Annotated in this window: 59 protein-coding genes and 2 pseudogenes (1 of these 61 only partly in view); 34 read left to right on the plus strand and 27 right to left on the minus strand. The window is 70.0% G+C overall.

The genetic code is table 11. The features are described from left to right. Window positions 1-246, minus strand: a 246-nt coding sequence (locus ACRX5S_RS39575; protein WP_436778133.1) for a response regulator, incomplete at its 3' end; no start/stop codon positions are given. Window positions 247-634: 388 nt separating this feature from the next. Here ACRX5S_RS39575 and ACRX5S_RS39580 point away from each other — a divergent pair. Together ACRX5S_RS39580 and ACRX5S_RS39585 are read left to right on the plus strand one after the other, a co-directional pair. Next, on the plus strand, window positions 635-934 hold the full coding sequence (locus ACRX5S_RS39580) for a hypothetical protein (RefSeq protein ID WP_436778194.1): 300 nt from the start codon (window positions 635-637) through the stop codon (window positions 932-934). 58 nt (window positions 935-992) lie between these two features. Next, a complete protein-coding gene (locus ACRX5S_RS39585; protein WP_436778134.1) occupies window positions 993-2,027 on the plus strand; it encodes a TerC family protein in 1,035 nt (344 codons plus the stop codon). A 115-nt stretch (window positions 2,028-2,142) separates the two neighbouring features. On the opposite strand, the gene ACRX5S_RS39590 is transcribed toward ACRX5S_RS39585, so the two are convergent. The 4 genes from ACRX5S_RS39590 to ACRX5S_RS39605 all read right to left on the minus strand — a co-directional run bounded on the left by ACRX5S_RS39590 (window position 2,143) and on the right by ACRX5S_RS39605 (window position 4,683). Next, window positions 2,143-2,955, minus strand: coding sequence for a glycosyltransferase (locus tag ACRX5S_RS39590; protein WP_436778135.1), 813 nt, complete (start codon window positions 2,953-2,955; stop codon window positions 2,143-2,145). A gap of 244 nt (window positions 2,956-3,199) precedes the next feature. Continuing rightward, window positions 3,200-3,346, minus strand: a complete 147-nt coding sequence (locus ACRX5S_RS39595; protein ID WP_436778136.1) for a hypothetical protein — start codon at window positions 3,344-3,346, stop codon at window positions 3,200-3,202. A gap of 121 nt (window positions 3,347-3,467) precedes the next feature. Next, the gene (locus tag ACRX5S_RS39600) at window positions 3,468-4,031 is read right to left on the minus strand and encodes an NADPH-dependent FMN reductase (RefSeq protein WP_436778137.1); all 564 of its coding nucleotides are present in this window, start codon (window positions 4,029-4,031) and stop codon (window positions 3,468-3,470) included. A gap of 124 nt (window positions 4,032-4,155) precedes the next feature. Beyond that, window positions 4,156-4,683: an SRPBCC domain-containing protein gene (locus tag ACRX5S_RS39605; protein ID WP_436778138.1), complete on the minus strand. Its 528-nt coding sequence runs from the start codon at window positions 4,681-4,683 to the stop codon at window positions 4,156-4,158. A 203-nt stretch (window positions 4,684-4,886) separates the two neighbouring features. Here ACRX5S_RS39605 and ACRX5S_RS39610 point away from each other — a divergent pair, with 203 nt between their 5' ends. Further along, window positions 4,887-5,288: a winged helix-turn-helix transcriptional regulator gene (locus ACRX5S_RS39610; protein ID WP_436778139.1), complete on the plus strand. Its 402-nt coding sequence runs from the start codon at window positions 4,887-4,889 to the stop codon at window positions 5,286-5,288. A gap of 233 nt (window positions 5,289-5,521) precedes the next feature. Here the strand turns inward: ACRX5S_RS39610 and ACRX5S_RS39615 are convergent, their stop codons facing one another. The 10 genes from ACRX5S_RS39615 to ACRX5S_RS39660 all read right to left on the minus strand — a co-directional run bounded on the left by ACRX5S_RS39615 (window position 5,522) and on the right by ACRX5S_RS39660 (window position 15,586). Then, entirely contained in the window at window positions 5,522-6,271 is a 750-nt protein-coding gene (locus ACRX5S_RS39615) for a hypothetical protein (protein ID WP_436778140.1), read from the minus strand. Between the two features lie 98 nt (window positions 6,272-6,369). Further along, entirely contained in the window at window positions 6,370-6,996 is a 627-nt protein-coding gene (locus ACRX5S_RS39620; protein WP_436778141.1) for a hypothetical protein, read from the minus strand. Between the two features lie 322 nt (window positions 6,997-7,318). Next, window positions 7,319-7,918 carry an RDD family protein gene (locus tag ACRX5S_RS39625; protein WP_436778142.1) on the minus strand — a complete coding sequence of 200 codons (600 nt, stop codon included), beginning with the start codon at window positions 7,916-7,918 and terminating at the stop codon, window positions 7,319-7,321. 641 nt (window positions 7,919-8,559) lie between these two features. Then, a complete protein-coding gene (locus ACRX5S_RS39630; protein ID WP_436778143.1) occupies window positions 8,560-10,038 on the minus strand; it encodes an MFS transporter in 1,479 nt (492 codons plus the stop codon). Window positions 10,039-10,182: 144 nt separating this feature from the next. After that, window positions 10,183-10,611 (minus strand): hypothetical protein, encoded by a 429-nt coding sequence (locus tag ACRX5S_RS39635; protein WP_436778144.1) that lies wholly within the window; start codon window positions 10,609-10,611, stop codon window positions 10,183-10,185. Between the two features lie 68 nt (window positions 10,612-10,679). Continuing rightward, window positions 10,680-11,477, minus strand: coding sequence for an SDR family NAD(P)-dependent oxidoreductase (locus ACRX5S_RS39640; RefSeq protein WP_436778145.1), 798 nt, complete (start codon window positions 11,475-11,477; stop codon window positions 10,680-10,682). Window positions 11,478-11,561: 84 nt separating this feature from the next. Further along, window positions 11,562-12,071: a MarR family winged helix-turn-helix transcriptional regulator gene (locus ACRX5S_RS39645; RefSeq protein ID WP_436778146.1), complete on the minus strand. Its 510-nt coding sequence runs from the start codon at window positions 12,069-12,071 to the stop codon at window positions 11,562-11,564. A gap of 112 nt (window positions 12,072-12,183) precedes the next feature. Then, entirely contained in the window at window positions 12,184-13,662 is a 1,479-nt protein-coding gene (locus ACRX5S_RS39650; protein WP_436778147.1) for a glycosyltransferase, read from the minus strand. Continuing rightward, window positions 13,659-13,820: an LPXTG cell wall anchor domain-containing protein gene (locus tag ACRX5S_RS39655; RefSeq protein ID WP_436778148.1), complete on the minus strand. Its 162-nt coding sequence runs from the start codon at window positions 13,818-13,820 to the stop codon at window positions 13,659-13,661. Before ACRX5S_RS39655 ends, ACRX5S_RS39650 begins: the two co-directional genes overlap by 4 nt. A gap of 281 nt (window positions 13,821-14,101) precedes the next feature. After that, window positions 14,102-15,586 carry a DUF1254 domain-containing protein gene (locus tag ACRX5S_RS39660; protein ID WP_436778191.1) on the minus strand — a complete coding sequence of 495 codons (1,485 nt, stop codon included), beginning with the start codon at window positions 15,584-15,586 and terminating at the stop codon, window positions 14,102-14,104. Window positions 15,587-16,181: 595 nt separating this feature from the next. Here ACRX5S_RS39660 and ACRX5S_RS39665 point away from each other — a divergent pair. The 8 genes from ACRX5S_RS39665 (at window position 16,182) to ACRX5S_RS39700 (ending at window position 22,839) form a co-directional block, all read left to right on the plus strand. Beyond that, window positions 16,182-16,859: a GAP family protein gene (locus ACRX5S_RS39665; RefSeq protein WP_436778149.1), complete on the plus strand. Its 678-nt coding sequence runs from the start codon at window positions 16,182-16,184 to the stop codon at window positions 16,857-16,859. Between the two features lie 54 nt (window positions 16,860-16,913). Further along, entirely contained in the window at window positions 16,914-17,126 is a 213-nt protein-coding gene (locus ACRX5S_RS39670; protein ID WP_436778150.1) for a hypothetical protein, read from the plus strand. Between the two features lie 41 nt (window positions 17,127-17,167). Then, the gene (locus ACRX5S_RS39675) at window positions 17,168-17,509 is read left to right on the plus strand and encodes a hypothetical protein (protein ID WP_436778151.1); all 342 of its coding nucleotides are present in this window, start codon (window positions 17,168-17,170) and stop codon (window positions 17,507-17,509) included. Next, a complete protein-coding gene (locus ACRX5S_RS39680; protein ID WP_436778152.1) occupies window positions 17,506-19,206 on the plus strand; it encodes a SulP family inorganic anion transporter in 1,701 nt (566 codons plus the stop codon). Before ACRX5S_RS39675 ends, ACRX5S_RS39680 begins: the two co-directional genes overlap by 4 nt. A gap of 3 nt (window positions 19,207-19,209) precedes the next feature. Next, a complete protein-coding gene (locus ACRX5S_RS39685) occupies window positions 19,210-20,244 on the plus strand; it encodes a DUF389 domain-containing protein (RefSeq protein WP_436778153.1) in 1,035 nt (344 codons plus the stop codon). Window positions 20,245-20,664: 420 nt separating this feature from the next. Further along, window positions 20,665-20,961, plus strand: coding sequence for an alkyl sulfatase C-terminal domain-containing protein (locus ACRX5S_RS39690; RefSeq protein ID WP_436778192.1), 297 nt, complete (start codon window positions 20,665-20,667; stop codon window positions 20,959-20,961). Between the two features lie 183 nt (window positions 20,962-21,144). Then, window positions 21,145-21,420: a hypothetical protein gene (locus ACRX5S_RS39695; RefSeq protein WP_436778154.1), complete on the plus strand. Its 276-nt coding sequence runs from the start codon at window positions 21,145-21,147 to the stop codon at window positions 21,418-21,420. A 63-nt stretch (window positions 21,421-21,483) separates the two neighbouring features. Beyond that, the gene (locus ACRX5S_RS39700; protein WP_436778155.1) at window positions 21,484-22,839 is read left to right on the plus strand and encodes a DUF2254 family protein; all 1,356 of its coding nucleotides are present in this window, start codon (window positions 21,484-21,486) and stop codon (window positions 22,837-22,839) included. 121 nt (window positions 22,840-22,960) lie between these two features. On the opposite strand, the gene ACRX5S_RS39705 is transcribed toward ACRX5S_RS39700, so the two are convergent. Continuing rightward, the gene (locus tag ACRX5S_RS39705; RefSeq protein WP_436778156.1) at window positions 22,961-23,383 is read right to left on the minus strand and encodes a DUF6336 family protein; all 423 of its coding nucleotides are present in this window, start codon (window positions 23,381-23,383) and stop codon (window positions 22,961-22,963) included. Between the two features lie 381 nt (window positions 23,384-23,764). Between ACRX5S_RS39705 and ACRX5S_RS39710 the strand changes: the two genes are divergently transcribed. The 3 genes from ACRX5S_RS39710 to ACRX5S_RS39720 all read left to right on the plus strand — a co-directional run bounded on the left by ACRX5S_RS39710 (window position 23,765) and on the right by ACRX5S_RS39720 (window position 26,187). Next, window positions 23,765-24,529, plus strand: a complete 765-nt coding sequence (locus ACRX5S_RS39710) for a potassium channel family protein (protein WP_436778157.1) — start codon at window positions 23,765-23,767, stop codon at window positions 24,527-24,529. Window positions 24,530-24,728: 199 nt separating this feature from the next. Continuing rightward, on the plus strand, window positions 24,729-25,547 hold the full coding sequence (locus ACRX5S_RS39715; RefSeq protein ID WP_436778158.1) for a hypothetical protein: 819 nt from the start codon (window positions 24,729-24,731) through the stop codon (window positions 25,545-25,547). A 124-nt stretch (window positions 25,548-25,671) separates the two neighbouring features. Continuing rightward, entirely contained in the window at window positions 25,672-26,187 is a 516-nt protein-coding gene (locus ACRX5S_RS39720; protein ID WP_436778159.1) for a hypothetical protein, read from the plus strand. On the opposite strand, the gene ACRX5S_RS39725 is transcribed toward ACRX5S_RS39720, so the two are convergent. Beyond that, window positions 26,162-27,661: an outer membrane protein assembly factor BamB family protein gene (locus tag ACRX5S_RS39725; RefSeq protein ID WP_436778160.1), complete on the minus strand. Its 1,500-nt coding sequence runs from the start codon at window positions 27,659-27,661 to the stop codon at window positions 26,162-26,164. The two genes, ACRX5S_RS39720 and ACRX5S_RS39725, sit on opposite strands and share 26 nt — an antisense overlap. Window positions 27,662-27,849: 188 nt before the next feature. Between ACRX5S_RS39725 and ACRX5S_RS39730 the strand changes: the two genes are divergently transcribed. The 3 genes from ACRX5S_RS39730 to ACRX5S_RS39740 all read left to right on the plus strand — a co-directional run bounded on the left by ACRX5S_RS39730 (window position 27,850) and on the right by ACRX5S_RS39740 (window position 31,606). Continuing rightward, window positions 27,850-29,016 carry a hypothetical protein gene (locus tag ACRX5S_RS39730; RefSeq protein ID WP_436778161.1) on the plus strand — a complete coding sequence of 389 codons (1,167 nt, stop codon included), beginning with the start codon at window positions 27,850-27,852 and terminating at the stop codon, window positions 29,014-29,016. Between the two features lie 365 nt (window positions 29,017-29,381). After that, the gene (locus ACRX5S_RS39735) at window positions 29,382-30,761 is read left to right on the plus strand and encodes an NfeD family protein (RefSeq protein ID WP_436778162.1); all 1,380 of its coding nucleotides are present in this window, start codon (window positions 29,382-29,384) and stop codon (window positions 30,759-30,761) included. Beyond that, window positions 30,758-31,606 (plus strand): slipin family protein, encoded by an 849-nt coding sequence (locus ACRX5S_RS39740; protein WP_436778163.1) that lies wholly within the window; start codon window positions 30,758-30,760, stop codon window positions 31,604-31,606. Before ACRX5S_RS39735 ends, ACRX5S_RS39740 begins: the two co-directional genes overlap by 4 nt. A gap of 21 nt (window positions 31,607-31,627) precedes the next feature. On the opposite strand, the gene ACRX5S_RS39745 is transcribed toward ACRX5S_RS39740, so the two are convergent. The 3 genes from ACRX5S_RS39745 to ACRX5S_RS39755 are packed head-to-tail and all read right to left on the minus strand — an operon-like array spanning window position 31,628 to window position 34,964. Further along, entirely contained in the window at window positions 31,628-32,341 is a 714-nt protein-coding gene (locus ACRX5S_RS39745; RefSeq protein WP_436778164.1) for a hypothetical protein, read from the minus strand. Continuing rightward, a complete protein-coding gene (locus ACRX5S_RS39750) occupies window positions 32,338-34,446 on the minus strand; it encodes a hypothetical protein (protein ID WP_436778165.1) in 2,109 nt (702 codons plus the stop codon). The genes ACRX5S_RS39745 and ACRX5S_RS39750 overlap by 4 nt, the downstream gene beginning before the upstream one ends. An 8-nt stretch (window positions 34,447-34,454) precedes the next feature. Beyond that, window positions 34,455-34,964 (minus strand): hypothetical protein, encoded by a 510-nt coding sequence (locus ACRX5S_RS39755; RefSeq protein ID WP_436778166.1) that lies wholly within the window; start codon window positions 34,962-34,964, stop codon window positions 34,455-34,457. An 88-nt stretch (window positions 34,965-35,052) separates the two neighbouring features. Between ACRX5S_RS39755 and ACRX5S_RS39760 the strand changes: the two genes are divergently transcribed. Continuing rightward, a complete protein-coding gene (locus tag ACRX5S_RS39760; protein WP_436778167.1) occupies window positions 35,053-35,178 on the plus strand; it encodes a hypothetical protein in 126 nt (41 codons plus the stop codon). Window positions 35,179-35,427: 249 nt separating this feature from the next. Further along, window positions 35,428-36,777 carry a cation:proton antiporter gene (locus ACRX5S_RS39765; RefSeq protein ID WP_436778168.1) on the plus strand — a complete coding sequence of 450 codons (1,350 nt, stop codon included), beginning with the start codon at window positions 35,428-35,430 and terminating at the stop codon, window positions 36,775-36,777. Window positions 36,778-37,073: 296 nt separating this feature from the next. Here ACRX5S_RS39765 and ACRX5S_RS39770 read toward each other — a convergent pair whose 3' ends face one another. Together ACRX5S_RS39770 and ACRX5S_RS39775 are read right to left on the minus strand one after the other, a co-directional pair. After that, a complete protein-coding gene (locus ACRX5S_RS39770) occupies window positions 37,074-37,736 on the minus strand; it encodes a potassium channel family protein (RefSeq protein WP_436778169.1) in 663 nt (220 codons plus the stop codon). Beyond that, entirely contained in the window at window positions 37,729-39,096 is a 1,368-nt protein-coding gene (locus tag ACRX5S_RS39775; RefSeq protein ID WP_436778170.1) for a TrkH family potassium uptake protein, read from the minus strand. The genes ACRX5S_RS39770 and ACRX5S_RS39775 overlap by 8 nt, the downstream gene beginning before the upstream one ends. Window positions 39,097-39,760: 664 nt before the next feature. On the opposite strand from ACRX5S_RS39775, the gene ACRX5S_RS39780 reads away from it, so the two are divergent. The 5 genes from ACRX5S_RS39780 to nhaA all read left to right on the plus strand — a co-directional run bounded on the left by ACRX5S_RS39780 (window position 39,761) and on the right by nhaA (window position 44,727). Next, window positions 39,761-40,327: a hypothetical protein gene (locus tag ACRX5S_RS39780; protein ID WP_436778171.1), complete on the plus strand. Its 567-nt coding sequence runs from the start codon at window positions 39,761-39,763 to the stop codon at window positions 40,325-40,327. A gap of 48 nt (window positions 40,328-40,375) precedes the next feature. Beyond that, window positions 40,376-40,693, plus strand: a complete 318-nt coding sequence (locus ACRX5S_RS39785; RefSeq protein WP_436778172.1) for a hypothetical protein — start codon at window positions 40,376-40,378, stop codon at window positions 40,691-40,693. Further along, window positions 40,690-41,703, plus strand: coding sequence for a hypothetical protein (locus tag ACRX5S_RS39790; RefSeq protein ID WP_436778173.1), 1,014 nt, complete (start codon window positions 40,690-40,692; stop codon window positions 41,701-41,703). Before ACRX5S_RS39785 ends, ACRX5S_RS39790 begins: the two co-directional genes overlap by 4 nt. A 202-nt stretch (window positions 41,704-41,905) precedes the next feature. Next, window positions 41,906-43,024, plus strand: a complete 1,119-nt coding sequence (locus ACRX5S_RS39795) for a PucR family transcriptional regulator (protein ID WP_436778193.1) — start codon at window positions 41,906-41,908, stop codon at window positions 43,022-43,024. A 392-nt stretch (window positions 43,025-43,416) separates the two neighbouring features. Then, window positions 43,417-44,727: a Na+/H+ antiporter NhaA gene (gene nhaA / locus ACRX5S_RS39800; RefSeq protein WP_436778174.1), complete on the plus strand. Its 1,311-nt coding sequence runs from the start codon at window positions 43,417-43,419 to the stop codon at window positions 44,725-44,727. On the opposite strand, the gene ACRX5S_RS39805 is transcribed toward nhaA, so the two are convergent. Continuing rightward, window positions 44,621-45,208, minus strand: a complete 588-nt coding sequence (locus ACRX5S_RS39805; protein WP_436778175.1) for a DUF3040 domain-containing protein — start codon at window positions 45,206-45,208, stop codon at window positions 44,621-44,623. The genes nhaA and ACRX5S_RS39805 overlap by 107 nt on opposite strands. 663 nt (window positions 45,209-45,871) lie before the next feature. Here ACRX5S_RS39805 and ACRX5S_RS39810 point away from each other — a divergent pair. Together ACRX5S_RS39810 and ACRX5S_RS39815 are read left to right on the plus strand one after the other, a co-directional pair. Further along, complete coding sequence (locus ACRX5S_RS39810; RefSeq protein WP_436778176.1) at window positions 45,872-46,219, plus strand: hypothetical protein; 348 nt, start codon at window positions 45,872-45,874, stop codon at window positions 46,217-46,219. Window positions 46,220-46,777: 558 nt separating this feature from the next. After that, a pseudogene (locus ACRX5S_RS39815) lies at window positions 46,778-47,080 on the plus strand (hypothetical protein); the annotation flags it as partial. Here the strand turns inward: ACRX5S_RS39815 and ACRX5S_RS39820 are convergent. Beyond that, window positions 47,000-47,599: a TetR/AcrR family transcriptional regulator gene (locus ACRX5S_RS39820; RefSeq protein ID WP_436778177.1), complete on the minus strand. Its 600-nt coding sequence runs from the start codon at window positions 47,597-47,599 to the stop codon at window positions 47,000-47,002. The pseudogene ACRX5S_RS39815 and the gene ACRX5S_RS39820 overlap by 81 nt on opposite strands. An 87-nt stretch (window positions 47,600-47,686) precedes the next feature. On the opposite strand from ACRX5S_RS39820, the gene ACRX5S_RS39825 reads away from it, so the two are divergent. The 3 genes and pseudogenes from ACRX5S_RS39825 to ACRX5S_RS39835 all read left to right on the plus strand — a co-directional run bounded on the left by ACRX5S_RS39825 (window position 47,687) and on the right by ACRX5S_RS39835 (window position 49,465). Beyond that, the gene (locus ACRX5S_RS39825) at window positions 47,687-48,097 is read left to right on the plus strand and encodes a nuclear transport factor 2 family protein (protein WP_436778178.1); all 411 of its coding nucleotides are present in this window, start codon (window positions 47,687-47,689) and stop codon (window positions 48,095-48,097) included. A 44-nt stretch (window positions 48,098-48,141) separates the two neighbouring features. Continuing rightward, window positions 48,142-48,309 (plus strand): annotated as a pseudogene (locus ACRX5S_RS39830) (heavy-metal-associated domain-containing protein); the annotation flags it as partial. 661 nt (window positions 48,310-48,970) lie between these two features. Beyond that, window positions 48,971-49,465 carry a MarR family winged helix-turn-helix transcriptional regulator gene (locus ACRX5S_RS39835; RefSeq protein ID WP_436778179.1) on the plus strand — a complete coding sequence of 165 codons (495 nt, stop codon included), beginning with the start codon at window positions 48,971-48,973 and terminating at the stop codon, window positions 49,463-49,465. Window positions 49,466-49,493: 28 nt separating this feature from the next. On the opposite strand, the gene ACRX5S_RS39840 is transcribed toward ACRX5S_RS39835, so the two are convergent. Next, on the minus strand, window positions 49,494-49,871 hold the full coding sequence (locus ACRX5S_RS39840) for an STAS domain-containing protein (protein WP_436778180.1): 378 nt from the start codon (window positions 49,869-49,871) through the stop codon (window positions 49,494-49,496). A 508-nt stretch (window positions 49,872-50,379) separates the two neighbouring features. Here ACRX5S_RS39840 and ectA point away from each other — a divergent pair. The 5 genes from ectA to ACRX5S_RS39865 all read left to right on the plus strand — a co-directional run bounded on the left by ectA (window position 50,380) and on the right by ACRX5S_RS39865 (window position 54,205). After that, complete coding sequence (gene ectA, locus ACRX5S_RS39845; RefSeq protein ID WP_436778181.1) at window positions 50,380-50,895, plus strand: diaminobutyrate acetyltransferase; 516 nt, start codon at window positions 50,380-50,382, stop codon at window positions 50,893-50,895. A 101-nt stretch (window positions 50,896-50,996) separates the two neighbouring features. Continuing rightward, window positions 50,997-52,277: a diaminobutyrate--2-oxoglutarate transaminase gene (gene ectB / locus ACRX5S_RS39850; protein ID WP_436778182.1), complete on the plus strand. Its 1,281-nt coding sequence runs from the start codon at window positions 50,997-50,999 to the stop codon at window positions 52,275-52,277. Between the two features lie 35 nt (window positions 52,278-52,312). Further along, the gene (locus tag ACRX5S_RS39855) at window positions 52,313-52,708 is read left to right on the plus strand and encodes an ectoine synthase (RefSeq protein WP_436778183.1); all 396 of its coding nucleotides are present in this window, start codon (window positions 52,313-52,315) and stop codon (window positions 52,706-52,708) included. Continuing rightward, a complete protein-coding gene (thpD, locus tag ACRX5S_RS39860; RefSeq protein WP_436778184.1) occupies window positions 52,708-53,610 on the plus strand; it encodes an ectoine hydroxylase in 903 nt (300 codons plus the stop codon). The genes ACRX5S_RS39855 and thpD overlap by 1 nt, the downstream gene beginning before the upstream one ends. Window positions 53,611-53,860: 250 nt before the next feature. Further along, complete coding sequence (locus ACRX5S_RS39865) at window positions 53,861-54,205, plus strand: hypothetical protein (RefSeq protein WP_436778185.1); 345 nt, start codon at window positions 53,861-53,863, stop codon at window positions 54,203-54,205. A 39-nt stretch (window positions 54,206-54,244) separates the two neighbouring features. Here ACRX5S_RS39865 and ACRX5S_RS39870 read toward each other — a convergent pair whose 3' ends face one another. Continuing rightward, entirely contained in the window at window positions 54,245-54,898 is a 654-nt protein-coding gene (locus tag ACRX5S_RS39870) for a hypothetical protein (protein ID WP_436778186.1), read from the minus strand. A 416-nt stretch (window positions 54,899-55,314) separates the two neighbouring features. After that, a protein-coding gene (locus ACRX5S_RS39875) for a TetR/AcrR family transcriptional regulator (protein WP_436778187.1) crosses the window boundary here: on the minus strand, window positions 55,315-55,725 show its 3' portion. Its footprint extends 201 nt past the window's final position; the window shows 411 of its 612 coding nt (coding positions 202-612); its start codon lies beyond the right edge, outside the window; the stop codon is at window positions 55,315-55,317.

A 55,725-nucleotide genomic window follows, 5' to 3' on the forward strand; every position in this document is an offset into this window, starting at 1 on the left:
GATGAGCGCCTGGATGTGCGGGAAGCGGGAGCGGACCTCGCGGCACACGTCGATGCCGCTGCCGTCCGGCAGACGGCCGTCGAGGATGGCGACGTCGGGATTGAGGGCGGGGATGCGGCGGATGGCTTCCTGGGCGGAGGCGGAGTCGCCGACGACCTCGATGTCCGGCTCGGCCCCCAGCAGGTCGGACAGCCCGCGGCGGACCACTTCGTGGTCGTCGAGCAGGAACACGCGGATCGGTGTCATGGCAGGCTCATCTCTCGAACTGGCGTTCATTTCAGTGTCGCAGGAGTTCAGCGGGTCGGGGCCGCAGCCCGCGCGTGAGCACAACGGCCCCGACTTCGGGGAAGCGGGTCGAAGCGGACGGTGTGCGCAAGACGGTCGGGGAAGCGGTTGTCATGGTCTTTCCCGGAAAGGATCGACCCGGCAACGGCCGACTTGGCCTCAAGTCTCCTGCGAGGCCCGTAAGCCTCACAGGGCCGTTCGGCCCTGCTGTTCGTCCGGGACACAGGGCAGCGTCGACGCTGACTGTCCGGGCGCCGGTAGCCGCCGCGCGAGGTTCGAGGGGTAGCCGTGTCTGATCCTCTCCGGCGGTAGACGCCCACCCGGTCGATCTGGAGTCGGTGGACGCCTGGTGGCGGGCGGCCGCGTGCCCGGCCTGGGGCACAAGGCCGCCGACGTTCGCCAGCTCATGCAGGACCAACGGCCCCCCAACGCCTGGATCCGCGAGCACGGCGAGGACATGCCCGAGATCGACGGTCGGCGGCATCAGGTCCACGACGTCGTGATCGGGTTCATCGTGGTCGCTCTGACCGCAGTTCCCGCGCTGGCGTTCCTCCTCGCCCGCGCCCAGTACAGCCAGTCCGTCGCGGAGTGCGAGTCCGAACTCGACGTTCCTTTGCAATTCCATGGTGTTCCCTTGGTGTTTTGTTAGCATGGCGGGGCACTGCCGATCGCGTCGCCCGCGAGTGCCGGACAACGGAAGGCCAGCTATGGATGTGCCCCTGTGGCTGTGGTTCGTCTTCGCGGGGATCGTGGTGATCTCGCTCGCGGTGGACCTGTTCGCGCATCGCGAGGACCACGTCATCGGTTTCCGCGAGGCCGCTTGGTGGAGCGCCCTGTGGGTCGGCCTCGCGATCGCCTTCGGCGGGCTGGTGTTCTGGCAGGTCGGAACGACCGCGGGGGTGGAGTACACGACCGCGTGGCTCCTGGAGAAGAGCCTGTCCGTCGACAACCTGTTCGTGTTTGCGCTGATCTTCGGGTACTTCCGGGTGCCACGCGAGTACCAGCATCGGGTCTTGTTCTTCGGTGTGTTGGGCGCACTGGTCTTTCGCGGTCTCTTCCTCGCGGCCGGTGTGGCGGTCGTCAGCAAGTTCACCGCTGTGCTGTTCGCCTTCGCGGCGGTGCTCCTGTACAGCGCGTGGAAGCTCCTGAAAGACGAGGACGACAGCTTCGACCCCGGCCGCAGCTTGGCGGTCCGCCTGGTGCGCAAGGTCGTCCCGGTACGCGACGACTACGCCGGCAGCCGCTTCGTTGTCCGTGAGGCGGGTCGGCGGGTGGTTACCCCGCTGTTCGTGGTCCTCGTCGCGATCGAGGCCGCCGACCTGGTGTTCGCCGTCGACAGCGTGCCGGCCGTACTCGCGGTGAGCGACGAAGCCTTCATCGTCTACTCGTCCAACGCATTCGCGATTCTGGGTCTGCGCGCCTTGTACTTCCTGTTGTCCGGCTTGCTCTCGCGCTTCCACCTGCTGAGCAAGGGCCTGTCGATCATCCTCGCGTTCATCGGCGTCAAGCTCGTCCTCCAGGCCTCGCACAAGGTGATCAGCAAGTCGGTCCCCGAGATTCCCTCCCTGGTCAGCCTGTGTGTGATCGTCGTGGTGCTGACAGCCTCGATCGTGCTGAGCATCCTGCGTCCGCCGCCTCCCGACGAGGACGAGCCTGACGCACCCGACTCGTCCCATCACGAACACGGCGGCAACCCCGACGCCTCCACCGCTGAAGGCCTTCCAGATCGCCACGCGCCGTGAACGCGCGCACGATCGCGGACGATTCCGCGCGCCCCAACTGGCCTGCTCAGTCGTGCTGCTGAGCGAGCTCGACCGACGACACCAGCACGATCGCGGCCAGGGTGGGGGAAACGCATCAGGCGCAACCCGGAACACGGACAGCCTCACTCGGCGGCGCCCCGCGCGTGGTGCGGATGGCCTCGATCCTGGCCCGGTGGTACGCGTTCGCGATCCGACGACGACGGGCGTACTCGGGGCCTTTCACGGTCTGCTCCGGGTGGCGGCGATACGCGTAGACGGGTTCTCCGCCGAGGTAGTGCCCGCGGTGCCGTTCGGTCGCGGCCAACACCAGTGCGGTGTCCTCGCTCGTCGGCAGGGCCGGCCAACCGCCGACGTCCCACAGCGCCGACGTCCGCCACAACACCGCACACCCGTGAAAGGGCAGGAACCCGAGCCGCAGGTAGGTGTCGTACACCGCGCCGCGTTCTTGGGGTCCGGCTTGCAGGTGGTGGGGGAAGGCGATCCGCAGGCCGTCGCTGTGGAGGTCGTCGGTGAGCCCCGCGCACCACGCCGCGTCGCCGGCCTCGGCCGCCGCGAGGAGCCGGTCCAACCCGCCGGGCATCCATTCGTCGTCGGCGTCCAGCACCGCCGTCCATTGCGTGCGCACATGGGACAGCGCCACCGTACGTGCCGTCGACGGACCCGCGGCCCGGCCCGCCGCGATCAGCGTCAGCCGTCCATCCGGCATATGCGGACGGCACTTCTCCTCGACGACCTCGAACACATCCTCTGGAACGGCGTCCCCGTCCCAGCACACGATCCAGTCCAACGCGCTGTCTTGTGTCCCCAACGACCGCGCGGCGGCCGGCAAGTAGGGCAACGACTTGCGATACAACGCCGTGACGACCGAGATCCGGCTCTTTCCCCGTGCCGTCGGCTCCACCGACACGTGCACATCCTCTCGTTGTCGACCTGCCTCATCGGCTTCAATCTCGATGCCCGTACGTACGCCGGCCGGGCTCCCTGCGCTTTCGCGGTAGGCGACGGCCGCGACGGCCGCGGTGCGCGCATCCGCGACGACAGGCGTCCTACCTCGGCGGTGCGATCACCGTGGACGCACTCACCCTCGCTCTGGGCGTCGGCCAACTTCACGCCGCGCAACGCCAACCGCTCGACGTGGGTCATCCGGCTGCTCACGCGGCCGACCCTTGGCGGTCGGCCGGTTCCCACGGGTCGTGTGCGCAGAAGACCGATACCCGGTCGCCGTGGTCACGGACGAGTTCGCGGAGTCTCGCCTTGCCCAACCGCAGGTCGCGGTGGGTCTCGGAAGTCGTCTGCACGAAATCCAGCAGCGGGTGCCGTTCGGCACGGGCCGGAGTTCACGGTGGTAGTAGTAGGCGTCACCGCAGTGCAGGGGCCACATGTCCGAGCCGGGGTCCCCGTTCCTCGCCGCGTCAACGGTCATCCTCTGCGCAGGGGTGCGAGTGCGTCGGCCCAGGCGACGACTTCTGTGAACAGTTGTTGCAGAGCGATCGGCGGCCTCGGGCCGGGATTGAGGGTGCTGAATCCTTCGAAGTCCGTTGCCAGTGACAGGTTGACCTCTGTGCGGACTGCGGCCAGTTGCAGTGCCCCCGCGATGAGCCGCAGTTGTTCCGCGGCTCGGGCCCCACCGGCGGTGCTCCCGTAGGAGACGAATCCGACCGCCTTGTTGTTCCACTCGCTGTACAGGTAGTCGATCGCGTTCTTCAGGGCCGAGGGGATCGATCGGTTGTATTCGGGCGTGACGAAGACGTAAGCGTCGAATGCGTTGATCGTGGTGCTCCAGGCACGTGTATGTGCGTGCTCGTAGTCTCCCGACAAAGGAGAGCGCGGCTCGTCGAAGATCGGGAGCGCGTGATCGGCTATGTCCACGATTTCCACGTCGACGCCGCAGTGCTTCCTGCCGGTCTCGGCGACCCATTCGGCGACCTGCGGTCCGAGTCGGCCGGGGCGGGTACTGCCGAGGATGATCCCGACGTTCGTCATGTTTCTCCTGTGGGTGAGGGGGCGATGCTGGTCCGGCGCCGGTCGAGCAGGCGGGTCGATCGTGTTCGCGGCATGGAACGTTCAGTTGAGCCGCTTTTGGGACGTGTCGTCGTGTCGGGGCTCTTCACGGCGTGGACACGTTGGCGGGCTTCAGGGCTGCGGCGAGTCCGTTCAATCGCAGCCCCGTTGCGCCGCGCAGGTGCGGCAGGTCGTGACTGCCGTCTCCGGAGAACGTGATGAAAGCGACCTGCTCGGTCCACCGCAGCTGGGTGCCCTGTGGGCGTCGGGGATGCAGTTCCACGGTCACCAGCGACGCCCAGCGCAGTACGTCGTCGACTCGCGCCTCGTAGACGTGGACGATCCTTTGGGCGGGGACGATGTCGACGTACCGGGCCCGGTAGTCCAATCGCTCCGCAGGAGCGTTCAGGCTCGTGAAAACGCTGCGCGCCGTTTCGGTGCCGCCCACGCCGAAGACGTGGTGGTAAGCGGTCATCTTCCCCGGCAGTGCGAACCACCGACGGCGGATCGCCGGATCACCGAACGCCGCGAACACCGACGCCGGCGACTCGTCGAAGTCTCTATCGAGCGTGAACGTCTCGTGCCGTGGGCCAAGCACCGGGCCGGGCGTACGCCGGTGCGCCGATGTACTCATGCACCGACCTCACCGGCCGCGAGACGGCACTTTCGCGATGCGGTCGGATCTCGGTGTGGGGTCATGACGTCCTTTCGCGGTGTCGGCCCCGTCTGTCGGGCCACCGTCACTTACTATCAGTAAGAAACGTGGGATCACCGGTTTTACTCCGCCTCTCCCACACGCACTTTCATGTCACCTACGCACCCCGAAGGAAGAATCGCGTGGACGCCGCCCTGCGGGCAGAGCTCGACTTGCGAGGAGTCTCGCCGGATTGCCGGCAGACCATCGAACTCGTCCGGGACGTGCTCGCACGCGTCGGCGACAAATGGACCGTCTTGGTGATCAGTGCGCTCGCCTCCGGGCCGCTTCGATTCGGCGCCCTGCACGAGGAGATCGCAGGCATCTCCCACAGGATGCTGACCCGGACACTGCGATCGCTCACCCGTGACGGCCTCTTGACGCGAACCCCGTACGCCGAGATGCCACCCCGCGTGGAGTACGCGCTCACGCCCCTGGGCCATTCGCTCAACGAAGCCGTGTCCGGAGTCGTGCGTTGGGTCCAGAAACACCAGCCGGAAGTCATCGACAACCGGCTCGCGTTCGACCAGGTCGCGGGCACCTGAGTGGGTCCGTACACCGACAGTCAGAAGTCGCGTCCCAGGAACTGCGCTTCCACGGCCGCGGGACGGGATGCCAGGAGTTCCTCAAGATCGTTCGGCGAGATCATGCCAAGGTTCATCTGCGGAGTCCCGGTGACGACGGGCCTGGGCGGGACAGTTTGTAGGCCCGACGGACAGTCCGCCCGACGCAGTCATTCCGGCTTACCTTCGGCTTCCGTACGTGTCGGGTCACCGTCTCACCGCCGTCGCGCACGCGTGTGCCCCGAGTTCCTGCCTTTGACGAGTGGGGTGAGCAGCCACGCCGCGACGAATGCCAGCGTGCCCAGCGCTGCTCCGGCGATCGACTGCGGTGTCAGGCCCGGGTCGACGCCGAGTTTTGGTGCGAGCGCGTAGCCGACCGGCAAGGCCGCGGCGGCCGCCACGAGGCCGAGGTCGGTGGGTCCCCAGGCATCCAGGGCCAATGTCAGCTCGTTGTCGACGACCGCGCTGCGGTGCCGTGGCAACCACACCGCCAACCTGGCGAACACAGGGATCAGCGGCGTGCTCACGCCAAGGGCCAAGACGGCCATGGACGCGTCGTGGCCTGGTGTGTCGCGAGTCGCTTCGCCCCGATCGCCGGCGCGCACCTCGACCGCGCGGTCGCGCCACAGCGTGACCACCACGGTGTCGCCCTCCTTGACGTGTTCGATTATCTCGCCGGAATTGCGGACCGGGACGCTCCGGTGGGAGAAGCCCTCGCCGGTCAGCCACAGTTCGTGTCGGGCGTTGTTCTCGGCGTCGACGTCGATGACCGCTCGCACGACTGCGGGTACCTCGCGCAAGCAGTCACGCCGCGGAGGATCGCTCGTCGCGCACGGCCGTGCGTTGCCATAGGCGCGGTTCTCGTCCAGGAATCCGTTCAGGCGATGCGCCGTCCACGCGACGAACAAACCCAGGGCGACCGCCCCCGCGGCGAAACCGGCCGAGTACGTCCACAGTCTGCGCATGCGTGCGGACCGGCAGCGCGCGCACAGCTCAAGGACCTCTCCGTGGACGCAGTGCGGTCGGCGATGCCTGCCCGTCGGGGCGCCGGCTGCGGGGCGGTTCATCCGGGCAGGATCTGGCCGGCGGCGTCTCCGACCCCCGGTGGACGCACGTCGAGCCCGGTGACCGCGCCGATGACGGTGGTGAAGCCGACGGCCAGGGTGCGGAACGGCTCGGCGACCTCCGGTCCGAGGTCGAGTTCCCACCAGATGCGGTGATTGCGCGCGAGCCCGGCCAGCACCGCGCCGGGCCGTGTCTGCATGCGCTGGGTGATGCGTCCGATCGGCGTGCCGTCGGGTGCGTGCAGCAGCGCCCAGTAGTGCGGTTCGGCCTGGGTGGGCTTCTGGTCGCGAACCTCGCCGATGACGTGGCCCCTGGCGTCCTTGGCCTGGTAGGTCTTGCGCACCATGCCCTTGGTCTTCTCGAACGTTCCGACCGGGCCACCTCCGGGCGCCTGCACCTCGACCCGGGTCCGGGTGGACGCGTGTTTGACCACGGTGATCATCGGCCGGCCCGAGGTGTCGTAGACGACGACATCCAGCCGGGCGTCGTTGGGCCTGCGGGCAAGTGCCCGCCGCAGCGCGCCGATGGCCCCGGGCGCCTGGGGAATCGCCCGCCCGGCCGTGGTGCCGTCGGGGTATGCAAAGGCGCCGTCGGCGAGACTGAGTATGCAGTGGACACCGGGCACGGCCCACATCGGTATTCCCCGTTCATTGTTCGTTCGCGGACCAATGGAGGTCGGGACGGTAACCGACGAAGGATCACGCGTCACTGCCGGAATCCGGCAGCATATGACGAGTGGAGACTTCCACCCGGCTCACGCTTCAGGCCCGTCCGCCCCGAGCTGTCACCGCGTTGAGGTGCTGTTCGGCGATCGGGAACAGGCTGTCGTACCAACGGTCGGTGTGGTCCAAGCCCCCTGGCCGGGCGCGAACGTGGGGCCGCTTGCGCCTGGTTGACCGCGTCTTGAACGTTGTCGGGTGGCATGGTGCGCACGGGATCGGCCGCGCCTACCGTGTGCTCTCCACGCGGCTGAGGGAGAGCCAGTCGTGTAGTGCGCGGTTGCCCGGCAGGGCCATCAGCATCGGACCGAGCGCGGCGACGCCCGACCCCACCTGATAGGCGAGAGGCCGGTCGGTGCGCTCGGCGAGGGAGTACGCCCACGCATACGCGAACAGGACGATCGGCAACCCGAGCAGCACCAAAGACCGCACCAGGGTGCGGACCAGTCCCGCCCGCCCATACCCGCTGACGGACACCACCCGCAGGCCGAACACCGCCTTGCCGACCGTGCGGCCGAACGCCGCGTGCGCGAGCCACTCGTACACCAGCCACAGGGCCAATGCGACCAGCAGCATGGCCATCATGAAGGACGACACCGTCTTCGCCATCGTCACCACCGAGTCGCGCGCGGTCGCCTCCAACACGTCGGTGTCCAGGCCGGATTCGACGATCCGCTTACGGGTGCGCAGGCCGACCCTGCGCGCCTGCACCTGCACCACCTGTTGCACGACCGGCACCGCGGCCCACCCCAGCGCCGCCGTCGGCACCGCAATCAGCAGCCCGTCCACGACCTTCGCAGCGCACCGCCGCCACCCACACCGATCCATGCCCCCACCCCTTCCCCCCCGGATCGGCCGCCCCCCAGCGCGCCGCAACGGGATCCCCAAGACCGTTCCGGGACTTCAGTGTGCCCGGAACACCGCACGGCCGCCGCGATATCAGCCACGTACACGGCGGGGTCGGAGCAGTCCGGGCCGGCGGCCCCTGAGACCAGGGACACGCGCGGCCCGGCGGCGTCGACACCATACGTAGGCCGAATCCCGGGTCACGCGCGCCGCGTCCTGGCCTGCCCCGCAACCTCGTTCGCGCTCACGGCCGGAAGCGCAGGCAGGACCGACAGGCCACAGGGTGCGGTGGTGGCGCGTTCGGCGAGGGTCCTGGCCACGGCGCACCGACCGTCGTCCCACTGCCGGACACCGCTTGCGGAGAAGAATGCGACTGGGAACACCCGCGGTTCCGTTGCGGATTACACCCACGAGCCCTGATCCAACTCGCCGAAGACCTGCCGCCCGCCGTGCTCGCCCGATGCTCGGCCGCCACCTCCTCACCGCCGTGCAGTGGCGCGGCCGTGCGGCCGTGCGGTCGTCGACTGGTCCGCCTGTCTCCAGGCACGCACCACTGCGTGCCATCAGGCCGCGGGTGACCACTACCCAGAGCCTTCGCCCACCCCGGCTGTGGCCTGGTGCGGCTACGGGGTCGGCTTCGTGACGGGATTCGGCAGGGGCTCGGATGCGGGTTTTGGCAGCCCCAGGGTGACGACCGCGGCACCCAGCGCGGCGGCCGCCGCCAGGCCGAAGGCCACTTGGTAGGCGCGCAGCGTCGGGGTGGCTGTGCCGTGGTAGTCCAAGGTCAACTGGGTCAGCACGGCCGCGATTGCGGTGCTGCACAGGGACTGGCCGATCGTCCGCATCAGGGCGTTCAGGCCGGTCGCGGCCGCGGTCTGGGCTGCCGGCACGGCTTCGAGGACCAGGGTCGGCAGCGCCGAGTAGACCAGGCCCGTGCCCACCGAGCACAGCGTCGCGCCCGCGGTGATGGTGATCAGGTTTTCGCTGGTGAAGATGCGCCCGATGTAGGCGCCGGAGATCACCAGCGTGCCCAGTACGAGCGTCCAGCGTGCACCCCGAGCGGCGGAGATGCGCGCGGAGACCGGCGACAGCACGACGATCGCCAGGCCGCCGGGCACCAGGCACAGGCTGGCCGTGACCGCGGAGGTGCCCAGCCCGTATCCGGTGTCCTTCGGCGCCTGCATGAGCTGCGCGGTGGCCAGCCAGTTCCCGTAGAAGGCGAAGCCGGTCAGCAACGCCGCCACGTGCGGGAGCAGCACGGTGCGGCGCGCCGCGAGCCGCAGGTCCACCAGCGGTGCGCGGCACCGTAGTTGCTGCCAGGCCCACAGCGCGAGCACCGCCACGCCGCCGACCGCCAGGACCGGCACCGCAAGCGAGGCCCAACCCCAGTCGGCGCCCTTGGACAGCGCGAGGAGGATGCCGACGAGCCCGGCGGTCAGCAGCACCGCCCCCGGCACGTCGAACCGGCCCGGCGACCGCGCCGGAGAGGCCGGGAGCACCCACCACGAGGCTGCGGCACCCAGCAGCCCGAACCCGGTGGTCATCCAGAACAGTGCGTGCCAGTCGGCGTGTTCGACCACCACCGAGGACAGTGGCAGGCCCAGCGCCGCGCCGACGCCGACCGTGCCGCTCATCAGGGCGATGGCGGATCCCATGCGGTGTCGGGGGAGCACGTCCCGCAGCATGCCGGTTGCCAGCGGGACCACTGCGGCGCCGCTGCCCTGTAGGGCCCGTGCGGCGATCAGCACCCTGATGTCGGAAGTGACCGCGCATAGTGCCGATCCGGCGGTCATCGCCGCCAACGAGCCGATGAGTACGGGGCGTTTGCCGTACATATCGCCGGCCCGCCCGAGTACGGGGCTGAGCACCGCGCTGGTCACCAGGGTGGCGGTGAGCATCCAGCTCACGGTCGACGGCGAACTGCCGGTCTGTTCAGGCAGGTCCGGAAGCATCGGCACGACCACGGTCTGCATGACCGCCGTGAGGACGCCGCAGAACGCCAGCACCGGGACGATCAGACGGACCCGCAGCCCGCCCGCCGCGGCCGGACGGGGCTGCTTGGCGTCGGCGGTGACAGGCCGGTTCGTTCGAAGGGGTTGCACGCGTGCTCCCAGTTGTCGTGCAGGGCGGCGCGGTCGTCCAGATCGAATCGGAACGGCCCGGACGCAGGTGTCGGCCTCCCTGGGGCGGCAGTTGGCCCCGCTGCGTGGCTGCCGCAGGGGCACGACCGGCTGGGGCGGGCGGGTTCAGGGGAGGTACGTCTGGAAGATCTGGCCGAGGGATTCGTCGTTGTGTTCGGGGACGTCGTAGTACGTACGGATGACGACGGAGCCGTCCTCCTCGAAGCGGTAGGTCTCGATGCTCGACAGCACCGTCGGAGTGCCGTCGGCTGCGGTGAAGTGGTTCTCCATGACCCAGGCGACCTCGTTGCCGCAGATGAAGCGGGAGCCGGGCTGGACACGGAACTTCACGGTGGGCTGGAACAGGTCGAAGGGGTTCAGGCAGCAGTTCTCGAAGCCGTGCTTCTCGGGGGTGCCGACCGGGTCGAGCATGCGGAAGTCACCGGGGCCGACGGCGCGCCAGTTCGCCTCCCACGCTGCCTTGTCGCCGGCGTTCCACAACGCCACGTACTGGTCGGACCAGACGGTGAGCTGTTCGGTCGTGGGCATGGGCATGGGAACTCCAAGCGTTGTGAAGGGTGTTGGTGCGAGAAACTTGGTGGAGCAGGGCGGGCGGGAGCTGCTCAGACGCCGTAGCCGCCGTCCACGTCCAGCTTCTGCCCGGTGATGAATCCGGCTCGGTCCGAGGCCAGGAAGCACACGGCCTCGGCGATGTCCGCAGCAGTCCCGAAGCGGTGCAGCGGGATGTTGGCGCGTGCCACGGCGAGCGCGCGGTCGTCGAGGTCGCCGGTGGCGACGAGGCGGGCGGCCATGCCGTCGTTGAGCATGCCGGGGCCGACGCAGTTGGCGCGTACGCCGTAGCGGCCTTCCTCGGCGGCGAGCCCGCGTACGACCGCTTCGACGGCGCTCTTGGTGCAGGACGAGAGTCCGTCGCGGACCGGGAAGCGGCTGGTTGCGGCGGTGGTGACGGCGACCAGGCTGCCCTTCGCGGTGCGCAGGTGTGGCAGCGAGGGGTGAACCAGGTTGAAGAACGCCGCCGCGTCGCCGTCGAGTTGGTGCTGGTACTGCTCGGGGGTGACCCGGCTCAGGTGCAGCATCGGGACGTGCGGGCCGGACGCGTAGACGACGGTGTGGAGGCCGCCGAACACCTCGGCGGCCTCGTCCACGACCTCGGCGACGCGCGCCGCGTCGGTGAGGTCGAGCTGCCGGAGCTCGGCGCGTTGTCCGTGCCGTGTGCGGATCTCGTCGGCGAGCCCGGTCGCGGCCTCGGCGTTGCCGCGGTACGTCAGCAGCTGGTCGCTGCCGCGCTCGGCGAGCATCCGGGCGATCGCCGCACCGATGCCGCCGCTGGCACCCACGACCAATGCCGCGCCGCGCCGCGCGCCGAACTCTCCGCCCATGACCGTGCTCTCCTTGCCCACATGCTGATCTGACTGGGCGTCAGATTTGCAGGCGGGGCAGTGGGAGTCAAGAGCTGAACGAGGAAAAAGAATGAGTGACGTCACTCATTTATCTTCATCATGATTGGCTTCATGAGCTGTGCTTTCCATCGCACCGAGGAGCGACGAACCGAAGGACTGGAGTAGGCCGGTCAGGAGTTCGACGTCGGCTGTGGGCCAGTCGGTCACCGCTTCGCCCATCGCCTGGGCCCATTGGCGGCGGATCGCGGTGGTCAGCCGCTTGCCGCGCAGCGTCGCCGACACCAGCGTCGCGCGGCCGTCGGTCGGGTCCGGCACCCGCTCGGCCAGGCCGGCCCGTACCAGCGCCTCGACCTGCCGACTGGCCAGTGAGCGGTCCGCGTCCAACATCTCCGCGAGGCCCGAGACACGCAGCGGCCCGTGCTTCACGATGCGCGCCAGGGTCTGCGCCTCACCTCGGGTCAAATCCTGGCCGGCCCGGCCGGCCAGCGCCCGGTGCCGTTCACCGCTCCGGGTCGCCGTCATCACCGACTCGACCGCCGCCTGAAGCTCATCCAACAACCGGGCCCGCTCCCGGTCCACCCGCTCCTGCCCCACAGCCGCACGCTCCCGTGATTGCCCGAGCGTGACAGCCTACGCACGCAGCCCCGGCACCATCCGGCGCCGGGCCACCGGACACACGGGCTGCCGTGGCCGCCCAACGCCCGGGTCACAGTCGGACTTCGACGCCTTCCCGGGTGCCCCACCGGCTGATCCGGGTGCACGTCGCCATGGCGTACCAGTAGAGCGGCCGCAGGAGTACCGCGCGCCACAGCGCGGCGATCGGCGCGGCGGCAAAAAGCAGGACAGCTTGCCGGGCGGTCATGTCGGTACGGGTGACGGTGAACAGTCGCAGCGCGGCCAGGTAGCTCATGACGGCGCCGATGGCCAGGGCGAGGACGGCGACGGTGCCGAGGTGCTCGCGGAATTCCGGGACCGCCATCAGGGCGGCGGGGATGGTGATGCCGAGGACGAGGTGGAGGTATTCGCCGACGGTGCTCCAGAACACGACGCCGTGGGCCGGCATGTACCGCAGCCACCACAGGTGGCGCACGGTGGTGCCGCGCATCCACCGCATCTGCTGGCGCATGTAGTGGGAGAACTGCTCCGGGGCGAGGGTGAAGACCAGGGACGACGGTTGGTGCACGGTGTCGCCGGCCAGGAGTGCGTAGAAGGTGAGCATGGAGTCGTCGTTCATCTGCATCGGACGCCCGGCGAAGTGCTCGTTCTCGTACGCGCCGGCCGCGCTGCGGACCACGTCGGCGCGATAGAACGCGAGGGTTCCGGAATTGATGGTGACCCGGCGCAGAACGGACTGGGCGCTGCGCAGGCCGCGGGTGAAGGGCAGGTACAGCAGGTTGATCAGGCGGGTGAGCGCGTTGGCGTCGTGGTTGAGGACGACGACCTGCCCGGCGACCGACTGCACCCCCGGGTCGGCGAACGGTTTCAGGCCCTCGGCGACGGCGTCGGCGTCCAGGACGGAGTCACTGTCGAGGGTGACGAAGATGTCGGCGTCGTCGTCGGCGAGGACGTGCATCTGGGCGTACCGCTTGCCGCGGTTCACCGTGCGGTCCCACGTGACCTCGACGCCGACGGCCGCCGCGCGCTCGAACAGTTCCGCACGGACATCGGCATAGTCCATCGGCGTGCCGTCCGGGCGCACGGAGCCGTCGTCGACCACCCGTACCCGGGTGACGGGGCGGCTCTGGACGAGGACGGAGTGCAGGCACGCGCGCAGCGCGCCGGGGTCCTCGTTGTACACGGGCACCTGGACAGTGACGGTCAACGCGTCGACGGCCGCCTGCGCTGCCGCATTGGCGGGTTTGTGCGGGCGTTCGAGCCATGACACCGGGACCCACCACAGCAGGAAGAACGACACCAGCCACGGCATCGCCATCACACCGGCCACCTCGCCGTGCCCGAAACCCTTCAGCACCGCAACCGCGTGCACCAGACCCCAGGCGGCGAACGCCGCAATCGGCAGCACGCCCAGGACCACCAGCCGCCAGGACGACCCGTACCAGGCCCGCGGCAGTACGTCGACGCCGGGCCACCGGCCCTGGACCGGCAGGCCAGCCGCGGTATGGCGGGCCCGCGGGACAGGCCGCGGACCACCGTCCACACGCGGCGGCAAGGACGACGCCGTCACCGGGCGAACGGGTCACGGCCGCGACGGAACGACAGGCGCACAAGCAGCACACCGGCCAGCACCAGCAGCAAACTTGCCACGACCAGCCACACCTGCCCGGTCACAAGGCCAGTCGCGGCCAGCACACCCCCGGGCGCGGAAACAGATCCGTACGGCATCGAAACCTCCCACGAAGAAACTTTGGTCGATCCGGTGCTCACCGGACCACGACGTCACACCTTCACTGCTCCATCGGCGTGACCGCGCACGCAATCTCCCAACCATCAAGCCGTTCTCGGCGTCGTGGATGCGTGCGTTGTGCCTGCGCCGGCCGCGCCGGCGTGCGCTCGTCTCGCGGGGCTTCACGCGGACAGGCCGCCGTCGCCGTCGCCGATGGATTTGCGCCGAGAATTCCGAACCTCCTGAATCGCGAACCGTCGCCGTGGTGCATCGGGGCCGTTCAGGCGGTGCCCGCGGAGGTTTTGACGAAGTCGCCGGGCTTGTACTTGCGGTCGAAGAAGGCCTGTTCGGGCCCATACCAGCGGATGAGCGCGAACCAGCCGCGGCCGGGGACGGTCCTGATCCAGTTCCCGGCACCCTCCGGGCGTTCCGGGCCGACGTGGATGGTGAACGACCCGTCCTGGTTGAAGGTGATGTCGTTCATGCCGTTGAGGGAGGAGTACACCTGCCCCTCGGCGTCGATTTCGGCGGCGGTCTCGGCGTCGTAGAGCGTCAGCGACCAGAACAGCCGCGCGGGCGGGTCGGCGGGCAGGTCGATCCGGTACGCGTTTTCGCCGGTGAGCAGGTCGCCGTCGTGGTCCCGGTAGGTGTTGGCGTACTTCGCGCCGAACCCGACGACCGAGCTGATCATCCCGGTGCTGATCGAGTAGTGATTGACGAACATGTGCGCCTTGGCGTTCACGTCGGTGTGGCCGGTGGCGCGGTCGCGGAACTCCTCGTCGAGCAGGGTGTGCCAGAAGTCGTCCTGCGCGGTCTTGGCGTGCGCGACCCACCGCCGGTCGGACCACCACAGCGTATTCGGCTCGCGGTCGTACCCGGCGGCAAGGGTCTTGGCGGTCTTCCAGCCGGTCCGGGCGGCCAGGTCCAGCAGTTCGCGCTGCCGGGGCGTGGGGGCGAACTCCTGTCCTTTGCGGATGCCCAGAGCCGCCAGTACGCCGTGCATGTACGGGTCGACCTGGTCGATTCGGTCGGTCTGCACGAACGCGTGGAGCATGTCGAAGTACGAGGCGTCGCGCGGGTACAGGGCATCGGCCGGGACGTCGGAGACATGCTCGTACTGCATGGGCTTCGCGTCCCCGCGCAACGGGCGCAGGCGGATGCCCTCGATCGCGGCAACCCCCGGGGACAGGTCGTCGACGGAGGAAAAGAAGCCGCGCAGCAAGAAGAAGATGCCGTCGGTGCGGCTGCGGTAGACGAAGAAGTCGTCCCATTCGCCCTTGTGTTCGGGCTCCTGCCCGTCCGGGACGATGAGGTAGGTACCGCCCTTGCCGTGGTCCGGGCCGGGCAGGCCGATGTCGCCGAGGTACTGCCTGCCGTCGATGAGCGGCCCGGCCAGCGGCCGGTGCCAGAAATCGTCCACCAGGCCCTGGATGCCCGGCGGCGCCTCGACCACCAGCGGCCCCGTCTGGGCCAGGTCCGCGAACACCAGTCCGTAGATCACGTCGCAGTTCGGCGTGGTGATCAAGGTGCGTGGCTTGAGCCGCTGCTCGAACACCGACACCACCTGGTACCCGCGCCCGGCGACTTCGCCGAGGCCGTCGCGCATCGCGCACATGTTCACCGCCGGCAGCGCCCACAGGTACACCTGCACCGCCCGCTGGAAGAACAGCTCCTCCTCCAGCACCCGCGCCGACTCCCCGACCGGGTAGCCGGCGTTGAACGGCAGATCAGCCAGGTCTCGGTAGCGATCGGCCCCAGACTCCATGGACACAAGCCCTCCACCCCATATTGAACAAAGGCATATAAATGCTCCCAATATGGGGACGATACCCAGGCGGGGTTGAAAGCCGGCCCGCGCGACACGCCGCACTCGGCCCGAGCGGGCAGCGCCTTGGTCTCCAGAAGCTTGAGGCTGTCGCAGGTGAGCCGCGGCTGAGCGTGCGGACGACGACTCCACACCAGCCACGGCCGCCGCCGCGGCGCAGGCCCTGGTCGGCTATCAGGGCGTCGGCGAGTGCGGGGAAGCGGGCTGCGAATCGGACGTGACGGCTGGTCGAGCACTGGGCATCATCGGGCATCGCCGCCGTTCAATGCCTGTCCCTTCAGCTTGACCTTCCACGTGGGAAGTCAAGGAATCGGACGGCCCTGTACAGGCACATAAGGGCACTCGGTTCCGCAGCGGAGGCTCGGGGCGGGTCGCCGTGACCCGGCGTGACGACCACCGCCTAGCTGGATGACAGAACGATGATTTGTTTAATCTTGTTCACTTTTGGGTTGTCTTCAGACGGCGTTGGGCTGTCTCGCCCGGACGCGTTCGGGGTCGGTGTCCGCCGACCGTCGGTACCGGCGTTGGGGGCCTTATGGGTGACGCGATCGGGCAGGTCCTCAGTCCGGCGATCGGCGTCGCGATCAGTCCGGTCCCGCTGATCGCGGTGATCCTCATGCTGGCCACCCCCAGGGGGCGGGCCAATGGGACGGCGTTCGCGGTCGGGTGGGTGGTCGCCCTGGCGGGGGCGATGGCGGCGCTTGTCGCGATCGGAGCCGGCGGCGGGGCCGACGACGGCGGCGCGCCGGCTGATTGGGTGGCGTGGGTCAAGCTCGGTGTGGGTGTGCTGTTCCTACTCCTGGCCGCGCGCCAGTGGCGCGGTCGTCCGCGTGCCGGACAGGACGCGGAACTGCCGGGGTGGATGGGTGCGATCGACCGGTTCACGGCGGTGAAGGCGGCGGGCTTCGCGTTCGTGCTCGCGGTGGTCAACCCGAAGAACCTCGCGCTCGTGCTGAGTGCGGCGGTATCCGTCGCCGGTGCGTCGTCGGCGGTCGGTGACCGGGTGGTGGCCGGTGCGGTGTTCGTGGCGATCGCGTCGGCGTGCGCGGTGGTTCCGCTGGCGGTGTATCTGTTCGGCGGCCCCAGGGCGGCGGTGACGCTGGACGGCTGGAAGACGTGGATGGCCGCGCACAACGCCGCGATCATGACCGTTCTCCTCCTCGTCCTCGGTGCCAAGTCCGTCGGCGACGCCATCAGCGGACTGTCGTCCTGAGCCGGGTTGAGGGAGCGGGGCACGTCTATGGCGAAATGCGGGGCCGGAGCGGCGATGCGACGGCCGTGGCCGGTCGCCGACTGGCTGCGGACGCACCGATGGGACCCGTTCGGGGCCGACGCGATCGATGCGCCATCCGCCGGACGTCTCCGCGGTGGCGGAACGGGACGCGCCGCCGGACACCGCGAAGCCCTGGCCCTCGGACCCGCCGCAATCCACGCCTCGGTCGGCGACGCCATGGCGGCCTACCAGCGGGACGCCTCGTGAAAACACCGTACGACCGGCTGCCCCGGGACAAGGAAGTACCGATGCCTACGGCCCCATGCCGGCACCGCGTACGCCGGGCCGTGGCTGCCGCCTGCCTGATCGCCGCCCTCCTGCCACCGGTCGTGGCCGTCCCCGCCGGAGCCGCCACCCGGCCGCCCACGTACACCACAGCCATCACCCCGCAGTTCGTCCCCGCGTCCGCCCGTGCCCCGGCCCCCGCCCCCGCCGAAGCCACCGCCACCCCGTCTCCGCCCCAGCCGCCGCCCGGCGGCGGCCACGGCCAAGGCGACGCCGGGTTCCCCTGGGGGTGGCTGACCGTGGGCCTGGTCGTGGCCGCCGGGATTCTCGCGGTCCGCTCCTCGCGATCGGGCAGCCGCAAGTGAGCGCCCTGAGTGCCGTTCGCGACCTCGCGCGGCACCTGCCCCTCGCGCGTCAGATGCACCCGTACGGCAGGAACGTCCTGCGCGCCGACGTCATCGGCGCCCTCACCCTGTGGGCCCTGGTCGTCCCGCAGGCCCTCGCCTACGCCGAACTCGCCGGGCTGCCCGCCTCCGCCGGCCTCTACACGGCCTTCTTCGGCATGTGCGTGTACGCCCTGCTCGGCACCGCCCGTCTGCTCAACATCGGCCCCGAGTCCACCATCGCGGTCATCGTCGCCGGCGCGCTGGGCCCGCTCGCCGCCGACGACCCGGACCACTACGCGGCCCTCGCCGGAATGTTGGCGATCCTGACCGCGGGCTTTCTCTTCCTCGGCGCGATCGCCCGGGCCGGGTTCATCACGCGGTTCCTGTCGGCCCCGGTCCTGACCGGCTACCTGTGCGGCGCGGGCATCGTCATCGCGACGTCCCAACTCGCCAAGGCACTCGGGATCAAGGCCAGCGGGAACTACCCGACCGTCGTCGCGGGCATGATCCGCGACCTCGACCAGACCAGCTGGATCTCCGTCCTCGTCGCGGGGGGGACCGTTGCGACGGTCCTGCTGCTGGAACGCTTCGTGCCGGTCCTGCCCGCGCCCCTCATCGCGCTGGCCGCGGCGACGATCGTCACCGCCGCGGCGCACCTGGACGACCGCATCTCCACCCTCGGCGACATCACCACGGCGGCCCCGTTCACCCATCTGGGCGACTTGCGGCTCCACGAGATCAACGCCCTGATCCCGACCGCGCTGAGCATCGCCGTCTTCGTCTACGCCACGAGCATCCTCACCACCCGCGCCACCGACCCCGACCACGCCGACGAGGTCGACCCGCAGAGGGAGTTCACCGCGCTCGGCAGCGCCAACGTCGCCACCGGGCTGTTCGGCGGGTTCCCCGCGAACAGCAGTGACTCGCGCAGCGCCCTGCTCGCGCGGTCCGGGGCGCGTACCCAGGCCGCCAACCTGGTCGCCGGCGCCGGAGTGCTCCTCACCGCGCTGTTCCTGCTGCCCGCGTTCCGCATGCTCCCCAACGCGGCGCTGGCCGGGGTGATCCTGCTGTCCGCGATCCGGCTGGTCGACGTCGCGGGACTGCGGCGGCTGCACCGCCTGCGTACCGCCGACTTCGTCCTTGCTGCGGCCACCGCCGTCGGGGTGCTGGTCACCGGTCCCATCGGCGGCATCGGCATCGGCGTGGTGGTCTCCCTCCTCGACGTGATCCGCCGTACCCTCGCCCCGCGCACGGCGATCCTCGCGCGCGTGCCCGGCACCAGGGACGCGTGGCGCGATGCCGAGAACTACCCCGAGGCCGCCGCGGTGACCGGGGTGCTGGTCTACCGCTTCGACGCGCCGCTGTTCTTCGGCAACGCCCAGGTCTTCCACGACGAGATCCTCGGCCTCGTCGACGAGGGGGAGGGGCGTGTGCGGGCGATCGTGGTGAACGCCGAAGGCGTCACCGACCTCGACGTGACCGGCGCCGACACCGTCCGCAAGCTGCTCGAAGTGCTCCGCGCCCGAGACGTGCACCTGATCTTCGCCCGGCTGCGCAGCAACGTCCGCGAACTCGCCGACGCCACCGGTATCAGCGATGTGCTCGGCCCGGACAGTTACCACCTGCGTGTGGAGAGCGCCGTGCGCGAGGCCGAGGCCCGTGCCAGGAGGAGTTGACCGATGGCTCACGTGGATGCCGCCGCCGTCGAGCGGATGACGGCGACCCTGTTCGTGGAGAAGTCGTGGCGCAGCCCGAGTTCGACGCGCTTCTGGGCCCTGCTGGTCCTGGCCGCGATCATCGCGTCCGCGGGCGTCGTCGCGGACTCCACCGCGACCGTGATCGGCGCCATGATCGTCGCACCGCTGATGACCCCGATTCTCGGGAGCGCCCTGGCAGTCGTGCTCGCGGACCGCCGCACGCTGGCGCACAGCGTCCTGCTCGTCGTCGGCGGTGCGCTCGTGGTGGTCGCCATCGGGTTCCTGGTCGGCTGGATCAGTGCGCCACCGGACGACTTCGCGAGCAACAGCCAGGTCGCCGGGCGCATCAGCCCGCGTCTGATCGACCTGGTGGCGGCGCTGGCCACCGGCACCGTCGGCGCGTTCGCCCTCGTCCGCTCCGACATCTCCGACACCCTGCCGGGCGTGGCGATCGCGATCTCGCTCGTCCCTCCGCTGGCGGTGACCGGACTGCTGTTCAGGGTGCAGCGCTACCATGACGCCGGCGAGGCCGCGCTGCTGTTCGCGACCAACGTGGCCGCCATCGTGGCCACCGGCACCACGGTCTTTCTCGCCTACGGCGTACGGGTCGCGGCCCGCGGCGCCGGCATCCGGATCGGCGCGCTGCGCGGCCGGACGTTGGCGGTGGTGTGCGCGATGCTGCTGCTCATCGCGGTCCCGCTGACCACCGGCACCGTCGCGGTCGCCCGGGATCGCCAACTCGTCGCCGACGCCACGCCGGTGGCCAGGCAGTGGGCGGTGGGCAACGGGTGGGAGGTCTCCTCCGTCGAGGCCCGGGGCGGCCGGGTCGTGGTCCAGGCCGTCGGCATTCCGCCGGTGCCCAAGCCCGACGACCTGCGCGCCGCGCTGGACCGGAACGGTATGGGAGACGCCGACCTGGAGATCCGTTTCGTCGCCGGCGACACGCGCCGCTGCGACGCCGATGGCGGCGTCTGTACGGCAGATGCGGGGCGGGCGGGTCGCCGCTTGACGGAGTGAAGGCGCGCCGGCGCCGGTGCGGCGCTCATCGTGGGCGGCTCCCTGCTCCGCCGCCGTGCGGCACGCACGGCACGCGCGAACGAGATCAGGCCGTGTGCGCCTACGTGTTAATCGTGACAAATAGTGCGAATCTAGCGCCATGGTTTCGACGTCCAAATCGGCCCAGCCGACCGTCGCCGGGCAACAGGCGGAACCGCTGAGCCGTACGCCGTTCTCCGGCACCCAGGACTTCGAGGACGCGGAGCGGCGGCCTGATCGCTCGCCGCGAGCCAATACCGTCACCGCGGAGGACGCACCATCGTGTGGGACAACGACACGTACGGGTTCGTCGCCGACGACGCACCGGCCACCGCCGAACCGAGCCCGTGACGCCATTCCCAACTGGTCGCCGAACAAGGGCTGTTCGAAGTACGTGAACTGCTGCGTCGACATCGTGCTCACCGACACCGACACCGACACCGACACCGACACCGGGGACCGCTACCGCCTGCGCCTGGCCAACGGCGCCCTGACACACCGCGCCGCCGAGCAAAGGGCGACGCCGACGTCAACCTCACCGCCACGACCCGTGCCCTTCCGGCCGTCGCGCTCGGCGGCCTGACAGCCGATGGCCTCGCCAAGGCCGGCATCCACGTCGACGGCCACACCACCGTGCCGGGAACACTCACAGGCCTACTCGACCCCGGCGACCAGGACTTCTCCATCGTCATCCCGTAGCCCCCCGGGCTCTACGGGGACTGCTCCCGCGCCACCGGACCGGTGGGAGTCCCCACCCCGCCCCCGACACCACCGCGCCACGGTTCGGTGTGCGCGAGGCGACCACACACAGGGCAACAGCCCGGCAACAACGCCACCGCGACGCCGCCAAGCCCCCGACATAGTTCGAACCAGGAGGAACGCATGGGATGCGGCTGCGTGTTCGCCCTTCTCGCCGCCCTGTCGCCGCGCCTCGCCCTGATCCTGGTGTGGTTGTTCACCAACCTGGTCGACCGCGCCTGGGCAGGGATCCTCGTACCGCTGCTGGGGGTGATCTTCTTCCCGTTCGCGACCTTGATGTATGTCCTGGCCTACCGGCCCGCCACCGGCGTGACCGGCGTGGGCTGGGCGTTGGTCGCGATCGGCTTCGTCGTCGATCTGTCCTCGTCCGGCGCTCTGGCTCGGTCTCGCCGACGCTGACCCACACCCGTAGTTCCCTCGAAGGAGACCTGTGAGTCCCGCGATCCGCAGCCGGGGGCCTCGATGATCGTAGGACGGGTCCGCCCACCGCGCGGACGCACTCGGCCGACCACACGCCTGGGCACGCGCGGACGTCTCGGTCCGCTGGCGGTCATCGCCGCCGGCGCCGTGCTCGGCTGGGTCCTGCCCCATGTCGAATCCCACCTGCCGCAGGCCGGCCTCGGCTACAGCGCGGGCACCGCCCAAGCCGCCCTCGGCGCGATCGCCGCCGCCATGGTCACCCTGGCCGGCTTCGTCCTGACTGCCGTCACGCTGGTCATCCAGACCATCCAGGCGATGTCCCCGCGACTGGTCGGCGCCCTGCACTACTTCGCACGCTTCCTCACCGTGTTCGCCCTCCTGGTCGGCACCGCGCTTTACGCGCTGGTCGCCCTCAGCCAGGTCGACTCCGACCGGACCCCTCGCCTCGCCGTCACCTTCGCAGTGGTACTCGTCCTCTTCGACACGGTCGTCGTCCTGGGCATGCTCGCGGCCCTGCGCTCCGTCGTCACCGGAGGTGGGCTCGCCCGGTCCGTCGGCGACCGCCTCCACCACGTCGTCGACAGCGTCTACCCAACCGGACACAACTACCCCCCGCCGCCCACCGAGCCGCACGACCGGCACGCAGGTCGACGAGTCCCCGTCCACTACACCGGCCGCCCCGGCACCATGCGCTCCCTGGACGAACCGGCCCTCGTCAGCCTCGCCGCCCGCACCGGAACCATCATTGAAATGACCGTCACCACCGGCGACTACGTCGGCACCCAGGCCCGGATCGCCGCGATCCTGGCGCCCCCGGGAGCCGACATCGCCCAGGACACTGCGGACCTGGTCTCCCGCCACCTCCTGTGCGGACCCACACGCACCTTCGAGCAAGACCCCGCGTACGGCATGCGCCTGCTCGCAGACATCGCCATCCGCGCGCTCTCCCCGGCAGTCAACGACCCCACCACCGCCGTCCAAGCCCTCGATCAGATCGAGGACATCCTGCTCAAGCTCTCCACCCGAGCCCTCGGGACCTTCGGACTGACCGACGACACCGACAGCGTCCGCGTTCGCTGTCAGGCACCCGACTGGCCCGACCTGGTGGCCCTCGCGCTCGACGAAATCCTCCTCTACGGCGCCACCAACCCCCAAGTGGTACGCCGCACCAGAGCACTTATCGAACGCACCTCCGCCCACGCGCCTGAAGACCGCCGCCCACCACTCCTGAACCGGCTCGCGGTCCTCGACCGCCTGACCGCGCACACGGCAAAGGACCCGCACTTCCAAGCACTTGCCGCCGCGGCGGACCCCCAGGGCCTGGGAGGCCCCGCATGGCACGAAGTGCCGCCCCGCGGAGGGCTCGACGCCCTGGGAGACAGACGCGAACCGCAATGAACCAAGGCAGCATTGCGAAGCAGGGCCGGCGCTGCTGCGCCCCCCGGGGCATGCGGTTGCACACTTGCGACGTTTCCACGGTTCGGATGCGCCGCGGCCTTGCCGCTGACCTCGCGTGGGCTCAGGCTCGCCCGTACACCCAGGAGCCGTAGGGAGCCGAAGCGACGAGTTCTCCGAGGCCGTAGCAGGCCGGGGTTGGGACGAGGAGGAGCACACCGACCCGGGCAAACGCCGGGCCGATCACGGCGACCGCATCGTGTTGATTGCGCATGCTGGGGATGTCCCGCCAGCGACGGACGTCGCCGAAGGAACACAGCCAGAAGAACAGCCCGCACAGCAGCACAACGCCACCGCCGATAAGGCCGAGGAAGGTGCCGACCGCCAAAATGTCCACGCGGGTGTCATGCTCCTGCGTCAGGAAAGCCCAGGACACGGTGAGCACCAACAGCACCAACCCGTACAACGCTCCGCGGACCGTCACCGCGCCGAGTGTCAGTCGCGGCTCCAGCACGCCGTCCTCGCCCCGGGTCAGTGGCACCCGCACTGGTGATCTCCTCGGTTGGGTCACACGCCTCCGGCGGCCGGGCCCGTGACGGGCGGTTCCGCGGCCCGGACGACGGGCCAGAAGTCTATGCCCGGCGGGATGGCGGCCCCGTCCCGCCGCGTGACGGGTGCAACGGGCAGCCGTCAGGTGCCTTCCCCCTGGTCGAGCCGAGTGACGGGGAATCGGGTGGCCGGTGGCCGGTGATCCGGCGACGTTGTCCGCGGGGGCGGTACGCCGGGCCGACGGCTGAACAGCGCCTTCCGTACCCTGCCTACTCGAAGCAGCGGCCGGATCCACACACGCGGTGAACCGGGCCGCGACACGGTCGGGGGAGCGCGGCGAAGACGACGCGGAGCACCGATTGATGGGGAGGGTGCGGCAATGCGCCGAGAGACGACACGGCCGGAGGATTCCGCGTACCGGCGCTGGGAGGACGCCACGACGCCGTGGCTGACGACGTTGGCCGTGGTCTCGCTGGTCACGTTCGTGGTGAGCGAGGCGCTGCGGGCCCGCGGTACGGCGGTGCTGTGGATCGAGTACGGGGTGTGGGCGGCGTTCCTCGCCGACTACCTCGTCCGCCTCCGGCTTGCGCCGCACCGCTGGGAGTTCGTGCGCACCCACCCGCTGGACCTGGCTGCGGTGGCGCTTCCCGCGGTGCGGTTGCTGCGGCTGATCGCGGTCATCGGCCGCATCGGCATGATCTCCCGCCGGGGCCGCGCAGAACGGCTTCTGGTCACCAGCGTCGTCCTCGTCCTCACCCTTGTCGTCGCCGGCGCGGCCGCGGTGCTGTCCCCCGAACGCGGCGACCCAAATGGGAACATCAAGGATTACCCGGACGCGCTGTGGTGGGCCATCAGCACCATCACCACCGTCGGCTACGGCGACCTCCACCCAGTCAGCCCCGAAGGCCGACTCGTCGGCGCCGTGCTCATGGTCGTCGGCATCGGCATGATGGGCCTGGTGTCCGCGACCATCGCCACTCGCCTCATCCTTCCCGAGCAACAGTCCGAGGAACGCCGCGACACCGAACACCTCGAACGCCGCCTCACAGCCATCGAAGACGAACTACGCGCACTCACCGCACACCTGAAGAACCTGACACCGCCACAGGACGACGCCGTCTCCGATCCGCGCGATCGCGTCTGACAGCGCGAGCAGGAACCCCGTGCGCGCCCTCGGCCCCGGGATGCCGCCGGCCTTCCTCGGCAGGCCGCCGTCGCACATTACCTCGTCGCACTGGACTGGCCGCCGCGTTCCTCGTCGGCGCGATCCTCGCGCACGGCGTGCCGAATTCGGGGGGAATCCCTCAGCGGGACAACCGCCTGAGGAAATAGCGTCCGCCTGCATGGATCCGAATCGCGTTCAGCACGGCCCCCATTTGCCATCCGGTCGGAGTCCGTGGATCACCGTCGCCGCAACCGCCGTAGCGGCCGTGCTCCTCGTCGGCGGGCTCGTCTCCCTGTCCGACGGCGGCAGCGGCACAGCGCCGCTCGGCGGCGGGCCTCCCACCCTGCCCCCGGGCATGCTGCCCACCACCGCCTCGACCAAGCTGCCCGCCAAGAACCCGGGCGCTGCGAGTGCGACCCCGACGCGTCCGTCCAGGACGTCGACGTCCACGGCCAAGTCCACGGCTCCCACGAACGACTGGAACACCGCGTCCGGCGACAAGAAGCCGTTCACCGCCGCCGAGTGGTTCCCCGAGAGGGGTCCGCTCACGATCCAGGGCAGGCCGTACATCCAACACGCCCAGGACAAGACCACATGCCTGGCCGCCGAGCGGGGCATGAGGTCGATGTTCGGTGACGACTGCATCGGGATCGTCCGCTCCCTGTGGAGCGATTCCGCGAAGAAGTACGTCGGGGCGCTGTCGGTGGTGTCGCTCACCGACAAGCGGGCCTCTCAGTCCATCGCCAACCGCCTCTCCGCCGGCCAGAGCGACGGTCAGTACGTCGCGTTCATCAGCCCGCCGTCCGGATCCGGGGTGAGGTTCTCCGAGCAGTACCGGAGCTGGGTCGGATCCATGCCGTCCGGCCACTACCTGGTGATCGTCGAGATCGTGCGATCCGACGGCGGCACGCCCGACTCGACCGCGAAAACCATGTACGAAGACCTCTTCCTCATCGCCAAGCAGCACATCAGCGCGGTGACGGTGTGGGGTGGTTGACCCCGCGACCGCGCCGGGTCAGGGGCCTCGGCCTGCGGATGACAGTGAAGCCGGGCGCGTACGGGTGCTGCGGTACGAGCCGCGGATTCGGGCCGCGCGGAGGGCCGCCTGGATCGTCGGCGCGGTGTGGTTGCTGACGGTCGTCAACCTCGTCGTGTTCCGGAGCATCGTGCGCGAGCGCCCGGGCACGCCCGTGAGCACGTCGGTGTGCTGGGGCGTGTTCGTCCTGATCGCCGTGCGGGCGGCCCGACGACGTATCGTCCTGACCGAAGAAGGGCCTGTGCTGCACGGGGTGTTCCGTCGGTGGCGCCTGTCGTGGGCGGACGTCCAGGACATCGAACTCGTCCACACCGACAGCTTGGCCGCGCCCCGGCGTCTCCATCGTACGCACCGGCAGAGCACCTGGCGGGTCCACGTCCGGTTGCGGGACGGACGCAGCCCGGCCGTGCCGTCCCTCGTGCGCAACTCGGCCGTGCCCGTCGCGACCGGCAACCATCACGGCATCGCAGGCTGGGCCACGAACACAACGCGCCACGCCACCGCGCCGCCGGACGCACCACAGGAACTCGCCGACGTGCACGACCAGTTCCGCGCCGCGCTCCTGGCCGCCCGGGTCAGAAGACCACGAAGTCCGGCTTGAACACCCGTACCGGCGGAAGGCGGTCGGTGCCGTCCTCGGCGACCACGATGATGCGGTCGCCGCGGACCTGGAGGTCCACCGGACTTTGATGGTCGGTGTTGTACGTCGTCAGTTCCAGGTCGCGCGATCCGTCGGCGGGGTCGATCCGGAAGAGCTTGCGGACCCCCAGCGCCCACACCGAGCCGTCCCGCACCGTGATGCCCTGGACCTTGTCGTCGAGGCCGGACGTCCACACCCGCGATCCGTCGGTCAGGGAGAACGCGGCGAGTCGCCCGTCGTAGTCCACGCTCAACCCGCCCTTGTTCGACGTGACCCGGCGGTCCCCGGGCTTGACGGGTGGGGCGATGAGCAGGCCGTCGACGACCACGGCGGCAGGGACCGGCCGGGCGGCGAACAGGGGTCGGTGGTACGTGTTGAACGCGCCGACCAGCAGATCGTGGTGCGTTCCGACGGTGGGGATGGTGGCCCTGACACGCCCCTGGTCGTCCAGGACGAACACGGCACGGGTACCGCGTTGGGCCCACTCGTCGACCCACAGCACCACCGGATCCACCGACAGCACCGCGAAGTCCGCCTCGCCGTCGGCCACCGGGAGTTCGGCCGAGGTACGCACGCGCCCTTCGGCCGCGTCCACGACGAGAGCCCGCGCGGACCGGTCCGGGCAGCGCGTCACGGCCACGACGGTGCCCGCTTCGGCCGCCACGTGTGCGGCCGTGCAACCATCGCCTGCGCCGACCCGCCACTTCGCCGTGCCGTCGGCCACCGACAGGCCACGCCAGCCTTCGCCGTCGCGCACCACAGCAACGTTGTCGACCAGCGCGAGAGCAGCCGGCGCCGTCAATCCCACGTCCGCAGCGAGGTCCGGGCCCGTGCCCGGTGAGCCGGTTCGGTGGGTCCACCGGATCACGCCGAACGAGACGTCCAAGGCCGACGTCGCCGCACAGTCCCGTCCTTCGTCCGCGTGCCCGATCAGGCCCACACCACCCGACGTGGACGCGCTCATGGCGCAGACGATCTCTCGCCCGGGCGGGGACCATGACCACACCGTGCGCCCGTCCTCCAGGGCGTAGGCGGTGACCAGGTCCGGCCGCACGCGAATCACCGTGTCGCCGACCACCCATGCGCCGACCGCCTCGGGTGCGTGAGGGGCGTCGCGTTCGGCCGCCCACACCACCGCCGTGCGGTTCGCCCGGTACCAGACGAACACCGCCGCCGCAGCGACCACGCCCGCCAACGCGACACACCCCACGGTCCTGGGGTGGCGGGCCAAGTCCCCACCCGCTCCCAGCAGCACCATGCCGGTGAACAAGGTGCCCATGAGCACCGCCAGGCCGGCGGGGAACGAGAGCCCGTCCATCCAGAGCAGCACGACCCCGCCCAGCGCCATCCCGGCAGCCGCGCCACCGCCGAAGCCGACGACCCCCACCTTCAGACGCCGCGAGACGGGCTCGCCCCCACCACCGCGCACACTCATCCCGATACCCCTCACGCCTGCGGCGGCCGTCCCTGCTCCATGATCGCCGCGAATCGGATCACGCAGGCTACGCGGCCCGGGCCGGGCGGTCACTGCCGTATCCCGGCAACGAAACCGCCGTCGCCGGAGCAGCGAAGGACCGAGTGGGCCATACTCGGCGGACTGTCTCGTGGAGAGGGGCACCGCGCGTGAAGGTCACCGGTGCGGACCCGGCGCAGGCGTACCCGGATCCGGCGTTTCCCGTGCTGGCATGGCCTGAGCACCTGCCGCCGCCGCCGCCGCTGCCGGCCGGGCAGGGCGGCATCGCCGTACGTTCGCGCAGCGGCAGCGCCTGGGTGGCGCCCTACGGGACGCCGGTGCGGAATATCGGCGTCGACGACCAGGTGCTCTGGCACGGCTGGGGGCGCATGGTCGCCGTCGTGCCGCCCGGGGACCACGTGGTGGAGGTACGCGGTGACCGCGTCGAGGCGGTGCGGACCGTGGCAGTTGCTCCGGGCGAGCTGGTCGAACTTGAGTACGCCGCACCGCGCGGATACGCCAGGACCGGCGTCCTGGCCGAACCGCCCGCGCGGGACATGGGAGCCGGGCTCCGGCCGACGCTGCTGTGGACGGCGGCGTTCGTCGCCCTTGCCGCGATGGTCGGCCCGCGCCTCGGCGGGCCGACGCACGGCGGCTGGTGGCTCACCGCCGGGCTGATCGCCCTGGCCGTGGCAACGGCGGTACTCGTCAGGTCCGGCCGCCGTCGCAGAGACGCCCACTACCGCCGGGAAACGGCCTCGTCCCCGCACCACGTGGAGGCGCGCCACGCTCTGGGAGACGGCTACCTCCTCGGCGGCACGGTCCGCGAACTTCCGCAACCAGCGGCCGGGCAAGGCGGTCTGCTCGTCATCACCGACCTACGACACGACCTGTGGCTCGCGGGCCGCCGCGAGGCCCGTCATCCCCGCGCCTGGATCGCCCCGCCGCGCCTGCTGGTCGACGAAGTGCCGCGCGCGATCTCCTGGTCCACCTGGTGGTACCCGCTGGACGTCGGCCGCCACGCGGTCACGGTTTGCCTGCCCGACCCCGCAGAGCTCGGAGGAGCCACTCCTTCGCACCTCGGGGTCGGCGAGCCGGTCAGCGTACACGTGGATATCGCTGAGGGAGCCACCCTCACGGTGATGGTCAGCGCCCGGACGCGGATCGACGTCGGCCTGCCCCGACCGCACGGTGAGCCCGGCGCCGACACCCGCCGAACGGGCCAACTTCGCGGCACTGCGAGCGCTCCGGAACGCTCCTTGCAGTCCTCGGAGTTCACCGGCCTGCTCGCCGTACGCACCGAACCGGTTGCGCCGCCTGCCTCCCACCCGCATTGACCGGTCCAGGTGATCGGTTGGTCGGCGACGCCGCGCCGCTCTGAACGCGCGAACGTTCCGGGAGGGCAGACGGCGCCGGGTGGACAGCGAGCGGAAGCCACGTCAGGCGGCCGCAAGATCAACCGGCTCTGACCCGTGTCAGGCTGCTCGGTGATCCTTCGCTCTGGTTCACTGCGGTGACGTCCGAAGCACCGCTGCTTTCCGGCGCCGTACCGCCCGCGAACCTTCCATGCCCCGCTACCGAGTCAACGCTGTGGTGGTGGGTAGCGGAAAGGTATCGGCTTCGCTGCATGCGGCAGCGAAGGGGCCTGAGGCGGTGTGCTATGCCCCGAGGCCGACGACGTGCGCATCTGATACGCGCACTGATGTTCGTGGCGATCGGGGTGCTCGCCCTGGTCTGGGCCGTACCGCCGTCCCAGGGCCGATCCCAGGGGCCGTCGGTGCTGGTGACCCGCGTGGACACCACGATCACGCCGGTGATCGCCGACCATTTGGCCGACGGCGTCGAGGCCGCGGAACGCGACGGGCGGCAGGCGTTCATCGTGGAGATCGACACCCCGGGCGGGCTCCTCGACTCCACCCGCGACATCGTGGGCGACTTCCTCGACGCACAGGTGCCGGTGGTGGCGTACGTGTCGCCGTCGGGCGCGCGTGCGGCCTCCGCCGGCGCGTACATCGTCCTGTCCTCGCACGTCGCCGCCATGGCGCCCGGCACCCACATCGGCTCGGGCACTCCGGTCAGCGGCGGTGGGGAGACGGCGAGCGACAAGGTCGTCAACGATTCCGCGGCGTTCGCCGTCGCGATTGCCGAACAGCGCGGCCGCAACACGGCCTTCGCCGAGGACATGGTCCGCAACGGCACCTCGATCACCGACCGCGCCGCGCTGGACGCCGGCGTCATCGACCTGACCGCGGGCGATCTCGACCAGCTCGTCGCCGAGCTGGACGGGCGGCACGTCACCCTCGCGCCGGGCCGCGAGGTGACCCTGAACACCGCCGGAGCCGAGGTGGTGCACGACGACCTCGGCTTCTTCGAGAACGTGCGCCAAACCCTCGCCAGCCCCGAACTCGCGTTTCTCTTCATCTCCTTGGGCACCCTCGCCGTCCTGTACGAACTTGCCGCTCCCGGCGTGGGGCTGGCCGGGGTCACCGGCGCCGTACTGCTGATCCTCGGGTTCACCGCACTGAGCGTCCTGCCGTTCAATGTCGGCGGCCTGCTGCTCCTTCTGCTTGCGGCCGCCCTCTTCGCCACCGAGGTCTTCACCGCCGGATTCGGCGTGTTCGCGGTCGGCGGCACGATCAGCCTCGTCGTCGGCGGCCTGCTCCTGTTCGACGGGGAGGCCGACGTCGATCCCGCGGTGCTGTGGCCGGTGGCCGTGGTCACCGGTGCCGGGGCCCTGCTGGCCGGGCGGCTGGCCTGGCGCGCTCGCCGCGCGCCGCCCACCACCGGTCACGAGGCCCTCGTCGGACACCTCGCCGTCGTACACCGGGCCGACGGGGACACCGGCCAAGCCTGGATCGAAGGGGCCTGGTGGACCGTACGCGCGCCGGGCAGTCAGTTGCGTCCAGGGCAGACCGTACGCGTCACGGCACGCGACGGCCTCCTACTCGTCGTCGACGCGGCGCCGCCGGTCGCAGGACCGACCGACACCGGACCGTCCCCGGAGCCGGAACCCACGTCCGACGTCCCGCAGAGGCCGGAAGCACCGCCCGACGAACCGCCTCGACCAAGGAGTGAGCCGTGAACAGCGCCCTCGTCGGCATCATCATCGCCGCCATCGTCGTCCTCATCCTCGCCGCGATGAGCATCAAGATCGTCCCCGAGTACGAACGCGGAGTGATCTTCCGACTCGGACGGATCATCGGCGCCAAAGGCCCGGGGCTGTTCCTCATCATCCCGTTCGTCGACCGCATGATCCGCGTGTCGCTGCGTACGGTGACCATGGACATCCCGCCGCAGGACGTCATCACCCGCGACAACGTGACCGTGCGGGTCAACGCCGTGGCGTACTTCAACGTGGTCGACCCGAACCGTTCGGTGATCGCGGTCGAGAACCACCTCCAGGCCACCTCGCAGATCGCCCAGACCACCCTGCGCAGCATCCTGGGTCAGGTCGACCTCGACGAACTCCTCGTCAACCGCGACGAGATCAACCAGCGCCTCCAACAGATCATCGACCAGGTCACCGACCCCTGGGGCGTCAAGGTCACCCTCGTCGAAGTCAAGGACGTCGAACTCCCCGAGACCATGCGCCGCGCGATGGCCCGTCAGGCCGAGTCCGAGCGCGACCGCCGCGCCAAGGTGATCCACGCCAAAGGCGAATACGAAGCAGCCGAAACCCTCAGTTCGGCAGCCGCGCACCTCGAACGACACCCCGCCGCACTGCACTTGCGCATCTTGTCGACGATGGCCGAGGTCGCCGGTGAGCGGAACTCCACGCTCATCTTCCCGCTGCCCCTGGAGATCCTCCGCCTCGTCGACAGCCTGCGCCCGGGACAACCGGGAGCCGACGGGACGACACCTTCCGTGCCCCCGGTCGGCCCGCCCGAACCGACGTCCGCTCCGGAACCGAAGGCCGGTCCGGTGTAGGAGGGGCTCGATCACCGCCGGCTACGGGACGACGAACCTCGGCTTGTCGCAGTTGTTGGCGTCGAGCAGCCGGTTCGCCGTCGTGACGGCGACTGTCGCCATGACGGATTCGGGCACGGGTGTGTCCCACGGCTCATAGAGCAGGCGATACTCCATGTATCGCGGCCGGTTCGCAGAGTCGGGGCCCGCCCACGCCGAGCAGTCTGGCAAGGCGAGTCGCACAGCGTACTGAGGGAACAAGCCAAGCGACAGGTGCTTGGTGTTCAGTTCGATGTAGCCGGGCAGGGACGCGGTAAGCGGATGGCGGAAGGTGCCTTGTCCCGGGGCGTCGAAGTAGGGGACGTTCGGCGCACCGGGCGTGGGCCGGTCCTCTGTGGCGGCGTCCGGTGGCCTGTCAGGTGAGAGGAACTGTCCGACGGCCAGCTTGAGCACAATCGGTTCGACGCGGCCGGGGTCCTTCTTGTGGAGCTCTGCGAAGACGTTGCAGATGTACAGGTCTGCGACCGGCGTGGGTCCGTAATTGGAGTCGGCTTTCAACCGCCATCCGTCGGGTCCCCGCAGTCTCTCGACCTCGCCGCGCCTGACCAGTCCCCGGCAGAAGGCCTGTTCGGGATCGGGCTTGCCGGAGTCGTCCGACGTCCACGGCGCCCACCACAGCAGGCCGGCCACCAGCGCGGCCGCGGTGAGCAGCGCTCCCCCCAGCGCGCCCTTGCGCGGCAGTCTCGCCTCGCTCACTGCTTGCCTCGGGTGAAGTCGACGTAGTCACGCCCATTGCCCACCAGCTGGTCCTCCAAGGCCAGCTTGTCGTGCACGATCTGCGCTGGCGGGATGCCGTTCTGCTGTCCCCATCTGTCGTACATGGTCCCGAATTCGGTGAGCACCTGCTGGTTGCGGGCGGCGATCTCCTGCTGCACCTTCGGGGCTGTGTCGCGGGTGTTGGCCTCGCCCCAGGAGTCGGCGAACAGGTTCATGCTGCGTTGCAGGACGTCGCCGACGTGCGGGACGGTGTTCAGGATCGCCCCGGGGCCGTGGTACAGGTACTTGCTCTGCCACAGCACCTTGTTGTTGTACTCGGCGTCGCTGATGGCCTGCTGGTCCTGCGCCGCGGCGGTCTGCACGGCGTTGAAGATGCCCGTGACCTTCGCGGACTGGTTCCAGACGTTCTGTACCTCCTGCTGGTGTGTCTTGTTGTCGTACGCGATCAGGCCGGCGCCGGTATAGGCCTGCTCGGCGACGCGCAGCGTCACCGCGGCGTTCGGATCGAACGACGCCGAGTAGATCGTGTTGGTCAGCGTCCGCGCGTCGAAGACCGCGTGCGCGCCCGCTTCGAACCCGGGGAAGACCGCAGGAGGGTTGCCGCCTTGGATCGCCAGTCTGGCGTGCACGTCGCTGATGTACGACGTGAGCGACTTGGCGACGTCGTCCTGGATTTCCTGCGGCATCGAGCCGCTCAGGTCGGGCTGGCCGTACAGGTTGACGACACGTTCCATCAGGTCGGCCTGCGTCTGCGTGTGCGGCTGGACGGGGGCGTTCGTGGCGGGGTCAACCCCGGTGGTGCCGGCCTGGATCGCGAGACCGAGGGCTTCGCGGCTCGCGAACGTGAAGTCCTTGGGCGGCGCGCCGTTCATCGGTGTGACGGTGTCGGCGATCGGCTCACGGCCATACAGGACGTACCGGAAATCGTCCGCGCCGAGGTTGGTGACGAACTGGTTGGCCTCCTTCGGGTCACGCGACAGCGCGGTGAACAGGCCGGTCATGGGGTCCAGGCCGGCGTCGTCCGGCGCGCCGTTGAGGTTGAGCTGAGGGGCGAAGGTCTCCCAGACCTGGCTGCCGTCGTTCTCGCGTTCGAACCTGAGCATGTCCTGGCCGGTGAACTCCAGGAAGGACGGGTGGTATGTGCCCTGCCGCATGAGCACGCCGAACACCTGGTACCCGTACACGCTGGTACCGCCGGGGAGTTCGATGCGCTCGCGCCCCTCGGCCTTGAAGGCGTTGAACCACGCCTGGTCGTGGAACAGGCGTTCACTGGCCGAGGCCGGCGAGAGGCCGAGTTGCGTCTGGATGGACTTGAGCTGCTGGAGGCGCGCGGCGGCCGACACGCTCTTGTCACCGGGGTTCGGGGCCATCCTGCTCGTGAGCGCGGTCGCCTTCAGCAGGTCCTCGGGGCCAAGTCGCTGCAACATCGTGGCGCTGAAGTCGGGGTTTCCGGAGTTCTCCGCCAACAGCGTGTTGAGTACCGCGAGTTCTTGCGGGTTGAGCTTGTCGACCCGGGAGAGCAGCTCACTGACGCGTACCCCGTCCGCGACCGGGCCCGCGCCGAGCGCGCTCGCATTGAAGTCGCCGGACGGCCCCGCGTCGGTGTTGGCGTTCAGCGTCAGGGCGGCCTTGGCGTCGGCGTCGGCGGCGCGGTTGACCGCGCCCTGGATCCGGTCGGAAAAGCCCTGCCAGGCCTGGCGTGAGCTGTCGTCGACGGAGTCGTTCGCGATCGAGATCGTCCCGTCGCCGTTGACCACCAGGAAGGTGCTGCTCGCCACCTCGGTGTGGACGAGGCGTATGTCGTTCTTCGCGGCCTCGACCAGGCCTATGGTCTCCCGAAGGATGGCCGCGGCGGCCGACGCCTCCGCCCGGATCGCCTCGAACTGGTCGCCGAAAACCCTGATGCGAGACCGGGCCTGGTTGGCGTCCTCACCCCGCCAGTTGTCCGCGGACAACGGGACGATCACCTGCGTCCGCAGCCGGTCCGCGTCGCCCACCATGGCATTGGCGAGCTTCTCCCAGGCCGCGGCCGTGGCGTCGAGGGCGGCCGTGTCGTACACGAGGACTTCATGGACGGTCGGCATGACGCGGCTCAGCCCCCGTACTGGTAGTTCGCCATCCAACTGTCCTGCTTGCGCCAATGACTCGCGGTGTCCTGGAGGTCGGTGGCCCGCTGGTGCATTGTGTCGGTCAGGTGTGTCAGCTTCTCCAGCCAGCGGTCGTGGACATGCGCAACCGCTCCGGGCAGCTGAAAGGACCGGGGCGTTGCGCCGGTCCCGGATGCGTCCACGGCGGTGCGGGTGTCCTGCCCGACCTCGTCGGCCATGTCCCTGAGCGCCGCGGCGGCCGAGAACAGGACGTTCATGTCGACCTGGACGTCCGGAGTGCCACCGGAATCCCCGCCGGCCGCCGGCAAATGCGTCTCCGACGCGGAAGCGTCTTGCCCCGCGGTCGATGCCACCGTCTGCTGCGCCGACGGTTCGCCGGCCGATTGTTCCACCAGCCATCGGTCCAGAACGGGATCCAGCTCGGCCATGTCGCCCCCGTACGCAAAGCCTTCCAACTGTTCGATGCAGCATACGCGTTGCCCATCGCCGGCCATACGCGGTTCTGGCGAGTCACCGGAACGATCGTTGGCGCCTGGTCTCGTGGTACTGGGTGGTGGGTTATGGCTGGGAAGGCTGTTCCGGTTGCTGCCCGCGTTCTGGGCCGCGGTGCTGATCACCGGCTACCTCCAGCGGACCCTGGCCCAGGACGGCTGGTGGATGCCCACGTGGTCGGACAACGGCGCGAACCTGCTGATGTTGTGGCAGTGAAAGCCGCAGACCTATCCGCGCAGGTGCTGCGCCCCCGATCGGTTGGTCCGGGACCGTCCGGCGCGAGCTGAGGCGCGGCCTCGCCGCCCGAGGCCCGGCCGCCGCGATGGCACGCACGCAGCGTAGTGGTGTCGGGACGGTGATGGTCTGTCCCTAATGGTCTCGTGGCCGGTAGGGTCGCGGGCGGTGTGCCGGGAAGTCTGGTCGGCGAACAGGGGATAGCTCTCTTCGCTGATCGGGGTTCGTGTCATGGTGCTGGTCGCTGTCTTCGGTGTTGCCCTCCTTGTCGCGGTGCTGGTGTCGGGGCTGGCGGCCCGGACGGTGTTGTCGACATCGCTGTTGTTCCTGGTCGCCGGGGCGCTGGTGAGCGACGGTTTCCTCGGCCTGATCCACGTGACTCCGGACAGCGAGATCGTCGTGGTCACCGCGGATCTGGCGTTGTTCGCGGTGCTGTTCACCGACGGGATGCACGTGTCCTTTCCCGCGCTGCGGTCCGCGTGGCGGAACCCGGCCCGCGCGTTGGGGCTGGGGATGCCGCTGGCGTTCGTGGGAATGGCCCTGATCACCCACTACGTCGTGGGCTTGGACTGGACGACGTCGTTCCTTGTCGGCGCGATCCTCGCGCCGACGGACCCGGTGTTCGCGTCCGCGATCGTCGGGCGCAAGGAGGTCCCGGCGCGGCTGCGGCAGTTGCTGAACGTGGAGAGCGGCATCAACGACGGCCTGGCGCTGCCGGTGGTGCTGGTGTTCATCGCGATGGCCGGCCCGACCGCGGGCCACGCCGAGGCATCCGTCGGGAAGATCGTGCTGGAGCTGGCCGCGGGCCTCGCGCTTGGCGTGGTGCTGCCGCTGCTGGTGGAGGGCCTGGCTCGACTGCGGTTGTTGGGCGCGGAGCCGAAGTTGCAGCCGCTGCTGCCGCTGGCGACCGGGGTGATCCTGTACGCGGTGTGTCACCTGACGCACGCCAACCCGTACCTGGCGGCGTTCGCGGCGGGCGCGGTGTTGGCGTCGGCGTCCCCGGGCGGCAAGACCGCATTCGAGCCGCTGGGCGAGTCGCTGGCGGAGCTGGCGAAGTTCGCGGCGCTCCTGGTGTTCGGCGCCCTGCTGACCCCGGAGTTGTTCGGCGACCTGTCACTCGGCGGCTACGTCGCGGCGGTGCTGTGCATCGTGCTCATCCGCCCCGCGTCGCTGCTGCTGTCGTTGGTGGGCACCCGGTTCAGCCGCAAGGAGAAACTGGCCGCCGCGTGGTTCGGCCCCAAGGGCTTCGCATCGGTGGTCTACGGCCTGCTCATGTTGCAGTCCGGGATCCCACAGGGAGCGGAGGCCTTCACCCTCATCGCGGTGACCATCGCCATCTCGATCGCCGCGCACAGCAGTTCCGACGTGCCGGTCGCGCGCATGTTCCACGTCGACGCCCTCGTCGGCATTCCCGGTGACGCGCGCTCGTCCGCGGGTGGGTCCGCGGAGGCATCGCGGGCGTCCACGGTCCCTGCCCAGGACGTGGGCATCGACGCGGCGGATCCCTCGGCTGCCGGGCCCGGGGACGTCGTGGCGTCCGAGCCCGGGGCGCAGCCGCGGGCCGCCGACGCGGAGGCGTGACCAGCACCCCTGACTGGACTGCCGTGCTGGTGGCGCTGTTCGGGGCGGCGGTCGTGCCGGCGGTTCGCCGTGGGAGCGGTGGGGGAGCTCGCCTGGAGCGCGGCGGCGGACCTGCCGCGGATGGGGGCGCTGACGGGCTGTGCGGTCTCGGGGACGGCGGTGGCCGCTGCTTTCTGTGCGGGCCGCGAACGCACGTCTGCCCCCGACCGAGCACGACAACGGACCGCGCTGACACGGGTGAAGGCGGGGTGATGATGACGTCGGCGCTGCGACCAGGTGCGCTCGCCCGCGCGGGGTCATTGGGACGCGGCGAACCGTTCGACGTCCTGGATGCGGCCGGCGACGAGGATGAGATCGCCGTACCCGAGGACGGTCTCGGCGGTGGCGTAGGTGAAGGGGTTGTCGTCGGTTTTGACCGAGACGACGGTGACGCCGTAGCGCGAGCGCACCCGTGTGTCGCGTAGCGGTACCCCGACCAGGTCGCGGGGCGGGCGGACTTTGATGACGGCGTAGTCCTCCTCGATTTCGAGGAAGTCGAGCATGCGGCCGGAGACCAAGTGGGCGACCCGTTCGCCCATGTCGTGTTCAGGGAAGACCACGTGGTGGGCTCCCACGCGTTCGAGGATGCGTCCGTGCTGGGTGCTCACTGCCTTGGCCCAGATGTCCTCGATGCCGAGTTCGACGAGCAGCGAGGTGGCCAGGATGCTGGCTTCCAGGTCGGTGCCGATGGAGACCACGGCGCGGTAGAACTCGGGGACGCCGAGTTGGCGCAGGGCCTCGATGTCGGTGGAATCGGCCTGCACGACACGGGCCAGTTGCCCGGCCAGGGACTGCACGACGCGGGGCCGGTTGTCGATGGCGAGGACTTCGGTGCCGCCGCGGTTCAGCTCCAGCGCCAGGGCGGTGCCGAAGCGGCCGAGTCCGAGTACGACGACGGGTTCGTTTCCGCGGTCAGCCAACGATGGTCCTTTCCTCGGGCCACTCGTAGCGGCGGGGACGCTGCTTCAGAGCCAGTGCCGACGCCAGCGTCAGCGGCCCGATGCGGCCGATGAACATCAGTACCACGACCAGCAGTTGCGCGGCCGTCGGCAATCCGGGGGTGATCCCGGTGGACAGTCCGACCGTCGCGAACGCGGACACCGCCTCGAAAAGCACGGCGTGCAAGGGGTGCCGGGTCAGGCCCAGCAGCGCGAACGTCGCGACGGTGACCAGGCCCACGCTCATCAGCACCACGGCCAGCGCCTGGCGCTGGTTCGGCGGCGGAATGCGGCGGCGCCCCACGTGCACGGCCGCTTCGCCGCGCATCTCCGCCCAGATCACGAATGCGAGCAGGCCGAACGTGGTGACCTTGATCCCGCCCGCGGTGCCGGCGCTGCCTCCGCCGATGAACATCAAGATGTCGGTCGCCAGCAGGCCCTCGGGGGTCATGGCGCCGATGTCGACGTTGTTGAAGCCGGCGGTGCGGGCCATCGCCGCCGCGGTGAACCCGGCCAGCAGCTTCTGCGGCCCGGTGAACGCACCGAACGTCTCGCGGTTGTTGTACTCGGCCAGTATCACCGCCACGGTCCCGGCGGCGAGCAGGACTGCCGTGAACAGCACGGTGATCCGGGTCAGCACGCTCCACCGCGCCGGGCGGCGCCAGGTTCGCGCCAGTTCGAACACCACCGGGAACCCGATGCCGCCGACGACGACCGCGAAGGTGACCGTGAGGCTGATCCAGGGGTCGGTGGCGTAGCCCATGAGGCTGTCCGAGCGGGTCGAGAACCCGGCGTTGTTGAAACTCGACACGGCGTGGAAGACCCCGTCGTACACGGCCGACCCGAAGGACTGGTCGTACCCGATCCGGAACCGCGCGGACAGCACCACCGCCGCGACCGCCTCGCACCCCAGGCTGAACAACGCGATGTTGCGGACCACGCGCCGCACGTCCGCGGCCCCGAACGACTTGGTCTCCATCTGCGCGACCAAACGGGCACGCAGACCGAGGCGGCGGGAGACGAGCACGGCCATCAACGTGGCGAGCGACATGATGCCCAGCCCACCCACCTGGATCAGCACCAGGATGACGACCTCACCAAAACCGGACCAGTACGTGCCCGTGTCGACCGTGACCAGACCGGTGACACACACCGCCGAGGTGGACGTGAACAACGCGTCGACGAATCCGGCGCGGCGCCCCGAAGTCGTCGCCCACGGCAGCGACAAAAGCACCGCGCCGACCACGACGGCCGTAGCGAAGCCACCGACGATGATGCGCCCGGGATGACGCAGGCGCTGCGCCGGAACGCGCCGGATCCGACCGTACGCGCCTCGCGCCACACAAGCCCCCTGCCGCAGTCCTGGACATCCGATCTGCCCTGGGCCTGCTCGCGTAGGAGCGGCCAGGTTGCCGGAACCCGCGCCGGGGGCGCGACCCGCAAACGTTTCCGAGCAGGGTACGGACCACCGGACCCCCGTGAACGCGGACGGCGTTAACGAAGCGTCAAGATTCGTCCGCCCGGTCGCGTACGACACGGCAGACCGCAGCGCCTCAGCGCGCGGCCATGTGCGGATCAGGACGCCGTGTTGGCCGTCGGAGTCGACGGCTTCGACGCGCACGACGCGGGAGTTGCACGGGCCCGGGCATACGACCCGCGTGGAGTGGCGGTCGCTGTCGCGAACGCCGGCGAAAGGGATAAGGTCCGGGCTGGTGTGCCGGGAAGTCTGGTCGGCGAACAAGGGACGACTCTGTTCGCGGATCGGGGACGGCTGTGTACACATTGCGGATCGACATGCTGGGCGGGGTGGCGGGTCCCACAATCCCGCGGTGCGGTCGCACCCCGTGGACGCGCTTTGGCCCAGACGCTGACGGGCTCGGGGCGTCCTGGGCGGTGGCGGGGTTCGTCAGGGCATCGTGCGGATTGAGACGCGAGGTTTCCTTCGATCCAGCCCATGTGCCGCGTGCGCTGGTCGCGACGCAGCCCGCGCCTGTGTGCGGCCGCCGGTGAGCCCGCGCGGCGGTGACGCGCGTCTGTCGGCGCGGTTCGACGGCAGCCCGTTCGTGACGCTGACGCTGTGGCACGCACGCCGCACCACCTGCCACCGCGCCACCGGTGTCGCCCACGAACTGGGCTACCGCCTCACGCGCGTGGCCACCACCCGCTCGGCGGTGTTCCTCGACTTCCGGCGCGACGACACCCCACCCGCGCAGGCCCGCGCGGCTGCTTCCCTCGCGGTGTGGCACACGACGGGTCAGCTCCCCGACGCCCCGGACGCGGGCGGGGTGAGCGCGGCCGCCGCAGCCGGGGCGCGATTTCGGGTGGCCGCACACCGGCCGCCGGTCACGCTGCGGCTGGTCTTCGGTCTGTGGGCGGCAGTGGTGTTCCTGGCTACCGGCGGTGCGCTGGCCGGTGTGGGCAGCACGGTGGGATACCCCCTGCTCGGGGTCGGCGGGTTGTGCCTGCTCGGTTCACTGCTCACCATCGCGGCGGGGCCGCGGCGTCGCGCACGCCACGCCCGCGACCTGGCCCTCCTCAAGCGCTACGACGACGCGCGCAACCCCAGGCGCTGAACCGCAGTCAACTCCCGCTTCCATCCCGCCCCTTCTTGGAGGGCCTGCATGAACGGCAACCCGGCCTACCACGCCGTCGTGTTCGCCGTGGTGACGCTGGTGATGCTTCCACCGGCGTGGGCGGCCGCGACCGGGCGCCTGCCGCGTGGGGCGTGTGCCGACGACCCGGCACGGCGACGGCACAGTGCCTGGGGGTTGGCAGTCCTGTGGCTGTGGGCCCCGCTGAACGCGCTGCCGAGGATCGCGGACGTCGGCACGGAGACGGTGGCAGTGAGCGCCGCCGCCGCAGTGGTGGTGTTCCCGCTCGGACTTGCCCTGTCGTTCCGTGGATTCCGCGCGCCGCACCGGAACGGAGACTCGCGGTGAAGCCGCAGATACCCGGCTCGCACACCAGACGCCTCGGCTTGGTCGCGGCGGTGTTGGTGCTGGTCGTCGTCGGTGGTGCGGTGTGGGCGTCACAGCGCTCCACCGGCCTGCCAAAACGCGCGTGCTGGGGGACCGTCGACCGGAGCATACTCACCGACGCCGCCCCCGAGAGCGGCAGTTGGGAGGTCAGCGAGTCCACCGACCGGTGGGGAGACCCGACCTGCACGGTCCGCCGTGGCGCCTGGGCCGTGGACGTGACGCTGATGAAGACACCGCTGCGCACCCACCTGTGGTGGCAGCTCGGTGCGGTCTCCCTCGGCGGGAGGCTGCCCGGCATGGTGAAACCGGGCACGGACCGCACCGACGGTTGGCTGTACTTGACGCCGTGCGGCCAGGGCCTGGTCAACGTCAACGTCCCCGCGGTCGGGCTCGACGACCGGGTGAGCGTCGATCTGACCGCGCGGCTGCTGCTCGCGGTCGGCGACGCCCGCCTGCGCGACTGCGGCGGCCAGACCCCGTTCGATCCCGCGGACCTGCGCGACCTCGATCCCCGACCCCGCGACGCCGGGCAGAACGCGTGCGGCATCACCGGATTGCCGGCGCGGTGGGACGGCGAAGGCGAGGAGCTTTCCCGGATCGGCGGGGTCGACGTCCGCGCCGCGGTCAGCCGCTGCGCGATCCTGGACCGCGACGACGCCGCCTCCGCGGCCGCGTTCGGGCCCGGCCTGTTCAGCGTCACCGTCATTCACAACCGGCAGTTGGTGGACGCCTTGTCTCCCACCGGCGTCCGTGCCACCGTCACCGCAACCCGCGGCGTCCCACTGGAATTGTCCGACGAGGACCTGCGCTACGACCGCGACGCCGTCACCGAGGTCCGCTGCGACACCACCGGTGACTCCACCCGGGGGTCCCGGTTCGTCCACGTCTTCACGACTGGGTCCGACGCCGACTACGCGCATGCCAAACGCGCGGTGTTGAATTTCGTCGCCGAGGAACTGGGCTGCGGATGACCCGCGTCACCGTTCCCGACCACCGGCGAGAGATGGCAGGCACACCGACCTGCGTGGGCCGGTCGGCGATCAGGCCGGCAACAGGCATCAGCGCCTTCGGGCGCACGAGACGACGCGGCGGTGCCGCTGACAGGGGTGGGGCGTTGTGGCGGTGGTGGTGAAGGGCGGGTGTCCCGCTCATCTGCTGGACGGCTTCGCCCGCATGCTGGACGAGGTGTCACTGACCGGCCGTCGGCTGACCCGGACCGAGGTGGAGTCGCGGCGAGCGTTGGGAGAACGCGCCGCGCAGGAGGGCGTGGCCCAGCACCGGGTCACCGCCGCCTACGTGGCCGCCGCACAGGCGGCGCTGCCGCGGTTGCCCGGGGCGGTGCGGGCGGGGACGGCCGCGCAGATGCGGTCGGTTGCGGAGACGGTGATGGGCGCGGTCGCCCAGGCGGTGGAGGCGGTCGGGCAGGGATACGCGCACGCGCAGCGCCTGGCGGTGCGCCGGGAGGAGGCGGCACGCCGCGAGTTCGTCGACGACCTGCTGTCGGGGCGCGGCGACGTCGCGCGGTTGGTCGACCACGCGGAGCGGTTCGGGCTGAGGCTCGCACACGAGCACGCCGTCGCCGTCGCCGTCGGGCCGGAACCCTTGGACGACACCCACCCGGTGACGCGGCGCGTGGACGCCGCGCTGGTGGGCCGGTTCGGTGACCGGCGCATCCTGACCGCGACCAAGGAAGGCCGCCTGGTGTGCGTCGCGCCCGGCGGGCAGGACGACATGCTCGGCTACTTCGCCCGCCAGGCACGCGCCGCCATGACCGAGACGCACCACGACCGCGCGCTCGCGGACGGTGGCGGTGAGGGGGGTGCGGGGCGGGTGGCCATCGGTCGACCGCACCCCGGTCCCGGCGGGGTGGGGGTCTCCTACGAGGAAGCGCTCCACGCGCTGGACCTGGCCTCCCGGCTGCCCCTGCCCGCGCCGGTTCTGCGCGCCGCCGACCTGCTGGTGTTCCCGGTGCTGACCCGGGACCGACAGGCGATGACGGACCTGGTGCAGACCGTGCTCGGCCCCCTGCGCGACGCGCGCGGCGGCGCCGCGCCTTTGGTGGAGACACTGTGGGTGTACTTCGACGCGGGATGCGTGGCCGCGGAGAGTGCTCGACGGCTTCGGTTGAGCGTCCGCGCCCTCACCTACCGCCTGGAGCGCGTCAGGAAACTCACCGGCTACGATCCCGCCGAGCCCCTGCACCGCTACGTCCTGCACACCGCGGTCATCGGTGCACGCCTGCTGGACTGGCCCTCGCAACTCCGGCCGGACGCATTCCGCGCGAAGCCGTAGCGGCGCGCCAACTCACCTGCGCACCTTTCTGCCTGCCTCGCCGTCACGGACCGAACGGGAACCGGCACGACCCGGTCTGGCCCATCAGCGCCGACGTTTGCGCGTCAGCCGCCTTAACGGCGTCGCGACGGCGTGTTCCGCGCGGAGCCGTGCTGCGGAGCCGTGCTGCGGAGCCGAGCTCGACGCGGTTGCGATGTCGGCGACACGTACCCGCAGCGCCGCGATGTTTCGGGAACTCGCGCGTCCCGTCGGCCGCGGCTCGTGGGTGTGCGGAGAGTGCCGCCTGGTTAGGGTTGTGATCAACGCGTCGATGACGCGCGGTGTGCCGGGAAGTCTGGTCGGCGTCCGTGGGCGAGCACGCCCTCCGTCCGGCTTCGGAAGGCACCGACGCAATGGCATCCGAGAAGGAACCCCGTACTTTCTTGGGCCTGCCGTCCTGGCCGGAGCGCACCGCCGTGGCGGCCGCGCTGCGCACCGAGACCGTCGGCGGGGTGGTGCTGCTGGTGGCCGCGACGGTGGCACTGGTGTGGGCGAACTCGCCGTGGAGCGGCAGCTATGCCGATGTGCGGGACTTCCACTTCGGAGTTTCGGAGCTCGGCCTGGACCTGTCGGTGGGGCACTGGACCGCGGACGGGTTGCTGACGGTGTTCTTCCTGGTCGCCGGGATCGAGCTCAAACGCGAGCTGGTCGTCGGCGAACTGCGCACCCCGGCCACCGCCGCGCTGCCCGTGGTCGCGGCCGCATGCGGGATGGCCGTGCCCGCCGGGGTCTATGTGGCCACGGTCTGGGTCGGTGGCGGCAGCACCGAGGGATGGGCGGTGCCGATGGCCACCGACATCGCCTTCGCGCTCGCCGTCCTCGCGGTGCTCAGCACGCATCTGCCGTCCGCGCTGCGGGCGTTCCTGCTCACTCTCGCCGTCGTCGACGACCTCGGCGCGATCCTGATCATCGCGATGTTCTTCACCTCCGACATCAACGTCCTCGCACTGGTCGGCGCCGCCGCGGGACTGGCCGTCTTCCACCTGCTCCAGCGACTGCGGGTGCGCGGCTGGTGGTGGTACGCCCCGCTCGGCATCGTCATCTGGGCGCTGACGTACAACGCCGGTGTGCACGCCACCGTCGCCGGTGTCGCCATGGGCCTGATCCTGCGTACCCGCCGCGACGACGGAAGCACCGGACACCCGGCCGAGGAGGCCTCGCCCGGTGAGCGAACCGCGCACCTCATGCGGCCGGTCTCCGCCGGAGTCGCGGCTCCGCTTTTCGCGCTCTTCGCCGCCGGGGTCACGCTGTCCGGTTCGGCGCTGGGCGACGTGTTCACCCGGCCTGAACCCCTTGGCGTCGTGCTGGGCCTGGTGGTCGGCAAGACACTCGGGATCTTCGCCGGGACCTACCTGGCCGCGCGGTTCACACGTGCCCGTCTCAACCCCGACCTGGCATGGGCCGACGTGTTCGGGCTCGCCGTGCTCGCCGGCATCGGTTTCACCGTCGCCCTCCTGATCGGCGAACTCGCTTTCGCCGACCCGGCCGCCGCCGAGCACGTCAAAGCGGCCGTCCTCGTCGGTTCCCTGTTCGCCGCCGTCCTGGCCGTTCCCCTGCTCAAGCGCCGCGACGTGCTCTACCGTCGCCTGTACAAAGCCGAGAACGCCGACCTGGATCGCAACGGCATCCCCGACATCCACCAAGACCACCGCACAGGGCGGTAGCCGTCGCGTCCCCAGTCCTTGCCCGGCCCAGCTCCTTGCCCGCCCGGTGCCACCGTCCGTGAACGTCGGGGGCGACCGCAGGTTCATGACCCCGCTGCCTTGGTCTGTGCGGGCTTCTCACGCCGGCGTCGCCGCCGCGAGCCCGGGGACGGCCTCGTGGCGTTCGCGTTGGAACACGACGGCCTGACTCCCGACCCAATGGCGCCGACGTGCCCGGTGTCGGGCTTGTGGGCGGCGTGGGCGGAGTGGGCGGCGCATCCGCGCTGCCGGTGATCCTGATGAGAACACCCAGAAACAGCAGGACCGCGAAGCCCACGACGATGAACCAGGCGGTGACCGCGCGCAGGCGTTTCGCGCCGTCCCGGTCAGCGGCGAGATCCTCTCCGAGCTGCTCCAGGCGCGCCGCGAAGCCGGGATCGTCGTCGACAAGCCCTCGCGCGATCTCGGCGAGTCGGGGGTCGTCGTCCTTCGGAGCATCCACGGCGGTTCACCATCCCGACGACGGTCAACCGGAAGCTGATACTTGCTGCCTACCCACGCGCGCCGCCTCGACCCCTGCGGCCCGGGGACGCCGGACACCCCCCCCGGCCCTACGCGACGGAGGACACAGCGTTCCGCCGCGTCGTTGGAAGTTGCCTGGAACGATCCTCGGAGTGCATCCCATCCGCCTGCCCCGGGACTGAGCGGCTCTCGTACCGAGAACGGAATGCCAAAAGCGGTAGTCCAGGTGCCGTCCCCGCGTCCGTCCAGGACTTGCGCTCGTTCAAATGAGGACCACCACCGGCCGAATCGGCGGGACGGGATCTCCAGGGGTCAGCAGACGGCAGGATTGCACCTTCACAACGCGCCCCCGGCGTGCCCACATGTCGGTCGCCTGTGAGCGCGATACGGTGCCCGCAGGTGTGCCGGGAAGTCTGGTCGGCGACGTATCGTCACGCGTCCACGTCCAGGAGGGCACTGTGCCAACAACCCCCACACACAAAACCTCCCGCCGCCGCGCCTGCTCGCCTTCCGCCTCCGGGCGCCGCCGGGCTCCATCCTGCGCGAACGCTCGAAGCGCACAGGACCTGCCGGGACTCCCACGGACGAGCTCCCTCGACGTACGGGACGTTCCCGCGCGCTTCGAGGACAGCGGGAGATAGCGATGCCGCTGTTCCGAGCCCGCAAGCGGGGCAAATCCAAACGGCCGTCGCGGGCGGTGAAGACGTCCGGCCACACGATCCGCGTCCTGTTCGACACTTTGGACGAGGTCGCCGCCCAGGCGCTCGCGGCGGAGGCACGGACACTCCTGCACCACGGTGAACACGACCTGACCGTCGACCTGACCGAAGTCATCCACATCAGCGCCGAAGGTGCAGCGGTACTACTGGTGCTGGCCGGCAAGACCGCCGGCGTAGGCACGCTCACCCTGGTCGGCCTGAGCGACGGACAACCTGCCAAACGCCTGAAAACCACAGGCTTGTTCACGCTCCAGCACGTCGTCGTCGATTGACGGGATTGCCGTACCGTCAAGCCGTGGCGGCCAGGGCCCAAGACTGACGTGCCGACGCTTGGCAGGCAACCGGCCGTAGGCGGCACGCCCTCCACGTAGGAGCAATCCATGACTGCGGATACCGACGGCGACGGAATGCGGGGGCGGCGTTGATCAACTCCCGGAGTTCCTCAGGGCGTCGGAACACGCCCTAACAGTCACCAACAAGATGCCGGGCATGCTCCTGACCGGCTACCAGACGCCTGCCGCCATCCGAGCGGGAACGTCAAGAACTCCTCCGCCGTCGCCGTCACCGCCGCCCGAGGGCAGCGCGTCACCAACGTGCTCTGGACCATGCTCCGCGACGGCCCCCTGCCAACCCCCACAACTCACCGCCGCAACGGCCCTGTTGGGATTGTCGTTGAACCTCAACCGCCCCCGAGGTAAGCGCGGACGTTCGGCGTGTGCCGGCATCCCGGTGTGCCGATGACCAAGCCCGGCTTTGAGATCCGACCCGCTGGACGTGGAGGCGCTGAAGCCGCCGGGGGAGGGGTTGGGTTGCCTTCCCCGGTGGGCCTGGCTGTACCGCTTGTCGGCCTGCCGGCCCATCTGCTGCTCGGTTGGTCCTGGGCCGACTCGATCGCTGCCCTTGTCATCGCCGCTACTGCCGTGCAGGAAGGTCGTGATGGCCGGCAGGGGAAAGACTGCCGCGCGACCTCGGGCCGAGGGTTGTACCTGCTACTGACGGCCGCAATCGCAGCAGCACCCGGCACGCGCATCGCGCGCGGACGGTGCGCTACCTCAAGCATCCGCTGGTTCGGCGGCGCCGAGCAGGCGGAGCAGGCTGACACGCAGGACATCCTTCGCCGCCGTCGCGTGTAGCCGGCCGGCATCCTGCTCTGTGCTTGCTATGTGTCCGAGCGCCATGGTCGAGGCGACCAGCCAGTCGACGGGGAGCCTGTCGTCGAATTCTCCAGCCTGCCGGCCTCGTTCGATCACGCGGCCAATCCGGTCGGCGACGGGCAGGTGCCGGTCGCGGTCGACCTCCGTGCTGACAGGCAGGGCGCTGATCATCTTCAGCAGCACGGGGTAACGCTCGGCCACGTGGGCGCTCGCGTCGATCATGCGGAGCAGCGTTTCCGTCGCGGTGCCGGCATCCGGGGCGATGGCGTCCATGGCAGCGACGGCCTCGTCGGTGATCCGCTCGACCACGGCCAGCAAGAGCTGCTCCCGGGAGGAGAAGTGGGCGTAGACCGTCGGTCGGGTCACGCCCGCGGCTGCGGCGATGGCCTCCAGGCCGGCGTCCGGTTCGATGTTGAGGACCTGGGTTGCGGCATCCAGGATGGCGGCCCGGCTGCGGCGGGCGTCAGCGCGGCGGTTGCGGGACGGGGATGTCTTCATTTCTTACATGTTGCCAAACTTGCTACTGGTGGCTGTATATTTTACAGCTCGTAAAAGATCGTGTCCGTACACAAGGGCGGGAGCGACATGCATCCACTTGGCAGCACCGACCCCGGGCAGTTCATCGCGGACTTCTACACCTCCTTGACCGAGGAGTTGCTGCGGTCGGACGAGGATGCAGCGGCGATCATCGATCGGTATCACACTCCGGACATCGTGGAGATCGCCGACGGGCACCGGATGGACCGCGACAAGCTGATCGCGCATTGCCGTCCAGTGCGCAAGAACCGCCCCACTCTTCGCATGGAGGTGCACGAGGCCATCGTCGACGGCGACCGGCTCGCCGCCCGGTACACCATGTACTCCTCGCAGCGTGGCAAGGACCTCGCCACCGAGGTGTTCTTCTTCGGCCGGTTCGCGCCGGACGGGCGTATGAGTCAGGCCCACATGACCACCCGCACTCTTCGGGGCGACGGATCCGGCGGGCAGGAGGCGTGACACCGTGACCGAGCGCGAGTACACCGTCAGTCTGCGGCCACTGCGCCGAATCGGTCGGCGAAGAGCTCGAAGGCATCGCGGGTGTTACGGCTGTCAGCGTGGACATCGACAGCGGCACGGTTGTCATCACGAGCGATGAAGCGCTGGACACCGCGTGCGTACGCGCGGCGATCGAGGAAGCGGGCTACGAGTTGTGTGCCAGAGGGGCGTAGGTCCCTGTTGGCCGCCGCTACGAGACACTGCCCCACCAATGCACAGCACGCCGAATCGCCCGCGTGCCATGCGACACCATGGCCTTCGGCCGTCCGCCCGACAAGTGCATGCATGCGGTGTCCACTGGATGCAGGAGTTCAAGGCGCGTCAGTCCGTTACCGGGTAGGCGGTGAAGGCCTGGTCCGTCAGCGCTGCTCGGGAAGCGACTCGCCGGCGGCGCGCATGCCCTGCGGATCAGCGAGTTGGTGCTTTCGAACGTCGATGGAAGGTGGCTGGTGACCGAATTGCGTCAGCAGCCCGGCTATGAGTCGTGATCTTCTCGCCTGATTCGTGGCGTGTGGGCGGTAGTGGGCGACCTGGGCTCGGACTCGGTGGCCGCGCCGCCGTCCCCGTGGGTGACGAAAACCTTTGCTCTGTGCAAACATGGTCGCGCTCCCGTGGGCCGAGCGGACCACTGCTCGCCCGGGAGGCGGGAGGCTCGTCGTGGCCCGGCTCGGGCAGCAGCGTCGCGACCACGGTCGGCATCATCGCGGCGACCGCCGCGGCCGCGACGGGCCCCTGCGACGACGAGCCCCTTCGGCGTGTGCGCATTGCCCGCGCATTACTGCTTGATTGCCCGATCAGGGCGCCGACAGAGGGACGCGGGGCCACAATGTGGTCATGCCCGAACGCTCTTCCGAAGCCAGCAGCCGCGACGAAGCCGACGTCCTGGTCGCGAGCATCCTCACCGCGTCCCGCCTGCTGGTGGCGGTCTCGGCGAGATCTCTGGCTTCGGTGGAGGAGAGCCTGACGCTGCCGCAGTTCCGCACGCTCGTCGTGCTCGACTCGCGCGGCGCGCTGAGCATCTCCCGCCTGGCCGACCTGCTTGCGGTGAACCCGTCCACGGCGATGCGCATGGTCGACCGACTGGTGGCCATCGGCATGGTCGAGCGCAGCGCCAATCCGGAGAGTCGTCGCGAGATCCTGGTGTCGTGCACCCGGGCGGGGAGCGGCGTGGTGCGCGAGGTGACCGGGCGCCGCACGCAGGAGATCGCCAAGATCGTCGAGGCCATGCCGGCCCGGCGGCGCAGGGGACTTGCCGACGCACTCCAGGCGTTCGCCGCCGCCGGCGGCGAACCTCCGGCGACGACCGACGTGCTGCCGGGCTGGCAATAGCGGCCTTGTCGCGCCACAGGCTTCTTCCTCATGCCACGGGCTTCCTTGGGTGGGGCGGCGCCGTCGCGGCGGTGGACACGTCGTCGTACACAGGGAAGAGCTGGGTCAGACACGCGGCGTCCAGATTGCGTCGGCCGCAGCGGGCTCCCAGGACCAGGCGGAGTTGCCCGTCCGCCGCACGGGCCCGTCGGCGGCCGGCGACCAGCACGCCGAATCCGTGGGTGTCGCAATACGTCACCGCCGACAGGTCCGCGACCACGTATGGCGTGCCCGGAGTGATCGCATCGTGGAGTGCTCGGCGCAATGCCGCGACGCCGGTTCCCGCCACCGGGCCGGACAGCCGCAGGAGCGACCAGCCTTCGTGGGTCTCGCGGTCGATGACCAGTTCATGGGTGACGTGCCGCACGATGGAACCTCGTTCGTGTGCCGTGGAGGTCGTCGGTACGACTCCGACCGGTAAACATTGCATAGGGCAAAGGTTTTCGGCAACGCGACATGGGGTGGAAAAACGATTCGTTATCGAGACGCGACCGAACCGACGCACACAGGGGCGATGGTTCGCAACGTGTTGATGCTCACATTTCCAGCGATCGTCAGGCGACTGCAGTAGAGAACACCCTGCGTTCGCAACGCGCCGAGCAGTCCACAGATCCTGCGCCAGGAGTGTCTTTCGGTGAGGAATCATCCTGCGGATGGGCTTATTTGCCGTTTAATCTTCCTCTTAAGGGTTCAGTAGGCAAGACGCCATCGCCGTGCGAAGCCTCGCGTGCTGCGCGAGATCGAAGCGTGATGTTTCATCCGCCGGCCGCCGGTAAACGTGAGCGGGCGCGCGCGAAAAATAGGCGTCCCAGCGTGGATGCAGCAACCCCCGTGCCTCGCCTGGGGTTCGTCTTGGCTGGGTAGGTTGCCGTGCCATGCCCGACGACCTCCGAGACAACCGCCTGCTGCTGCGACCCCCCACCGTCGACGACGGAGCCGATTTGTGGCGTCTGGCGCGCGACGTCGGATCGCTGGACCTGAACTCGGAGTACCACTACCTCCTGTGGTGCCGGGACTTCGCGGCAACCTCGGTGGTCGCCTGCGTCGACGACCGCGTACGCGGCTTCGTGACCGGCTACGTGCGCCCCGACGTCCCCGACACCTTGATGGTCTGGCAGGTCGCCGTCGACCCCGGGGTGCGGGGCCGCGGTGTCGCGGCCCGCATGGTGGGCGAACTGCTTTCGCGCCGCGCCCCGTTCGGCCAGGTGTTCGTCGAGGCGACCGTCACCCCCGGCAACGCCGCGTCGACGGCGTTGTTCAACGGCCTCGGCCGGGACCTCGGCGTTCCCGTCGGCCGCACCGCCCTGTTCGCCGCCGAACACTTTCCCGGTTCGGCCCATGAGCCCGAAGTGCTCTTCCGTATCGGTCCGGTCGTCCCCGGACCGGCGTGAGCGGTGTCGGGCGGCTTCCTTCCGTTCGACGCGCTCGCACCACGACCTCTCGCGTCGAGGACCACCTCGACCCCGCCTCCATCCCCACCTTGGGAGCTCTTTTGACCAGCACCGAACTGCCCGCCGTCTTCTCCGTGTTGGAGTCGGAGGTGCGCAGTTACTGCCGTACTTGGCCCGCGGTTTTCGATCGGGCGCGTGGCAGCCGCGTCTACGACGCGCAGGGGCGGTCCTGGCTCGACTTCTTCGCCGGGGCGGGCGCACTGAACTACGGCCACAACCACCCCCGGCTCAAACGCGCTCTGCTGGAACACCTCGAACGCGACGGTCTCACGCACGCGTTGGACATGGCCACAACTGCCAAGCAGGCGTTCCTGGAGGGTTTCGAGGAGGTGGTCCTGCGTCCGCGGGGTCTGGACTACAAGGTGCAGTTCCCCGGGCCGACCGGTACCAACACCGTCGAGTCGGCTTTGAAGCTGGCCCGGAAGGTCACCGGTCGGGAGGCCGTGGTGGGCTTCACGAACGCGTTTCACGGCATGACGCTCGGTGCTCTCGCGGTAACGGGCAACTCGATGAAGCGTGCGGGCGCCGGGATCCCGCTCGTGCACGCGACGCCGATGCCGTACGACAACTACCTCGGCGGGCAGACGCCGGACTTCCTGTGGTTCGAGACGCTGCTCCAGGACAGCGGCAGCGGCCTCAACAAGCCCGCCGCGGTCATCGTCGAGACCGTGCAGGGTGAGGGCGGCGTCAACGTCGCGCGCCCGGAATGGCTGCGGGCTCTGGCCGACTTGTGCGCCCGGCACGAGATCCTGCTGATCGTGGACGACGTGCAGATGGGGTGCGGCCGCACCGGTCCGTTCTTCAGCTTCGAGGCCGCCGGGATCACTCCCGACATCGTGTGCCTGTCCAAGTCGATCAGCGGTTACGGCCTGCCCATGGCCCTCACGCTGTTCCGCCGCGACCTGGACGTGTGGACGCCCGGCGAGCACAACGGCACCTTCCGCGGCCACCAGCCGGCGTTCGTCACGGCGACCGCGGCCCTGGACTTCTGGCGCGACGACGCCCTGGAGAAGGACACCTTGGCAGGAGGCGACCAGATCGCACGCTCCCTCGGCGCGCTCGCCGACGAATTCGCCCCCCTCGGCGCACGCCCCCGCGGTACCGGGCTCATCCGCGGCCTGTCGTTCGACGACCCGGACTTGGCCGACCGCGTCAGCGCCGAGGCGTTCGACCGCGGGCTGCTGGTGGAGACTTCCGGACCGCAGAGCGAGGTCGTCAAACTCATGCCGCCTTTGACCACCACCCCGGCCGAACTCGCCGAGGGGCTCGACATCTTGCACGCGTCGGTTCGAGCCGCCGCGGCCGCGACCGCCGCAGCCTGACCCGCCCACCCGAATCCCGTGAGGAGCCACCGCCCATGATCGTCCTGTCCATCGACGACCTCGACGGCACCGAACGCGACGTGCAGGCCGAGACCTGGCGCAGCAGGCGCATGGTCCTGGCCCGCGAAGGCGTCGGGTTCTCCCTTCACGAGACCGTGATGTACGCGGGCACCGAGACGTCCATGTGGTACGCCAACCACATCGAGGCCGTCTACTGCGTCCAGGGCCACGGTGAGCTGACCAACGACGAGACCGGCGAGAAGCACCGCATCGGCCCCGGCTCGCTCTACGTCCTCGACAAGCACGAGCACCACACGATGCGACCCGCCAGCGACATGCGGTTCGTCTGCGTCTTCAACCCGCCCTGCACCGGGCGCGAAGTCCACGACGAGAACGGCGTCTACCCGCTGCTCACCGAGGAGGCGGTCTGATGGCGACCGATGCCGCGACGCCGACCGACCCGTACCCCACCCGTGACGACGCGGGCCGCCTCGGCGAACTACCGCGTCTGGACCCGGTCGTGTGGCCCGGCGAACCTTCCGGGCCGCTCACTCCCGCCGAGCTCGACCGATATCGCCGCCGTGGATTCCTCACCGCCGAACGGCTTCTGATGCCCGGCGAGATCACCACGTACCTGACCGAACTGCACGCCCTGCGCGGCGATCCCGCCCTGCGCGACGACGAGCGCGCGGTCCGCGAACCGGACTCCGAGGAGATCCGCTCGGTCTTCGAAGTCCACGAGATCAGCCGCCCCCTCGCCCAACTCGCCCACGACCCGCGCCTGGTGGCCCGCGCCCGGCAGATCCTCGGCTCCGAGGTCTACATCCACCAGACCCGGGTCAACTACAAGCCCGGCTACGGAGGCAACGGCTTCTACTGGCACTCGGACTTCGAGACCTGGCACAGCGAGGACGGCATGCCGCGCATGCGCGCGCTGAGCGTGTCGATCGCGCTGACCGACAACCTGCCGAGCAACGGCCCACTGATGATCATGCCGGGATCGCACCAGGCCTTCGTCCCCTGCGCCGGCCGCACGCCGCCCGACCACCACCGCGCCTCCCTGCGGCGCCAGGAGATCGGCACCCCTGGCCCGGCCGACGTACGCCGCCTCGCGGACCGGCACGGCATCGAACAGATCATCGGCCCCGCCGGATCCGCGACGTTCTTCGACTCCAACTGCATGCACGGCTCCAACGGCAACATCACCCCGTACGAGCGCGCCAACGTGTTCATCGTCTACAACAGCGTCGAGAACACCCTCGTCGAGCCGTACGCCGCCCCGGCCCGGCGTCCCGAACACATTGCCTCACGCAGCTTCGTGCCCGTCGGCTGAAGTCGGCCGACCGAAGAAGTGCCGACCGAAGAAGCGCCGATCGCATGAGGGGCCGACCGGATGAGGCACCCGGCCGCCCGAAGGAAGCACACCGGGCGGCCGGGGGCTGTCGCCCCACCGCGTACCCGCTCACCCCGGCTCCCCGAGCCATCGCCCCAGAGGGAACAAGGCTTTGCATCAAGCAAAGGTTCAGCGGAATCCTGGAGTCGGCGCCCGCTCCCACCCCGCATCGCGTCCGCAAGAGGCGGCGATGGCTCCGCCGAACCTCGTCACCGGTCTGCGCAACGGCTGGCGATTGGTCACCGCGTCCGGCGAAGTCACCGCGGACACACGATCCGCGCTGCGGAACGCCTTTGCCGCGGCCGCCGGAGAGTTGCCGTTCGTGGTCGCAGACATCTCCGCGCTGGATTTCCGGGCGCCCGCCGACTTCGAACCCCTCGCCTTCGGACGCCGGACTCTGCGCAGGGCAGAGGGCCAACTCCTCGTCGTCCACCCTTCGGAAGTCGTCGGCTACGCCCTGGACGCGCTTGTCGACGACGAGTTCCCCGTCTTCGGCGACATCGAGAGGGCGACCCGACGACCGCCGCCGCACTGACCGGCGTCGCCGACGCGCGTCTCGTCGCCGCCGGCCGGGTCAGTCTTCTGCGGACCTGGCGTCGAGGTCGAGCCGGTGTTCGTCGGCGAACGACCTCCGGCACAAGCCGTGGCAGAACCCGTACAGCACGCCGTCGTATGTCAACGTCGGTGTCGAGGCGTCGAGTTCGACCTCCATGCCGCAGACGGGGTCGATGACGGACCCTTGCGGCGGCGTGTTGCGCACATCGGTACGGCTCCGGTAGCCGCGGGAGACCAGTTCGGTCAGGTCGAGGGTGCTCATCTGCCGTCCGTGGATTCCGACGCCCCCCTCGGAGATGCCGTCCACAAGCACGATCAGGTGGGGGTCGCGGCGCAGACGGCCGGGATCACGCCCGGCTTCGGCTTCGGCTTCCTCCAGGACCTCGGTGATGGCCTGTACGAAGGGTCCGCTGACCTCCTTGCGCCAGGACGCCGGCACGGTCACACGGACCAGGAAGCGCGGGGGATCGGCGGCGTCCGCGCACGGACGCTGCCCGAGCACCCACGTGGTCGGTTCGTGGAACAGGACCTGCGTTATGGCGCGTTGCGCGTCGAGCACCTCGACCGCGTGGCTGTCCTCGACCATCAGCCGGTCGACAACGCGACGGCCTATGTCATGTTGCGCCTCAGCGCTGAACGCTCCTCGTGGCACAAAGAATTCGATCAACAACATCTGTTGCTTCCTCCCGCCGACGGTTCCTCGCGGATGTCGGTCACTATTCCCCCCTGGGGTATGAAGGACATCCACCTGATGGAGGAAGCACGGGCTACGACCGCGGTCGTACAAACGCTGTCGCCCCGGCTCGGCGCCACGGGCCGAGTCCCAACGCTGCGGTGTGCCACGCGGGCCGGGACGGTGGCCCCGGATCCTTGACCGCCACCGCCACCGCCACCGCCACCGCCACCACCACCACCGCGACCGCCACCACCGCGACCCGCCGCCGCCATGCTGGGCGCACTGCTCTTCCTGCGCGACCCTGTCGCCGCGCCGGACACCCCCCGATACTGCGTCGGCGCCCAAGTCCGCGGGGAAGGACGCGTCGTGACAGTCGCGGTAGGCGTCGCCCGAGTCCCGCCGACAGCGGGCGGTCACGCTGCGGCGCCCGGAAAGATCCGGTCGAGGTGGGTGCGCAGGATGTGCAGGGCGGCATCGGCGGTGCGCTGGCCGACCAGCACGCTGGTGCCCAGGCCGTGCGCCAGGGTGAGCAGGTGCGCTGCCTCGCCCGCCGGATCACACGCCGTCGACAGTTCCCCGACGCGCCGGGCTTCCGCGAGAACACCGGCGAGTTCCTTCTCCAGGCGGTCCGGCCCGTCGACGAAGGGCTGCGCGGCCAGTTCGCGGTCGGTCATCGCCAGGACCGCGTAGGAGGTCCACACCAGGTGGAAGGCGCGGCTGGCCTCGTCGGTGGGCAGGGCCTCGGCGAGCAGCGCCTCCACGAACGCCCGCGCACCCATCGGGCGCGGCAGCGCAGCCGACCGGGCCGCCCACCGTTCGCGGCT

Source organism: Yinghuangia sp. YIM S09857, from assembly GCF_051388915.1.
In the GTDB taxonomy this organism is placed as follows: Bacteria; Actinomycetota; Actinomycetes; order Streptomycetales; family Streptomycetaceae; genus Yinghuangia.

Coding starts and splice junctions, on each gene's coding strand:
- ACRX5S_RS39585 (WP_436778134.1), top strand. CDS start 993: ATGGATGTGCCCCTGTGGCTGTGGTTCGTCTTCGCGGGGATCGTGGTG.
- ACRX5S_RS39600 (WP_436778137.1), bottom strand. CDS start 4,031: ATGACGAACGTCGGGATCATCCTCGGCAGTACCCGCCCCGGCCGACTC.
- ACRX5S_RS39605 (WP_436778138.1), bottom strand. CDS start 4,683: ATGAGTACATCGGCGCACCGGCGTACGCCCGGCCCGGTGCTTGGCCCA.
- ACRX5S_RS39615 (WP_436778140.1), bottom strand. CDS start 6,271: ATGCGCAGACTGTGGACGTACTCGGCCGGTTTCGCCGCGGGGGCGGTC.
- ACRX5S_RS39625 (WP_436778142.1), bottom strand. CDS start 7,918: ATGGATCGGTGTGGGTGGCGGCGGTGCGCTGCGAAGGTCGTGGACGGG.
- ACRX5S_RS39635 (WP_436778144.1), bottom strand. CDS start 10,611: ATGCCCATGCCCACGACCGAACAGCTCACCGTCTGGTCCGACCAGTAC.
- ACRX5S_RS39655 (WP_436778148.1), bottom strand. CDS start 13,820: ATGCCGTACGGATCTGTTTCCGCGCCCGGGGGTGTGCTGGCCGCGACT.
- ACRX5S_RS39660 (WP_436778191.1), bottom strand. CDS start 15,586: ATGGAGTCTGGGGCCGATCGCTACCGAGACCTGGCTGATCTGCCGTTC.
- ACRX5S_RS39665 (WP_436778149.1), top strand. CDS start 16,182: ATGGGTGACGCGATCGGGCAGGTCCTCAGTCCGGCGATCGGCGTCGCG.
- ACRX5S_RS39670 (WP_436778150.1), top strand. CDS start 16,914: ATGCGACGGCCGTGGCCGGTCGCCGACTGGCTGCGGACGCACCGATGG.
- ACRX5S_RS39675 (WP_436778151.1), top strand. CDS start 17,168: ATGCCTACGGCCCCATGCCGGCACCGCGTACGCCGGGCCGTGGCTGCC.
- ACRX5S_RS39685 (WP_436778153.1), top strand. CDS start 19,210: ATGGCTCACGTGGATGCCGCCGCCGTCGAGCGGATGACGGCGACCCTG.
- ACRX5S_RS39695 (WP_436778154.1), top strand. CDS start 21,145: ATGGGATGCGGCTGCGTGTTCGCCCTTCTCGCCGCCCTGTCGCCGCGC.
- ACRX5S_RS39700 (WP_436778155.1), top strand. CDS start 21,484: ATGATCGTAGGACGGGTCCGCCCACCGCGCGGACGCACTCGGCCGACC.
- ACRX5S_RS39710 (WP_436778157.1), top strand. CDS start 23,765: ATGCGCCGAGAGACGACACGGCCGGAGGATTCCGCGTACCGGCGCTGG.
- ACRX5S_RS39715 (WP_436778158.1), top strand. CDS start 24,729: ATGGATCCGAATCGCGTTCAGCACGGCCCCCATTTGCCATCCGGTCGG.
- ACRX5S_RS39725 (WP_436778160.1), bottom strand. CDS start 27,661: ATGAGTGTGCGCGGTGGTGGGGGCGAGCCCGTCTCGCGGCGTCTGAAG.
- ACRX5S_RS39735 (WP_436778162.1), top strand. CDS start 29,382: ATGTTCGTGGCGATCGGGGTGCTCGCCCTGGTCTGGGCCGTACCGCCG.
- ACRX5S_RS39750 (WP_436778165.1), bottom strand. CDS start 34,446: ATGCCGACCGTCCATGAAGTCCTCGTGTACGACACGGCCGCCCTCGAC.
- ACRX5S_RS39755 (WP_436778166.1), bottom strand. CDS start 34,964: ATGGCCGGCGATGGGCAACGCGTATGCTGCATCGAACAGTTGGAAGGC.
- ACRX5S_RS39765 (WP_436778168.1), top strand. CDS start 35,428: ATGGTGCTGGTCGCTGTCTTCGGTGTTGCCCTCCTTGTCGCGGTGCTG.
- ACRX5S_RS39785 (WP_436778172.1), top strand. CDS start 40,376: ATGAACGGCAACCCGGCCTACCACGCCGTCGTGTTCGCCGTGGTGACG.
- ACRX5S_RS39795 (WP_436778193.1), top strand. CDS start 41,906: ATGCTGGACGAGGTGTCACTGACCGGCCGTCGGCTGACCCGGACCGAG.
- nhaA (WP_436778174.1), top strand. CDS start 43,417: ATGGCATCCGAGAAGGAACCCCGTACTTTCTTGGGCCTGCCGTCCTGG.
- ACRX5S_RS39810 (WP_436778176.1), top strand. CDS start 45,872: ATGCCGCTGTTCCGAGCCCGCAAGCGGGGCAAATCCAAACGGCCGTCG.
- ACRX5S_RS39820 (WP_436778177.1), bottom strand. CDS start 47,599: ATGAAGACATCCCCGTCCCGCAACCGCCGCGCTGACGCCCGCCGCAGC.
- ACRX5S_RS39825 (WP_436778178.1), top strand. CDS start 47,687: ATGCATCCACTTGGCAGCACCGACCCCGGGCAGTTCATCGCGGACTTC.
- ACRX5S_RS39835 (WP_436778179.1), top strand. CDS start 48,971: ATGCCCGAACGCTCTTCCGAAGCCAGCAGCCGCGACGAAGCCGACGTC.
- ectA (WP_436778181.1), top strand. CDS start 50,380: ATGCCCGACGACCTCCGAGACAACCGCCTGCTGCTGCGACCCCCCACC.
- ACRX5S_RS39855 (WP_436778183.1), top strand. CDS start 52,313: ATGATCGTCCTGTCCATCGACGACCTCGACGGCACCGAACGCGACGTG.
- thpD (WP_436778184.1), top strand. CDS start 52,708: ATGGCGACCGATGCCGCGACGCCGACCGACCCGTACCCCACCCGTGAC.
- ACRX5S_RS39865 (WP_436778185.1), top strand. CDS start 53,861: ATGGCTCCGCCGAACCTCGTCACCGGTCTGCGCAACGGCTGGCGATTG.
- ACRX5S_RS39870 (WP_436778186.1), bottom strand. CDS start 54,898: ATGTTGTTGATCGAATTCTTTGTGCCACGAGGAGCGTTCAGCGCTGAG.